The sequence below is a fragment of the Agromyces sp. NPDC058126 genome (assembly GCF_042884595.1).
Lineage (GTDB): Bacteria > Actinomycetota > Actinomycetes > Actinomycetales > Microbacteriaceae > Agromyces.
In genome coordinates, this window is the sequence record NZ_JBHVTS010000001.1 from 54,327 (window position 1) to 109,598 (window position 55,272).

The 55,272-nt window shown below is 72.1% G+C and carries 55 protein-coding genes and 1 pseudogene (2 of these 56 running past the window's edge); 34 read left to right on the forward strand and 22 right to left on the reverse strand.

Annotation, left to right across the window (positions count from 1 at the left end):
* From ACFVTR_RS00275 to ACFVTR_RS00290, 4 genes are all read left to right on the forward strand, one after another.
* Positions 1-1,043: the 3' portion of a PucR family transcriptional regulator gene (locus tag ACFVTR_RS00275; RefSeq protein WP_387033979.1), read on the forward strand. 619 nt of this gene lie to the left of the window's left edge; 1,043 of the gene's 1,662 nt are visible here — the last part of the coding sequence; the start codon falls outside the window, past its left edge; it ends in the stop codon at positions 1,041-1,043.
* Between the two features lie 108 nt (positions 1,044-1,151).
* The gene (locus tag ACFVTR_RS00280; protein WP_387033981.1) at positions 1,152-1,604 is read left to right on the forward strand and encodes a VOC family protein; all 453 of its coding nucleotides are present in this window, start codon (positions 1,152-1,154) and stop codon (positions 1,602-1,604) included.
* 4 nt (positions 1,605-1,608) lie between these two features.
* Positions 1,609-2,328: a winged helix-turn-helix transcriptional regulator gene (locus tag ACFVTR_RS00285; RefSeq protein WP_387033982.1), complete on the forward strand. Its 720-nt coding sequence runs from the start codon at positions 1,609-1,611 to the stop codon at positions 2,326-2,328.
* A 108-nt stretch (positions 2,329-2,436) separates the two neighbouring features.
* Complete coding sequence (locus ACFVTR_RS00290; RefSeq protein ID WP_387033983.1) at positions 2,437-3,087, forward strand: hypothetical protein; 651 nt, start codon at positions 2,437-2,439, stop codon at positions 3,085-3,087.
* 129 nt (positions 3,088-3,216) lie between these two features.
* On the opposite strand, the gene ACFVTR_RS00295 is transcribed toward ACFVTR_RS00290, so the two are convergent.
* Genes ACFVTR_RS00295 through ACFVTR_RS00305 form a run of 3 tightly spaced genes read right to left on the reverse strand, consistent with a single transcriptional unit; the run spans position 3,217 to position 6,448 of the window.
* Positions 3,217-4,593 carry an NAD-dependent succinate-semialdehyde dehydrogenase gene (locus tag ACFVTR_RS00295; protein WP_387033985.1) on the reverse strand — a complete coding sequence of 459 codons (1,377 nt, stop codon included), beginning with the start codon at positions 4,591-4,593 and terminating at the stop codon, positions 3,217-3,219.
* 26 nt (positions 4,594-4,619) lie between these two features.
* A complete protein-coding gene (locus tag ACFVTR_RS00300) occupies positions 4,620-5,003 on the reverse strand; it encodes a cupin domain-containing protein (RefSeq protein ID WP_387033987.1) in 384 nt (127 codons plus the stop codon).
* A complete protein-coding gene (locus ACFVTR_RS00305) occupies positions 5,000-6,448 on the reverse strand; it encodes an NAD(P)/FAD-dependent oxidoreductase (RefSeq protein WP_387033989.1) in 1,449 nt (482 codons plus the stop codon). The genes ACFVTR_RS00300 and ACFVTR_RS00305 overlap by 4 nt, the downstream gene beginning before the upstream one ends.
* A gap of 145 nt (positions 6,449-6,593) precedes the next feature.
* Between ACFVTR_RS00305 and ACFVTR_RS00310 the strand changes: the two genes are divergently transcribed.
* Complete coding sequence (locus ACFVTR_RS00310; protein WP_387033991.1) at positions 6,594-8,834, forward strand: AAA family ATPase; 2,241 nt, start codon at positions 6,594-6,596, stop codon at positions 8,832-8,834.
* A gap of 2 nt (positions 8,835-8,836) precedes the next feature.
* Here ACFVTR_RS00310 and ACFVTR_RS00315 read toward each other — a convergent pair whose 3' ends face one another.
* The gene (locus ACFVTR_RS00315) at positions 8,837-9,163 is read right to left on the reverse strand and encodes a hypothetical protein (protein WP_387033992.1); all 327 of its coding nucleotides are present in this window, start codon (positions 9,161-9,163) and stop codon (positions 8,837-8,839) included.
* Between the two features lie 212 nt (positions 9,164-9,375).
* Between ACFVTR_RS00315 and ACFVTR_RS00320 the strand changes: the two genes are divergently transcribed.
* The 3 genes from ACFVTR_RS00320 (at position 9,376) to ACFVTR_RS00330 (ending at position 12,983) form a co-directional block, all read left to right on the forward strand.
* Entirely contained in the window at positions 9,376-11,730 is a 2,355-nt protein-coding gene (locus ACFVTR_RS00320; protein ID WP_387033994.1) for an arylsulfatase, read from the forward strand.
* A gap of 47 nt (positions 11,731-11,777) precedes the next feature.
* Entirely contained in the window at positions 11,778-12,455 is a 678-nt protein-coding gene (locus tag ACFVTR_RS00325; RefSeq protein ID WP_387033995.1) for a GAP family protein, read from the forward strand.
* A 123-nt stretch (positions 12,456-12,578) separates the two neighbouring features.
* Positions 12,579-12,983: a hypothetical protein gene (locus tag ACFVTR_RS00330; RefSeq protein WP_387033996.1), complete on the forward strand. Its 405-nt coding sequence runs from the start codon at positions 12,579-12,581 to the stop codon at positions 12,981-12,983.
* A 76-nt stretch (positions 12,984-13,059) separates the two neighbouring features.
* Here the strand turns inward: ACFVTR_RS00330 and ACFVTR_RS00335 are convergent, their stop codons facing one another.
* The 3 genes from ACFVTR_RS00335 to ACFVTR_RS00345 all read right to left on the reverse strand — a co-directional run bounded on the left by ACFVTR_RS00335 (position 13,060) and on the right by ACFVTR_RS00345 (position 15,740).
* On the reverse strand, positions 13,060-14,520 hold the full coding sequence (locus ACFVTR_RS00335; protein WP_376941649.1) for a helix-turn-helix domain-containing protein: 1,461 nt from the start codon (positions 14,518-14,520) through the stop codon (positions 13,060-13,062).
* Between the two features lie 135 nt (positions 14,521-14,655).
* Positions 14,656-15,198, reverse strand: coding sequence for a cysteine hydrolase family protein (locus tag ACFVTR_RS00340; RefSeq protein WP_387033998.1), 543 nt, complete (start codon positions 15,196-15,198; stop codon positions 14,656-14,658).
* A gap of 134 nt (positions 15,199-15,332) precedes the next feature.
* On the reverse strand, positions 15,333-15,740 hold the full coding sequence (locus tag ACFVTR_RS00345; RefSeq protein WP_387034000.1) for a winged helix-turn-helix transcriptional regulator: 408 nt from the start codon (positions 15,738-15,740) through the stop codon (positions 15,333-15,335).
* Between the two features lie 81 nt (positions 15,741-15,821).
* Between ACFVTR_RS00345 and ACFVTR_RS00350 the strand changes: the two genes are divergently transcribed.
* Positions 15,822-16,694: an NAD-dependent epimerase/dehydratase family protein gene (locus tag ACFVTR_RS00350; protein ID WP_387034002.1), complete on the forward strand. Its 873-nt coding sequence runs from the start codon at positions 15,822-15,824 to the stop codon at positions 16,692-16,694.
* A gap of 22 nt (positions 16,695-16,716) precedes the next feature.
* Here ACFVTR_RS00350 and ACFVTR_RS00355 read toward each other — a convergent pair whose 3' ends face one another.
* Positions 16,717-17,154: a VOC family protein gene (locus ACFVTR_RS00355; RefSeq protein WP_387034003.1), complete on the reverse strand. Its 438-nt coding sequence runs from the start codon at positions 17,152-17,154 to the stop codon at positions 16,717-16,719.
* Positions 17,155-17,257: 103 nt separating this feature from the next.
* Between ACFVTR_RS00355 and ACFVTR_RS00360 the strand changes: the two genes are divergently transcribed.
* Both ACFVTR_RS00360 and ACFVTR_RS00365 read left to right on the forward strand, forming a co-directional pair.
* Positions 17,258-18,256 (forward strand): helix-turn-helix transcriptional regulator, encoded by a 999-nt coding sequence (locus tag ACFVTR_RS00360; protein ID WP_387034004.1) that lies wholly within the window; start codon positions 17,258-17,260, stop codon positions 18,254-18,256.
* A 150-nt stretch (positions 18,257-18,406) separates the two neighbouring features.
* Positions 18,407-18,877, forward strand: a complete 471-nt coding sequence (locus tag ACFVTR_RS00365) for a hypothetical protein (RefSeq protein WP_387034006.1) — start codon at positions 18,407-18,409, stop codon at positions 18,875-18,877.
* Positions 18,878-18,946: 69 nt separating this feature from the next.
* Here the strand turns inward: ACFVTR_RS00365 and ACFVTR_RS00370 are convergent, their stop codons facing one another.
* The 8 genes from ACFVTR_RS00370 to ACFVTR_RS00405 all read right to left on the reverse strand — a co-directional run bounded on the left by ACFVTR_RS00370 (position 18,947) and on the right by ACFVTR_RS00405 (position 26,813).
* Positions 18,947-19,822: an ABC transporter permease gene (locus ACFVTR_RS00370; RefSeq protein WP_387034007.1), complete on the reverse strand. Its 876-nt coding sequence runs from the start codon at positions 19,820-19,822 to the stop codon at positions 18,947-18,949.
* A complete protein-coding gene (locus tag ACFVTR_RS00375; RefSeq protein WP_387034008.1) occupies positions 19,819-20,742 on the reverse strand; it encodes an ABC transporter permease in 924 nt (307 codons plus the stop codon). Before ACFVTR_RS00375 ends, ACFVTR_RS00370 begins: the two co-directional genes overlap by 4 nt.
* Positions 20,735-21,913: a spermidine/putrescine ABC transporter substrate-binding protein gene (locus tag ACFVTR_RS00380; protein WP_387034009.1), complete on the reverse strand. Its 1,179-nt coding sequence runs from the start codon at positions 21,911-21,913 to the stop codon at positions 20,735-20,737. The genes ACFVTR_RS00375 and ACFVTR_RS00380 overlap by 8 nt, the downstream gene beginning before the upstream one ends.
* 17 nt (positions 21,914-21,930) lie before the next feature.
* Complete coding sequence (locus ACFVTR_RS00385) at positions 21,931-23,124, reverse strand: ABC transporter ATP-binding protein (RefSeq protein WP_387034010.1); 1,194 nt, start codon at positions 23,122-23,124, stop codon at positions 21,931-21,933.
* Positions 23,125-23,282: 158 nt separating this feature from the next.
* On the reverse strand, positions 23,283-24,470 hold the full coding sequence (locus tag ACFVTR_RS00390) for an ABC transporter permease (protein WP_387034012.1): 1,188 nt from the start codon (positions 24,468-24,470) through the stop codon (positions 23,283-23,285).
* Positions 24,467-25,165 carry an ABC transporter ATP-binding protein gene (locus tag ACFVTR_RS00395; protein ID WP_387034013.1) on the reverse strand — a complete coding sequence of 233 codons (699 nt, stop codon included), beginning with the start codon at positions 25,163-25,165 and terminating at the stop codon, positions 24,467-24,469. Before ACFVTR_RS00395 ends, ACFVTR_RS00390 begins: the two co-directional genes overlap by 4 nt.
* Positions 25,162-26,274 carry a peptidoglycan-binding protein gene (locus ACFVTR_RS00400; protein ID WP_387034015.1) on the reverse strand — a complete coding sequence of 371 codons (1,113 nt, stop codon included), beginning with the start codon at positions 26,272-26,274 and terminating at the stop codon, positions 25,162-25,164. Before ACFVTR_RS00400 ends, ACFVTR_RS00395 begins: the two co-directional genes overlap by 4 nt.
* Positions 26,271-26,813, reverse strand: a complete 543-nt coding sequence (locus tag ACFVTR_RS00405; RefSeq protein ID WP_387034016.1) for a hypothetical protein — start codon at positions 26,811-26,813, stop codon at positions 26,271-26,273. Before ACFVTR_RS00405 ends, ACFVTR_RS00400 begins: the two co-directional genes overlap by 4 nt.
* A 152-nt stretch (positions 26,814-26,965) precedes the next feature.
* Between ACFVTR_RS00405 and ACFVTR_RS00410 the strand changes: the two genes are divergently transcribed.
* Together ACFVTR_RS00410 and ACFVTR_RS00415 are read left to right on the forward strand one after the other, a co-directional pair.
* Positions 26,966-27,634 (forward strand): response regulator transcription factor, encoded by a 669-nt coding sequence (locus ACFVTR_RS00410; RefSeq protein WP_387034017.1) that lies wholly within the window; start codon positions 26,966-26,968, stop codon positions 27,632-27,634.
* Positions 27,627-28,844 carry a sensor histidine kinase gene (locus tag ACFVTR_RS00415; RefSeq protein WP_387034018.1) on the forward strand — a complete coding sequence of 406 codons (1,218 nt, stop codon included), beginning with the start codon at positions 27,627-27,629 and terminating at the stop codon, positions 28,842-28,844. The genes ACFVTR_RS00410 and ACFVTR_RS00415 overlap by 8 nt, the downstream gene beginning before the upstream one ends.
* Positions 28,845-28,902: 58 nt before the next feature.
* Here the strand turns inward: ACFVTR_RS00415 and ACFVTR_RS00420 are convergent, their stop codons facing one another.
* A complete protein-coding gene (locus ACFVTR_RS00420; RefSeq protein WP_387034019.1) occupies positions 28,903-29,565 on the reverse strand; it encodes a hypothetical protein in 663 nt (220 codons plus the stop codon).
* A 220-nt stretch (positions 29,566-29,785) separates the two neighbouring features.
* Between ACFVTR_RS00420 and ACFVTR_RS00425 the strand changes: the two genes are divergently transcribed.
* The 7 genes and pseudogenes from ACFVTR_RS00425 (at position 29,786) to ACFVTR_RS00455 (ending at position 36,468) form a co-directional block, all read left to right on the forward strand.
* Positions 29,786-31,018 carry a sensor histidine kinase gene (locus ACFVTR_RS00425; RefSeq protein WP_387034021.1) on the forward strand — a complete coding sequence of 411 codons (1,233 nt, stop codon included), beginning with the start codon at positions 29,786-29,788 and terminating at the stop codon, positions 31,016-31,018.
* Complete coding sequence (locus ACFVTR_RS00430; RefSeq protein ID WP_387034022.1) at positions 31,015-31,713, forward strand: response regulator; 699 nt, start codon at positions 31,015-31,017, stop codon at positions 31,711-31,713. The genes ACFVTR_RS00425 and ACFVTR_RS00430 overlap by 4 nt, the downstream gene beginning before the upstream one ends.
* A pseudogene (locus tag ACFVTR_RS00435) lies at positions 31,664-31,795 on the forward strand (hypothetical protein); the annotation flags it as partial. The gene ACFVTR_RS00430 and the pseudogene ACFVTR_RS00435, both read left to right, overlap by 50 nt.
* A gap of 53 nt (positions 31,796-31,848) precedes the next feature.
* Entirely contained in the window at positions 31,849-33,174 is a 1,326-nt protein-coding gene (gene aceA / locus ACFVTR_RS00440; RefSeq protein ID WP_387034023.1) for an isocitrate lyase, read from the forward strand.
* A 62-nt stretch (positions 33,175-33,236) separates the two neighbouring features.
* Positions 33,237-34,925: a malate synthase A gene (aceB, locus tag ACFVTR_RS00445; protein ID WP_387034024.1), complete on the forward strand. Its 1,689-nt coding sequence runs from the start codon at positions 33,237-33,239 to the stop codon at positions 34,923-34,925.
* A 206-nt stretch (positions 34,926-35,131) separates the two neighbouring features.
* Positions 35,132-35,707, forward strand: a complete 576-nt coding sequence (locus ACFVTR_RS00450) for a GNAT family N-acetyltransferase (RefSeq protein WP_387034025.1) — start codon at positions 35,132-35,134, stop codon at positions 35,705-35,707.
* Positions 35,708-35,778: 71 nt separating this feature from the next.
* On the forward strand, positions 35,779-36,468 hold the full coding sequence (locus ACFVTR_RS00455) for a VOC family protein (protein ID WP_387034026.1): 690 nt from the start codon (positions 35,779-35,781) through the stop codon (positions 36,466-36,468).
* A gap of 56 nt (positions 36,469-36,524) precedes the next feature.
* Here ACFVTR_RS00455 and ACFVTR_RS00460 read toward each other — a convergent pair whose 3' ends face one another.
* The gene (locus tag ACFVTR_RS00460) at positions 36,525-37,925 is read right to left on the reverse strand and encodes an MFS transporter (protein WP_387034028.1); all 1,401 of its coding nucleotides are present in this window, start codon (positions 37,923-37,925) and stop codon (positions 36,525-36,527) included.
* Positions 37,926-37,981: 56 nt separating this feature from the next.
* Between ACFVTR_RS00460 and ACFVTR_RS00465 the strand changes: the two genes are divergently transcribed.
* Positions 37,982-38,938 carry a DUF5937 family protein gene (locus ACFVTR_RS00465; protein WP_387034029.1) on the forward strand — a complete coding sequence of 319 codons (957 nt, stop codon included), beginning with the start codon at positions 37,982-37,984 and terminating at the stop codon, positions 38,936-38,938.
* A 39-nt stretch (positions 38,939-38,977) separates the two neighbouring features.
* Here ACFVTR_RS00465 and ACFVTR_RS00470 read toward each other — a convergent pair whose 3' ends face one another.
* The gene (locus ACFVTR_RS00470) at positions 38,978-39,967 is read right to left on the reverse strand and encodes an NADP-dependent oxidoreductase (RefSeq protein WP_387034031.1); all 990 of its coding nucleotides are present in this window, start codon (positions 39,965-39,967) and stop codon (positions 38,978-38,980) included.
* A gap of 93 nt (positions 39,968-40,060) precedes the next feature.
* Here ACFVTR_RS00470 and ACFVTR_RS00475 point away from each other — a divergent pair, with 93 nt between their 5' ends.
* Positions 40,061-40,744, forward strand: coding sequence for a Pr6Pr family membrane protein (locus ACFVTR_RS00475; protein WP_387034033.1), 684 nt, complete (start codon positions 40,061-40,063; stop codon positions 40,742-40,744).
* Positions 40,745-40,764: 20 nt separating this feature from the next.
* Here the strand turns inward: ACFVTR_RS00475 and ACFVTR_RS00480 are convergent, their stop codons facing one another.
* Positions 40,765-41,583: an alpha/beta fold hydrolase gene (locus ACFVTR_RS00480; RefSeq protein ID WP_387034034.1), complete on the reverse strand. Its 819-nt coding sequence runs from the start codon at positions 41,581-41,583 to the stop codon at positions 40,765-40,767.
* Positions 41,580-42,185 (reverse strand): YqaJ viral recombinase family protein, encoded by a 606-nt coding sequence (locus tag ACFVTR_RS00485; RefSeq protein ID WP_387035361.1) that lies wholly within the window; start codon positions 42,183-42,185, stop codon positions 41,580-41,582. The genes ACFVTR_RS00480 and ACFVTR_RS00485 overlap by 4 nt, the downstream gene beginning before the upstream one ends.
* Positions 42,186-42,323: 138 nt before the next feature.
* On the opposite strand from ACFVTR_RS00485, the gene ACFVTR_RS00490 reads away from it, so the two are divergent.
* Both ACFVTR_RS00490 and ACFVTR_RS00495 read left to right on the forward strand, forming a co-directional pair.
* A complete protein-coding gene (locus ACFVTR_RS00490) occupies positions 42,324-42,755 on the forward strand; it encodes a DUF1294 domain-containing protein (protein ID WP_387034036.1) in 432 nt (143 codons plus the stop codon).
* Positions 42,756-43,011: 256 nt separating this feature from the next.
* Positions 43,012-43,914 (forward strand): sugar phosphate isomerase/epimerase family protein, encoded by a 903-nt coding sequence (locus tag ACFVTR_RS00495; RefSeq protein ID WP_387034038.1) that lies wholly within the window; start codon positions 43,012-43,014, stop codon positions 43,912-43,914.
* Positions 43,915-44,028: 114 nt separating this feature from the next.
* Here ACFVTR_RS00495 and ACFVTR_RS00500 read toward each other — a convergent pair whose 3' ends face one another.
* Positions 44,029-45,216, reverse strand: coding sequence for an ROK family protein (locus tag ACFVTR_RS00500; RefSeq protein ID WP_376941622.1), 1,188 nt, complete (start codon positions 45,214-45,216; stop codon positions 44,029-44,031).
* Positions 45,217-45,333: 117 nt separating this feature from the next.
* Between ACFVTR_RS00500 and ACFVTR_RS00505 the strand changes: the two genes are divergently transcribed.
* The 10 genes from ACFVTR_RS00505 to ACFVTR_RS00550 all read left to right on the forward strand — a co-directional run.
* The gene (locus ACFVTR_RS00505) at positions 45,334-46,440 is read left to right on the forward strand and encodes a Gfo/Idh/MocA family protein (RefSeq protein ID WP_387034039.1); all 1,107 of its coding nucleotides are present in this window, start codon (positions 45,334-45,336) and stop codon (positions 46,438-46,440) included.
* Complete coding sequence (locus ACFVTR_RS00510; protein WP_387034040.1) at positions 46,437-47,942, forward strand: sugar ABC transporter ATP-binding protein; 1,506 nt, start codon at positions 46,437-46,439, stop codon at positions 47,940-47,942. The genes ACFVTR_RS00505 and ACFVTR_RS00510 overlap by 4 nt, the downstream gene beginning before the upstream one ends.
* Positions 47,939-49,009: an ABC transporter permease gene (locus tag ACFVTR_RS00515; RefSeq protein WP_387034041.1), complete on the forward strand. Its 1,071-nt coding sequence runs from the start codon at positions 47,939-47,941 to the stop codon at positions 49,007-49,009. The genes ACFVTR_RS00510 and ACFVTR_RS00515 overlap by 4 nt, the downstream gene beginning before the upstream one ends.
* A complete protein-coding gene (locus tag ACFVTR_RS00520) occupies positions 49,006-50,199 on the forward strand; it encodes an ABC transporter permease (RefSeq protein WP_387034043.1) in 1,194 nt (397 codons plus the stop codon). Before ACFVTR_RS00515 ends, ACFVTR_RS00520 begins: the two co-directional genes overlap by 4 nt.
* Positions 50,199-51,404 (forward strand): substrate-binding domain-containing protein, encoded by a 1,206-nt coding sequence (locus ACFVTR_RS00525; RefSeq protein ID WP_387034044.1) that lies wholly within the window; start codon positions 50,199-50,201, stop codon positions 51,402-51,404. The genes ACFVTR_RS00520 and ACFVTR_RS00525 overlap by 1 nt, the downstream gene beginning before the upstream one ends.
* A 141-nt stretch (positions 51,405-51,545) precedes the next feature.
* The gene (locus tag ACFVTR_RS00530) at positions 51,546-52,415 is read left to right on the forward strand and encodes a sugar phosphate isomerase/epimerase family protein (protein WP_387034045.1); all 870 of its coding nucleotides are present in this window, start codon (positions 51,546-51,548) and stop codon (positions 52,413-52,415) included.
* Entirely contained in the window at positions 52,412-53,422 is a 1,011-nt protein-coding gene (locus tag ACFVTR_RS00535; RefSeq protein WP_387034046.1) for a sugar phosphate isomerase/epimerase family protein, read from the forward strand. Before ACFVTR_RS00530 ends, ACFVTR_RS00535 begins: the two co-directional genes overlap by 4 nt.
* Positions 53,423-53,430: 8 nt before the next feature.
* A complete protein-coding gene (locus tag ACFVTR_RS00540) occupies positions 53,431-53,727 on the forward strand; it encodes a Dabb family protein (RefSeq protein WP_387034048.1) in 297 nt (98 codons plus the stop codon).
* A gap of 142 nt (positions 53,728-53,869) precedes the next feature.
* Entirely contained in the window at positions 53,870-54,244 is a 375-nt protein-coding gene (locus ACFVTR_RS00545; RefSeq protein WP_387034049.1) for a hypothetical protein, read from the forward strand.
* Positions 54,245-54,278: 34 nt separating this feature from the next.
* Positions 54,279-55,272: the 5' portion of an alpha/beta fold hydrolase gene (locus ACFVTR_RS00550; protein WP_387034050.1), read on the forward strand. 71 nt of this gene lie beyond the right edge of the window; 994 of the gene's 1,065 nt are visible here — the first part of the coding sequence; it begins with the start codon at positions 54,279-54,281; its stop codon lies off the right edge, out of view.

Sequence of the window (55,272 nt, forward strand, 5' to 3'; positions counted from 1 at the left end):
TCGCCTACGAGGTCGTCGCCGCCGAGGTGCCCGCGGGAGCCGAGGAGGCGCTCCTCGCGAACTGGGAGCAGCGCTCGCGTCAGGCGCACCGCGACCCCGACGAGTGGCTGATCGTGCCGGTCGAGGCCCGGGGCATCCGGTGGGGCCACCTCATCGCGCTGCCCGGTCCGGCGCATCCGGCAGGCCGGACCGGCGTGCTCGAGCAGGGCGCGATCGCGCTCGCGCTCGGCCGTCTCGCCGACGGCGACGACGCCGACGAGTGGGTGCGCGCCGGGCGGCAGCGGCTCATCGACGGCCTGCTCGAGGGGCGGTTCGCCGGTCTGCCCGCGGCGGCGGCGCGCCTCGGCGCCGCCGGCCTGCCGGTCGAGGGCGCGACGCTCCACGGCCTCGTCGTCACGGGCGCGCCGGTGACGGCGGCGCGGGCGGATGCCGCGGCGAAGGCGTTCGGCGGCCGGGCCCTCGCCGGGGCGGCGCCCGGCTGGTCGCGGCAGACTCAGGCGAGCGTCGTGCTGCTGTCGCTGCCGGCCGGGGCGTCGTTCGCTGATGCGACCGCACGCGAGTTCGCGCGGGCGCTGATCGTCGACGAGGCGTCCGCCGACCACGTGGTGCTCTCGATCGGGCAGTCGGCCTCGGGCCTCGACGGGTTGCTCGGCTCGGTGCAGGAGGCGATCGACCTTGCGCGCGCGCCCGGTGCGCGGGCGCGGCGCGGCCTCGCGATCCGCCGGGCGGAGGACCGCCCGCTGATCAGGCTCGTGACCTCGCTGCGCGACGACCACCGGCTGCTGCGGCACAGCGAGCAGATGCTCGCGCCGCTCATCGAGTACGACCTCGCCCGCGGCGGCGACCTGCTCGACGTGCTCGGCGCGACGCTCGCGCACCCCGGCAACCGCACGGCGGCCGCGGGGGCGTCGCACCTGTCGAGGTCGGTGTTCTACCAGCGCCTGTCGCTCATCGGCCAGCTCCTCGGCGTCGACCTCGACGACGGCGAGACGCTCACGGCGCTGCACCTCGCGCTGCTCGTGCGGCGGAGCGCCCTGCGCTGACCGCGTCGGAGAATCTGCTCACTTGCTATTGACAAGTGAACTTGCAAAGAGCAAGCTGGGGTTCGCAAGCACCCGAACACGACCACTGACGATCCCTCGGAGGCGATCATGACCGCGACCAGCATCTTCGTGAACCTGCCCACCAACGACCTCGACCGCTCGAAGGCGTTCTACGAGGCCCTCGGGTTCACCATCAACCCTCTCTTCACCGACGAGAACGCCGCCTGCGTGGTGTTCAGCGAGAACATCTACTTCATGGTGCTCACCCGCGAGTACCTCGGCACCTTCACCGACAAGCAGATCATCGACACGAAGACCCACGCGCAGGCGCTCATCGCGCTCAGCCGCGAGTCGCGCGACGAGGTCGACGCGGTGCTCGCGAAGGGCCTCGCCGCCGGCGGCACCGAGCCCCGCGACGCGCAGGATTACGGCTTCATGTACTCGCGCGACCTCGAAGACCCCGACGGCAACGTGCTCGAGTTCCTCTTCATGGACCAGGCCGCCGCCGAGCAGGGCCCCGAGGCCTACCTGGCCGACCAGGCGCAGTCCGCCACGGCCTGACCGCATGGCGACACGTGGCGCGCGCGGCTTCGGCCAGTACGGCGGAGCCGCCCGCGCGCTCGAGCGGGTCGGGGATCGATGGGCGCTGCTCATCATCCGCGACCTGCTCGTCGGCGCGCGCCGGTACGGCGATCTGAAGGCCGGGCTGCCGCGCATCCCCACGAACATCCTCAGCGACCGGCTGAAGGAGCTGCAGGAGGCGGGCGTGCTGCGCCGCGTGCCGAGCGTGCGCGGCGGCTACGAGCTCACCGAGCTCGGCCGCGGCCTCGAACCCGTCGTCGTCGCGCTCGAGCGCTGGGGGTGGTCGCTGCTCGGAGAACCCGGCGACGGCGAGACGATGAGCGCCGATTCCATCGCCTTCGCGCTGCGCGCGGCGTTCCGGCCGGATGCCGCGGCGTCGATGCCGCCCACCGAGTACGTGCTGCACGTGGTCGACGAGGCGGCGCCCGTCTCGGTCTCGGCGATCGTCATCGGCCCGACGCTCGACGTCGCCCCGGTCGGCCCGGGCGCGCTGCCCCAGCCGCGCCGGTCGGCGCTCGAGCCCGTGCCCCAGGCGGTGCTCGAGCTCGAGCTCGCACCGGGCGGCCTTCGCGCGCTGCTCGACGGCGGGGCATCCGCAGCCTCGTCCGCCGGCGACGCCGAGCTGCTGGCGCGGTTCACCGCGACCTTCCGCATCGCGCCGTCGGGCCCCGCGCCCGGTGCGGTCGACGCAGCGGTCGCCTGAGCGCGCTGCGGACGTTATCGAAGCGATACCGGTCGATGCTGCCGTTGCGCGTCGTTCGATCGCTACCGTGAAGCAGGCGGTTCCCCCGCACGACCTGAAGGAGTGCCCATGTCACGGAGCCGCTTGCTCACCTCTTCGCCGATCGCCCTCGGTATCGCCGCGATCGCCGTGCTCGCCCTCGCCGGCTGCGCCGCACCCGGCGAAGCGGCGGTCGAGGAGACGGCGAACACCGCGCCCTCGGCGGAGCCGACACCGGTCGAGACGCAGCCGGCAACGCCGTCGGCCGCGCCCGTCGACCCGGCCGACGTGACCACCTGGGTCATCACCGCCGATGCGGTCGGGCCGCTCGCGCGCGGTGCCGATGCCGCCGAGGCGATCGCCGGGCTCCCGGCGTTCGAAGCCGACGAGTGGTGCCCGGGGGTGTTCGGACTCGGCCAGGAGGGCAGCGCGCAGGTCACCGTCACCGTGCTCGACGACGGGACGATCGGCGGCGTATGGGTGAGCGGCCGCGACTCAGGAGACGGCACGCCGCCCGCCGCGCCGTCGACCGAAGCCGGGATCTCCCTGGGCGCGACGATGGAGGAGCTCGCTGCGAGCTACTCCGAGCTGATGCCGACGAACCAGCCCGGCCCGATCACGTTCGGGTACGCCGTCGGCGACGACGACGAGGGCTATGTCAACTTCCTCGTCGACGACGGAGTGGTCGTCACGATGGGCGTGCAGGATCGCGCGGCCGTGCCCAAGGAACTCTGCGGCTGACCCGCGCCGGCCCCTGCGCCTCACACACCGCAGCCTCGGAGACCTGCACGGAATCGGATGAGAATCCGGCAGATGCCCCGAGGGCTGCGGTGATCGGCGTGATCGTGCCGACGGCAGGAGCCGGGCGAGCTACTTCGCGACGAACCGCAGACGGCGGTTGGCGAACTCGCCGATGCCGACCGGGCCCATCTCGCGCCCGAAGCCCGAGCGCTTCACGCCGCCGAAGGGCAGCTCGGCGGCCTCTGCCGCGATCGTGTTGACATGGGTCATGCCGACATCGAGCCGGGAGGCGACCCGGGCGGCGCGCGCCTCGTCGGTCGAGAACACCGAGCCGCCGAGGCCGAAGGGGCTGTCGTTGGCGACGTCCACGGCCTCGTCGTCGCTGTGCACGCGGTAGACCGTCGCGACCGGGCCGAACATCTCCTCGCGGTACGATTCGGAGTCGCGGGGCACTCCCGTCAGCACAGCGGGCGAGAAGTACGCGCCGGGGCCCTCGGAGAGCACGCCGCCCACCTCGAGGGTCGCGCCCTCGGCGACGGCCTTCTGCACCTGGGCGTTCACGGTCTCGGCGGCAGCCCGCGATGAGAGGGGGACGTACTGGCCTTCGCCGAGGTTCAGCTGGTCGCCCGGCTCGAGCCCGGTCGCGAGGCGGCGCAGCTCGGCGACGAACTCGTCGTAGATGTCGTCCATCACGATGAGCCGCTTGTTCGAGTTGCACACCTGGCCGCCGTTGTAGACGCGGAAGTCCCAGGCCGCCTGCGCGACGCTCGCGACGTCGTCGGAGTCGAGCACGACCATCGCGTCGTTGCCGCCGAGTTCGAGCACGCACTTCTTCAGGTGGCGGCCGGCCTGCTCGCCGATGATGCCGCCGGCCCGCTCGGAGCCGGTGAGCGAGACGCCCTGCACCCGCGGGTCGGCGATCATGGTCGCGATCTGCTCGTGCGAGGCGAACACGTTCTGGTAGCCGCCGACCGGAACCCCGGCCTCCTCCATGATCGCCTGGATCGTGAGGGCCGAACGGGCGCAGATGTCGGCGTGCTTCAGGATGATCGTGTTGCCGAGCACGAGGTTCGGGGCCGCGAAGCGGGCGACCTGGTAGTACGGGAAGTTCCACGGCATGACGCCGAGGAGCGCCCCGACGGGCAGCTGCTCGATGATCGCCTTGCCGGGGATCGTCGACGGGATCTCGTGGTCGGTGATCAGGCTCGGCCCGTGCACCGCGTAGTACTCGATGATCGAGCGGGCGAACTCGACCTCGTCGAGCGACTCGGCCATCGACTTGCCCATCTCGACGGCGATGAGCCGCGCGAGTTCGTCCTTGCGCTCCTCGAAGAGCTCGGCCACCCGCTTGACCACCGCGGCGCGCTCCTGCACGCTGCGCTCGCGCCACTCGCGGTAGGCGGCGTCGGCCGCGGCCAGGGTCTCCCCGATCTGCGCGTCGGTGGCGACCTCGAAGGTCTCGACGATCTCGCCGGTCGCGGGGTTCTGCACCCGATACTTCGCCATGATGTTCCTCTTCTTCTCTCCGAGCCTCAGCGCTCGATGAATACCTTGCGGAGCGGCTCGCGGACCGTCCAGATCGTCTTCATGCCCGCCTCGAGGCGGACGACCGCCCCCGGGGCGAGCACGATGGGGTCGCCGGGCCGGCCGGTCGACGGCACATGCTCGAACTCGACCGTCGCGGCCCCGGCGAGCACGACGAAGACCTCGTCGACCTCGACGTCGCGCATCGCGCCGACCGACATCTCCCAGACGCCGATCTCGCCCGCGCCCGACTCGTCGAGCGCGAGATAGGCCGTCGTCGGGCTGCCCGCGACGACCTGCTCGGCCGGCACCGGCTCGTGCTCGAGGGCGAGCCCCGAGGCATCCGTCAGCGCGCCGGCGATGAGGCGCAGGGCGGTCTCGTCGGCGCTCACGAGTCGAACCCCAGTCCGAGCGCGTCGAGCGTCTTCAGCAGCAGGTTGCGCCGGCCGCGGTTGTGGTCGGCGCGGTCGAGCGACCAGCGGGTCGCGTTGATGCCGATCGCGGCGGCCGGCTCGGGAGGGAAGGGCAGCGGGCGCTTGCGCACCATCTCGAGGGAGGTGCGCTCGTTCTCGCGACGCTCGAGCAGGTCGAGCATCGTCTCGGCGGCGAAGCGGGTCGACCCCACGCCGAGGCCGGTGAACCCGGCGGCGTAGGCGACGCGGTGGTCGCGGGCCGTGCCGAAGAACGCGGTGAACTGGGTGCTCGTGTCGATCGCCCCCGCCCACTGGTGGCTGAACCTCAGTCCTTCGAGCTGCGGGAACGTGGTGAAGAAGTGGCTCGCGAGCCGCTGCCAGCTCTCGGGCCGGTGCTCGTACGACTCGCGCACCTTGCGCCCGTAGTTGTAGATCGCGTCGTATCCGCCGAAGAGGATGCGGTTGTCCTTCGAGAGCCGGTAGTAGTGGAACTGGTTGGCCATGTCGCCGATGCCCTGGCGGTCGTTCCAGCCGATGTCGGCCAGCTGCTGCGCCGAGAGCGGCTCGGTCATGAGCACGTAGTCGTACACGGGCACCGTCATGAGCCGGTTGCGCTTGAGCAGCGACGGGAACACGTTCGTCGCGAGCACGGCGTGCTTCGCGTCGATACGGCCGCCGTCGGTGACGACGCTGACCGCACCCGTCGAGCCGGGCGTCTCGAGGCGGCGCACGGGGGAGTGCTCGAAGATCTCGACGCCGCGCTCCTCGGCGACGCGCGCGAGCTCCGCGGCGAGGCGCGCCGGGTGCAGCATGCCGTTGGTGCGCTGCTCCCAGACGCCCGCGAGGTACGTCGGCGAGGCGACCGAGGCCTGCATCGCGGCCTCGTCGAGGTACACGAGGCCCTCTTCGCCGCGTGCGGTGGCCTCGTCGTACCACTCTTTGAGCCACTCGACCTGGTGCTCTTCGACGGCCGGGGCGAGCTGTCCGGTGCGCTCGAACTGGAAGTCCATGCCGTACTTCGCCTCGGCGGCCTCGATCGCGTCGAGGTTCTCGAGCCCGAGCCGGTCGAGGGTCTCCATCTCCTTCGGCCAGCGCGCCATGCCGTTCTCGTGGCCGTGCGTGAGGCTCGCCTCGCAGAAGCCGCCGTTGCGGCCCGAGGCCGCCCAGCCGACCCGCTTCGCCTCGACGATCACGACGTGCGCGTCGGGGTTGCGCTCCTTGGCGAGCAGCGCCGTCCAGAGGCCGGTGTAGCCGCCGCCGACGACGACGAGGTCGGCGACCGCCGTGCCCGCGAGCTTCGGCCGCGAGGGCTTCAACGCCTCGGGCAGGTCGTCGATCCAGAAGGTCGAATGCGAGGTGCCACCGAGCGCGTGCTCGATGACGGAGGGCTGGGGGATGCGTCGTTCGAAGACGGTGGTGCCCACGGGTATCACTCCGATGCGATGGTTGGTTCCCCCATCCTCGCCCGGCGGGGCGAGGGACCGCCACTTCGCGCTGTCGCGAGTTCGAAGGCGGTCCGGACAAGGTGTCGCACGCGGGATCCGCGTGCGCACTCCATAGAATCCGGATATGGACGGACTGACGACCGTGCAGGAGGACGCTTCGTCGCCATCGGGCGATGAACCCGCGTCGCAGAAGTTCGCGCCGCCGCGCGGTCGCGGCGGCGGCGTGAGCCGCCGCCGCCTGATCGAGCGCGCCCGGTCGTCGCAGGCTCGGCTCGTGAGCCTCGCGGCCCCGGCCGGGTACGGCAAGTCGACGCTGCTGCGCGAATGGGCCGAGCTCGACGATCGCGTGCTCGTCTGGGTCTCGCTCGACCGGTTCGACAACGACCCGGCGGTGCTCATCGACGTGCTGGCGGGCGCGTTCGCACGCGCGGTGCCTGGCGACGGGCGCCTGGCCGCCGTCGCCGCCCGCCCCATGACCGGGCCGGCGGTGCTCGGTCGGGCGGCGCCCATGCTCGCCGCCGCGATCGACCTGGTCGAGTTCCCGTTCGTGCTCGTGCTCGACGACCTCCACGAGGCCGAGACCCCTGCCTGCCAGGATGCGCTCGAGGTCGCTCTCGGCCGCATCCCGACGGGGTCGCAGGTCGTCATGGCGAGTCGACGGGTGCCCGAGTTCCTCTCCCGCCTGCGTCTCGGCGGGGAGGTCGTCGAGATCGGCGCCGATCAGCTGCGCCTCGACGTGGACGACGCCCGACGGGTGTTCGACACGCTCGACGCCGCGGCGGACGACGGCGAGCTCGCGCGCCTCGTCGAGCACACCGAGGGGTGGCCCACCGGGATCGCGCTCGCGGCGCTCGCCGCGCGCGACGGCGGGCATCCGGTCGACATCGGCGGCGACGACCGCTTCGTCGCCGACTACCTCTATCGGGCCTGCTACCGGGCGCTCGACGCCGACGACCAGTCGTTCCTGCGGCGCACCGCCCTGCTCGAGCACCTCTCGGCCGGATGCTGCGACGCGGTGCTCGCCCGCGACGACTCGCGGGCCCGGCTGGGCGAGCTCGAGCGGCGCGGGCTCTTCCTCGTGCCGATCGATCGACGTCGGGGCGAGTACCGGTACCACCAGTTGTTCCGCGAGTTCCTGCTCGCCGAGTTCGACCGCGTCGAACCCGGCGAGGGCCCCGAGCTGCATCGCCGGGCGGCGGCGTGGTGCGAGCGGCACGGCGAGGTCGCGCTCGCGATCGAGCACCTCCTCGCGGCCGGCGAACGGCGCCGCTCGGTGCGACTCGTCGCCGAGCGCGCACTCGGCGCCTACCAGGCCGGTGAACTCGCCGCCGTCGCACGATGGATGCACGAGCTCGGCCCCGAGGCGATCGCCGAGTACCCGCCGCTCGTCGTGCTCGCGGGCCTCCGCGCCATCCTCGACGGACATGCCGCGGAGGCGGACGGCTGGGCCCGGCTCTTCGACCGCATCGAGTACGACGGCCCCGCCGAGTTCGGATTGCCGAGCTACGACTCGGCTCGCGCGATGGTGCGCGCGATCATGTGGCGCGGGGGTCTCGCCGCGGCCACGGCCGACGCGGCCTTCGGACTCGAGTCGGAGTCGCCGTCGAGCCTGTGGCACGACCAGGCCCTGCACCTCGTCGGGTGGACCCGCCTGCTCGCGGGCGACACGGAGGCGGCGATCGAGGCGTTCGAGCGGTCGTCGGGTCAGGCCGAGCTGTTCGGCAACGCCGATTCGATCGTGCTGAGCGAGGCCGAGCTCGCGATCATCACGCTCGACCGGGGCGAGGTCGCCGCGGCCGGCGGCCACGTCGACCGGGGGCTGGCCGCGATCGCCGAGCACGGCATGGACGGCTACGCGACCACCACCCTCGTGCTCGCAGTGGGCGCCCGCGTCGCGATCCGGCGAAAGGACGGCCCCGCCGCGAAGCGCCTGCTCGCGCGCGGGATGCGCGACCGGGGACTCTGCACCCACGTGATGCCGGTCCTCGCGGTCAAGGTCCGGCTCGAACTCGCCCGCGCCTTCGTCGCGCTCGGCAAGGGGTCGACGGCGGCGCACCTGCTGCAGGAGATCGACGAACTCCTGCGGGTGCGCCCCGACCTCGGCACGCTCGTCGGCGACGTCGCCGAGCTGCGGTCCTCGATGGAGCAGTCGCGCGAGGTGCTCGGGGCCTCGCCGCTCACCCCGGCCGAGCTCCGGCTGCTTCCCTACCTGCAGACGCACCTGACGATCGGCGAGATCGGCGATCGGCTGTTCGTCTCCCGGAACACCGTTAGCTCGCAGCTCGGCTCGGTCTACCGCAAGCTGCAGGTCACGACGAGGGGCGCGGCCGTCGAACGGGCGGAAGAGCTCCGCCTGCTCGGCTGAGCTCAGTCGTCGGCGGAGACGAAGGTCTCGAGGTCGAGGTCGAGTGCCACGGCGAGGTGCTGTGCCGCTGCCACCGCACGCGGCATGCCGATGACCGGAATCACCGCGACGATGAGCTGCACCAGCTCGGCCGCCGTCGAGCCCGCCCGGATCGCCCCGTCGACCGCCGAGGAGAACGAGGCGTCGGTCCCGCCGACGCCGCAGAGGGCGCCGAGACGGGCGAGCGCGAGCGACTTCGGGCCCAACGGTCCGGCCGGCTCGGCGAGGCCCTCGCTCGAGAGCCGGTCGTCGTCGATCGCCAGGCGACGCAGCAGTTCGAGGTGGTCCATGCCCGACCTCCAATCGGTGCTCCGATCACACCCCCCTTCACGGGGTTCCGCATCATGCAGATCACGCGAATGATTGGGGCGTGTGCGGATCGCGCGATCTGCGTGATGCCGAGACGGCACCGGGGCCGCACGATGGATGGCCCGCGCCGGTGCCTCGCGCCGTGCACTTCCGCGCACTCCGCCGACGGGCGCGGGGAGGACAGGAGAACCCCATGACCGACACCGCATCCCGCTCGATCATCGGAACGCCGCTGCCGCCGGCGCGCACGCTGCCGTTCCCGCCGAAGGGCTCCGGCAGCATCGCCGGCCGCACCCTGGCCGAATCGACGTACTCGCCCAAGCCGCCCGACCGCCACCTCGGCGAGCAGGCGCCCAACATCCTCGTGATCCTCATCGACGACGCCGGTCCTGCGCTGCCCGCCCCGCTCGGCGGCGTCGTCGAGACGCCGACGCTCGGCCGCCTGCGCGACGAGGGCATCGGCTTCAACCGATTCCACACGACGGCCATGTGCTCGCCGACCCGCGCCTCGCTCCTCACCGGCCGCAACCATCATCGGGTGGGCTCCGGGCAGATCGCCGAGCTGGCGAACGACTTCGACGGCTACTCGGGGCACATCCCGAAGTCGAGCGCGACGATGGCCGAGGTGCTGCGCAACTACGGTTACTCGACCGGTGCCTGGGGCAAGTGGCACAACACGCCCGCGGAGGAGACGACGAAGTCCGGGCCGTTCGACCGCTGGCCGACCGGCTACGGCTTCGAGTACTTCTACGGCTTCCTCGCGGGCGAGGCATCCCAATACGAACCGAACCTCGTGCGCAATACGACCTCGGTGCTCCCGCCGCGCTCGCCGGAGGAGGGCTACCACCTCAGCGAGGACCTGGCGGACGACGCGATCGAGTGGCTGCGCGACCACAAGGCGAACGCGCCCGACAAGCCGTTCTTCATGTACTGGGCCACTGGAGCCATCCATGGGCCGCACCACATCATGAAGGAGTGGGCCGACAAGTACGCGGGAAGGTTCGACGACGGCTGGGACGCCTACCGCGAGCAGTCGTTCGCAGGGGCGAAGGCGGCAGGGTGGATCCCCGAGGATGCCGAGCTGACCCCCCGCCCCGAGAGCCTGCAGGGCTGGGACGAGATCCCCGACCACCAGAAGCCGTACCAGGCCCGCCTGATGGAGGTGTGCGCCGGCTTCGGCGAGCACGCCGACGTGCAGGCAGGGCGCCTCGTCGACGCGCTCGAGGCGATGGGCTACGGCGACGACACGCTCATCGTCTACATCTGGGGCGACAACGGGTCGTCGGGCGAGGGTCAGAACGGCACGATCAGCGAGCTGCTCGCGCAGAACATGATCCCGACGACGGTCGATCAGCACATCGCCGCCCTCGAGGAGCTCGGCGGACTCGACGCGCTCGGCACGCCCGCGACCGACAACCAGTACCACGCCGCCTGGGCGTGGGCGGGCTCGTCGCCGTACCAGGGCATGAAGCTCATGGCCTCGCACCTCGGCGGCACCCGCAACCCGATGTTCATGCGGTGGCCCGGGCGGATCGAGCACGATCCCGAGCCGCGTTCCCAGTTCCACCACGTGATCGACCTCGTGCCGACGATCTACGAGGTGATCGGCATCCCCCATCCCGAGCAGGTCAACGGCATCCACCAGGATCCGATCGACGGGACGAGCCTCGCGTACGCCGTCGACGACGCGTCGGCCGACGGGCGTCATCGCACGCAGTACTTCGAGATCATGGCCTCCCGCTCGATCTACTCGGACGGCTGGATCGCATCGGCGACCGGGCCGCGCCTGCCATGGGTGCCGGGCGCCCCTCCGGGTATGGCGACTTGGACGCCCGATGCCGACGTGTGGGAGCTCTACCACCTCGACGAGGACTGGAGCCAGGCCCACGACCTCGCCGCCGACCAACCCGAGAAGCTCGCCGAGATGCGGGAGCTCTTCGCGATCGAGGCGGCGAGGAACGAGGTGCTGCCGATCGGCGGCGGACTCTGGGTCATGCCGTTGCACCCCGAGGACCGCATCTCGGTGCCCTACACGGAGTGGGAGCTCTCGGGCGACACCGTGCGGATCCCCGAGTTCTGCGCGCCGGCGCTCGGCAACACGCCGAACACCGTCACGATGAAGCTCCAGCTGCCCGAGCGCACGAACGGCGTGCTCTACAAGCTCGGCGGCGCCGGCGGCGGGCTCACCTGCTTCGTCGTCGACGGGGTGCTCACGTACGAGTACAACCTGTTCCTCGTGCAGCGCACCACGATCGCGTCGGCGTCGCCGATCGCCGCCGGCGAGCACGCGATCGAGGTCGTGACGGACTACGTCGAGCCCCGTCCGGGAGGTCCGCTCTCGGTGACGCTGCGGGTCGACGGTGCCGAGGTCGGGTCGGGCACGGTGCCGATCAGCGCGCCGCTGCTGTTCTCGGCCAACGACTGCCTCGACATCGGCCGGGCGTACGGCGGCGCGGTGTCGCGGGCGTACGCCGATCGCATGCCGTTCGCCTTCGACGGGGCGATCGATTCGGTGCACGTGGCGTACCACCGGCCGGCGATGGCCTGATGCCGGCCGACGACCCACGGCGATGACGAATCCGCGATCGGGGCGACATGAGCGGGATGCTGGAGGCCTTCGTCCACGTCGTGCCGATCGCGGTCGCGGTCGCGGCGAGCTCGGTGCCGATCCTCGTGACGTTGTCGATCCTGCTCTCGCCGAACGGCGAGCGGGTCGCATGGCCGTTCCTCACGGGGTGGATCCTCGGGATGACCGCGCTCGCCGTCGTGTGCACGATCGCGGCCGAGGCGCTGCCGAGAGCTGGGTCGCCACGGGAGCCCGCGCAGGCGGTCGGCATCGCCGAGATCGTCGTCGGCGCGCTCATCATCGTCGTGGCCGTCGTTGGGCGCCTGCGCGCACCGCGCCGCTCCTCTGACGATCCGCCGCGGTGGCTCGAGCGCATGAGCCGGATCGGCTCGGGCGAGGCCTTCGCGCTCGGGGCCGTGCTCAACATCCGGCCGAAGTCGCTGCTGCTCGTCATCGCCGCCGGGCTCGCGGTGCGCGGGGCGGAACTGACGGGCGTCGAGTCGACCGTCGTGCTCGCCTGCTTCATCGCCATCGGGGCGTCGACCGTCGCCGTGCCGGTCGTCGCCGCGAAGCTCGCCCCCGATCGGACCGCACCGCGGCTGACGATCCTGCGCGAATGGATGTCCCGGCACAGCCGTTCCATCACCGGGCTCATCCTCGTCGTGATCGGCGTCTTCGTCATCGTCTCGGGCATCGGCCGGCTCTGACCGCCGGCCGCATTCGGCCCCGGGATTCACGCGAACTGCGTGATGTCCCGCGGGGCGGCCGCTCAGTAGCGTGACGACGACGGACGCGGTGCGCGCCCGCCGAATCCACTGGGAGGAATCGACATGAGCGACACCGAGACGACCGGCTGGGTCGGTTGGGGCTACTTCGCGGCGATCATGCTGCTCGTCGCGGGCATCTTCGACGCGATCTACGGCCTCATGGCCATCATCGGCCCCGACAGCGCCTACTTCCTGACGAACGAGGGCCTGTTCCTCATGGATGTCGCGGGCTGGGGCTGGTGGCACCTGATCATCGGCATCGTGCTGATCCTGGCTTCGCTGGCGCTGTTCGCCGGCGCGACCTGGGCGCGCGTGGTGGCGATCATCCTCGCGATCGTGAACGCGGTCGGCCAGCTGTTCCTGCTGCCGTCGCAGCCCTGGTGGTCGCTCATCGTGATCGTGCTCGACATCCTCGTGATCTACGCGCTCACCGTGCACGGCCGGGAACTCCGCAAGGCGGCGAGCTGACCTGATCGACCAGCGCCCGGGCGGGCCGGCCCTTCCGCCGGCCCGCCCGGGCGCTTCGTCGTGCGTCGCCGCCTGCTCAGCGCGGGGCGTGCGCCTCGAGGAACTGGTAGACCTCGGTCTGGTCGACGCCCGGGAAGGTGCCCGTGGGCAGCGCAGCGAGCAGCGAGGTGGGCGTGCGCGCGGCGGGCCACGAGGCATCCGCCCATTTCTCGGCGAGGCCCGACGGGGCCTGGCAGCACGCGGGGTCGGGGCAGCGCGACACCGCACGATGGGGTGTCTCGCGGCCGCGGAACCACTTGACGTGCTCGAACGGCACGCCCACCGACACCGAGTACTCGCCCTCCTTGGCCTTCTCGATGCGCGAGGTGCACCAGAACGTGCCCGACGGGGTGTCGGTGTACTGGTACCACGGGCTGTAGCGGTCCTCGACGTCGAACACGGTGCGCGCCGTCCAGTTGCGGCACATCGTGGTGCCCTCGATCGCGCCGAGCGCGTCGCTCGGGAACCGCACCCGGTCGTTCTCGTACGCCTTGATGATCGTGCCCGACTCATGCACCTTCGTGAAGTGCACGGGGATGTCGAGGCGGGCAGTCGCGAGGTTCGTGAAGCGGTGGGCGGCCGTCTCGTACGAGACGGCGAAGGCGTCGCGCAGGTCCTCCATGGAGATGCGCCGCAGGTTCTTCGCCTCGGAGAGGAAGCGCACCGCGGCCTGCTCGGGCAGCAGGAGCGCGGCCGTCAGGTAGTTCGTCTCGATGCGCTGGCGCAGGAACTCGGCGTAGTTCGCCGGCTCCTCGTGGCCGAGCAGGTGGCTCGCGAGCGCCTGGAGGATGGGCGAGCGGGAGTCGCGCGAGGGTGACTGCTGCGTCGGCAGGTAGATGCGCCCGTGGTGCTTGTCGGTCACCGATCGCGTCGAGTGCGGCAGGTCGCCGACGTAGTGCAGCGAGTAGCCGAGGTGCGACGCCATGTCGGCGACGAGCTGGTGCGACACCGGCCCGCCCGTGTGCCCGACCGCTTCGAGCAGCTCGGCCGCCTTCTGCTCGAGCTCGGGGTAGAAGTTGTCGCGGGCGCGCATCTCGGCGCGCAGCTCGCCGTTGGCGCGGCGCGCCTCCTCGGGGGTGGCCGCGCGCTCGCGATGCAGGCGGTCGATCTCGTTGTGCAGGGCGAGGATCGTCTGCAGGGTCTGGTCGTTCATCGTCTTCGCGACGCGGAAGGGGTCGAGCCCGAGGGCGGCGAACACGGGGCCGCGTTGTGCGCGCTCGACGGCGATCTCGAGGGCGACCCGCTCGTTCGGGGCGTCGGTGCGCAGCAGTTCGTCGACCGTGGTGCCGAGTGCGAGCGCGATCGTGCGCAGCATCGAGAGGCGCGGCTCGCGCTTGCCGTTCTCGATGGCGCTCACCTGCGAGGGCGCCCGGTCGATCGCGCGGGCCAGCTCGCCGAGCGTCATGCCGCGGGCGGTGCGGCGGTCGCGGATGCGCCGGCCGAGCGTGAGCGCGTCGAGCTGTTCGGCGGCTTCAGCGGTGGCATCGACGGTGATCATGCCATCGATGGTCACACGTGCCGGCGGTTCACGCAAACGGAAGATTCGCAGAAGTTCTGCGAATAATGGGCCGCAGGTGCGGCTGCCTCCTTGAAACGGATGCCTCGCCAGCGAAGAATCCGTGAAGTGCTCACCCTACGCGATGATCTCCTCGGCGCTCGCGACCGTCGCGTAGCTGCCGTCGAGCGCCGCCATGAAGGCCGCGTGCACCTGCGCGCCCGGCACGAGGACCCCGCCGAACTCGAGGTCGGGGGCGGCGCACGCGTCGTGGGCGACGGTCACCGTCCAGCCGGCGTCGGCCGCCGCGCGCACGGTCGCGTCGACGCACATGCTCGACATCATGCCGGCGACGACGAGCTCATCGGGGGCGATCGCGCGCAGCCGCTCGTCGAGGTCGGTCTCGAGGAACGAGTTCGGGTTCTCCTTCGTGACGAGCGGCTCGTCGGCGAGCGGTGCGACCGACGGGTGGATCTCGACGCCCGGGGTGCCCGGTTGGAAGAACGCCGCATCGGGGGCGTCCCAGATGTGCTGCACGTGCACGACCGGCTCACCGCGCTCGCGCCAGGCGGCGAGCAGTCGCGAGGCCTGCGCCGCCGCCGCGTCGGTGCCGACGAGCGGGTGCCGGCCGCCGGGGAAGTAGTCCTGCTGGATGTCGATGATGATGAGCGCTCGGGTCACACGCCCAATGTAACGAGCGCCGCGGCGCCGTGGCGCGTCGAATTCGCGTGCGCTCGCCGGAATGGCAGGAGCGACGCGGAGGATGGCGCGGTCGCGCGGTTCAGCCGGTCGCGCGATTCAGCCGGTCGCGCGGTTCAGCCGGTCGCGCGATCGCGGGAGGCGAGCACCTCGGGCACGTGCCGCTCGGCCCATTCACGCATCGCGGCGATCGGCTCGAGGAGCGAGGTGCCGAGCGGCGTGAGCGAGTACTCGACGCGGGGCGGCGAGTCGGCGTAGGCGCGACGCTCGACGAGCCCGTCGGCCTCGAGGGCGCGCAGCGTCTCGGTCAGCACCTTCGGGGTGACCTCGCCGACCCGGGCGCGCAGCTCGGTGAAGCGCAGCGTTCCCGCGCGCGAGAGGGCGAGGATGACGAACATCGTCCAGCGCTCGCCGATGCGGCTGAGGATCACCCGGCTCGGGCAGTTCGGCGAGAGCACGTCGCGCTCCTCGTCGTCGAACGGAGTCGCGGCAGCGGGCGCGGTGGTGACGTGGTGTTGCGACATCCGACCCCCGATGACGGCTCGTGCTTCCCTCGAGGGAAGTTCCGTTGAAGTAACCGGCGTCCGCTCCGTAGCGTCGCAGGCATGAGGATTCTACTGACCGGGGGAACCGGATACATCGGATCGGCCGTGCTCGAGGAGCTCGTCGCGCACGGGCACGAGGTCGTCGCGATCGTGCGCAGCGAGCGCGCGGCCGAGGCGGTCGAGGCGCGCGGCGCGACGGCCGCCATCGGCGAGGCGACGGATGCCGCGTGGCTCGCCCCGCTGCTCGCCGACGCCGACGGCGCCGTGCACGCGGCCGCACCCGCGACCGATGCCGCGGTCTTCGACACCGCGATCGCCGACGTCGTCATCGAGGCCTTCGGCGGCACGGGTCGCCGCTACGTGCACACCGGCGGCATCTGGGCGTACGGCGCCGGCGACGCGCTCGACGACGACGCCCGGCCCGATGCACCTGCCCTGGTCGCCTGGCGGGTGCCGATCGAGGAGCGACTGCTCGCGTCATCCGTCTCGGCGACGATCATCGCCCCCGGCGTCGTCTACGGCGACGAGCGCGGGCTCGTGCAGCTCATCACCGAGGCGCCGCGCGACGCCGACGGCCGGATCCTGCTGCTCGGCGACGGCGAGCAGCACTGGACCTGGGTGCACGTCGACGACCTCGCCCGCCTCTACCGGCACGCACTCGAGCACGACCGCGCCCTCGGCCGCGTCATCGGCAGCGACGGCGCGCCCACCACGGTGCGCGCGGTCGCCGAGGCCGTCGTCGCGCAGGGCGGCGCGAACGGTGTCGTCGCCGAGGGGGCGGATGCCTCGCGCTCGCGCCTCGGCGCGGACTTCGCCGATGCGCTGCTCCTCGACCAGCGGGCCGACGGTGCGAAGGCGCGAGCCCTCGGCTGGCTGCCCGTGCACGGCAGCGTCATCGACGAGGTGGTCGGGCAGGAGGCCTCCGCCGCCTGACCGGCGGGCGGCGGGGCGGGCGTCACGCCTCCTGCACGAGTTCGTCGCGCGCCGGCCGGGCGAGCACGTCGAGGTAGTGCACGTTCGTCATGACCCCGAGCACGTTGCCGAAGGGGTCGACGACCGACGCGGTCACGAAGCCCGGCCCGTGCTCGGTGATCGGCAGCAGCGGTGCGGCGCCGAGCTCGACGAGCCGCGCGACGGCGGTCTCGAGCTCGTCGACGTGCCAGTGCACGAGCGCGCCGCCCGCGCCGGCCCCGAGCTCGGCGGGAGCGAACCGCCGGTCGATGAAGCCGAGCTCCTGCTGGTGGTCGCCGATCCGGAACTCGACGTACGCGGGGCGGCCGTCGGGCCCGGGGCGGCTGAAGTACGGCTCGATGCCGAGCACCTCGGTGTACCAGGCGGCGGCCGCGGCGGGGTCGTCGACGTAGCAGTTGATGGTGGCGATGCCTCGAAGCATTTGGTTCTCCCTCGTGATCCGGCGACCCGTCGTCGCCTGGTGACTCCATGATCGAACGCAGAAGTGCTCACCTTCTGACTACTTTTGCGAGGAGAATCGGAACATGCGCGCAGACCGGCTCGTCGCCACCCTCCTCGTCATGCAGGCGCGCGGTCGCGTCACCGCCCGCCAGCTCGCCGAGGAGCTCGAGATCTCGGTGGCCACAGCCCGACGCGACCTCGAGGCGCTCTCCGCGGCCGGCATCCCCGTCTACCCGCAGCCCGGGCGCGGCGGCGGCTGGCAGCTGCTCGGCGAGGGGCGCACCGACCTCAGCGGCTTCACCGCCTCGGAGGCGCGGGCGCTCTTCCTCCTCCTCGGCCCGCGCGCCGATGAGAGCGACGCGGCGCGCTCGGCGCTGCGCAAGGTGCTCAGGGCGTTGCCCGCGACCTTCCGCGCCGACGCCGAGGCGGCCGCCGAGTCGGTGATCGTCGATGCGGGCGGCTGGGATGCCCCCGCGTCGCGACCGCCCCTCGCCGTCGAGCTCCTGCAGCAGGCCGTGCTCGAGCGGCGGGTCGCACGGTTCGCCTACACGCGGTGGGGCGGTGAGGCCGCGGTGCGCACGGTGCGCCCGCTCGGGCTCATCGAGACCCGCGGCGTCTGGTACCTGATCGCCGACGCGGTCGCCGAGCCCGTCGTGGGCGGGCCGGGCGGCGTGGCCGACGCCCCCGACGTTCCCGACGCGTCGAGACGGAGCTATCGGGTCGACCGCATGGCCGACGTCGTCGTGGAGGACGAGCGGTTCGAGCGCCCCGACCCGTTCGACCTCGACGCCGAGTGGGCGGCGCTGCGGGCGGCGGCGAACGCGGCTCGGCACCGAACCGAGGCGACGGTGCTCGTCGACGCGGCGGTCGTCGAGGAGTTCCGGGGCTGGGTCACCGGCAGCAGCGCCGGCGGCGAGGCGGAGGCCGACGGCCGCGTGCGGCTGCGCGTCACCGCGCCGAGCGAGCACGTGCTCGAACGGCGCCTCGCAGCGTGGGGCCGGGAGGCCGAGGTGATCGAGCCCGTCAGCCTGCGCGATCGGCTCGCGGAGCTCGGCGCCGCCCTCGCCGCGCGCTACGCCTGAGCCCGACCGCGTCGCCGTTCCGAGGCATCCGCGGCGGCCGCGACCCGCGCGATGGGCAGCCATGCCCATTTCCGCTCGTCGGTGGCGACTGCTTGGATGTACCGGGGGCCCGGGATCGACCCGGGACCGATCTTTAGGGGAATCATCACGATGACTGCATCACGTCCGCTCGCCGCCGCCTCGTTCACGCTGCTCGCCCTCCTGCTCACCGGTTGCGCCGCCGGCGCCCCGGCCGCCGACGCCGGTTCGAAGGGCGACGCCAAGTCCGAGTCCGCCGAGTCCGCCGCACCCGAGGCCGGCCAGTCGAAGGAGGCGGACTGCGCGATCGTGAAGACCACGCTGACCGAGCTCGAGGGCCTCTCGTCGGTCGACACGAGCGACCCGGCCGCCGCGCTCGAGGCCTTCAAGGGTGCCGAGCAGACGGTCAAGGAGACCGCCGCCCAGGTCAGCGACGCCGACGTGAAGGCCGCCGCCGACAGCGCCGCCGCCGCGATGACCGCGTACGTCGCCTACGTCGACGGCATGCTCGCCGACCCGGCGAACGCCGACGTCTCGGCCATGGGCGACCACCTCACCGCGCTCACCGAGGGCATCACCGAGCTCACCGTCGTCTGCGCCTGACGCACGAGAGACGAGAACGGGGGCGCACCGATCGGTGCGCCCCCGTTCCGCGTCCGGGCCGCGTGGTTCTCAGCCGCCGCCCATCGTGCGGGCGATGTCGGCGGCCGAGTCGCCCGCCCGCCGCAGCACGAGCGCGACGAGGCCGAGCGCGACCAGAGTGAGCACGAGCATCACCGTCGACACGGCGGCGATCTCGGGTCGGAGTCCGCTGCGCAGCGCGCTCAGCACGTACACCGGCCACGGCGTCGACCCCGACACCGAGACGAACGCCGCGATGACGGTGTTGTCGAGGCTCAGCGTGAACGACAGCAGGAAGCCGGCGAGCACCGCGGGCATCGCGAGCGGCAGCGTCACCTTGCGGAACGTGCGGGCGGGTGTGGCGTAGAGGTCGGCCGAGGCCTCCTCGAGCTTCGCCTCCTGGCCGACGAGACGAGCACGCACGAGGTAGGAGACCACCGCCACGGAGAAGAGCGAGTGGCCGACGACGAGGCGCACGATGCCGTCGTTGAAGATCGACATGCCGAGGTCCTGGCCGAGGAACACCATCCACGGCAGCAGCGCGACGGCGTCGACGATCTCGGGCGTCACCGAGACGAGCAGTAGCAGCCCGAGGAACCACCAGACCCACTTGCCCGCATGCCGCGCCATCGCGATGCCCGCGAGCGTGCCGAGCAGCGTCGCCACGAGCGCGGCGATGAAGCCCGTCTGCACCGAGATCCACACCGCGTCGCGGAGCGCGGGCTTCGCGAGCAGCGCGAGGAACGAGTCGAAGCCGAACTGGTCCCACGACACGAGCAGGCGCCCCACGTTGAACGAGGAGGCGATGATCACGAGGATCGGCGCGAAGAGGAAGAGGAGCACCAGGACGCCCCAGATGTTGAACGCGACATCCGACCATGCCGGACGGGCCCGCCGGGCCGGTCGCTCCACCTGTCGAAGGCTCATGCCGCGACCTCCTCTCGAACGGGAACGGGTGCCGCCGACGGCGCCGTGCCGATGACGAGCCGGTTGCGGGCGCGGAACGGCCAGGAGACGAGCCACACGAGGATCGCCCCGGCCGCCGCGGTGAGCATGATGACGAAGATCAGCACGACCGCCATCGCCGAGCCGAGCGCCCAGTTCTGCGCGGTCTGGAACTGGCTGGCCACGAGCTGGCCGACCATGTTGCCCTTCGCCCCGCCGAGCACGGTCGCCGTGATGTAGTCGCCCATCAGGGGGATGAACACGAGCAGCACGCCCGCGACGATGCCGGGCTGCGCGAGCGGGAGAGTGATGCGGAAGAACGTGGTCAGCTTGCCCGCGCCGAGGTCCTTCGAGGCTTCGCGGAGCGGCCCGTTGACCCGGTCGAACGCGACGAAGAGCGGCAGGATCATCAGCGGCAGGTAGTTGTAGACCACGCCGATCAGGACCGCGCCGCGGGTGTTCAGGATGGCGAGCGGCTCGAAGCCGACGCCCTGCAGCATCGTCGAGAGCACGCCCTCGGGGGCGAGGATGACCTGCCAGCCGATCGTGCGCACGAGGAAGTTCGTCCAGAACGGCACCATGACGAGCGCGACGAGCAGGCCCCGCTTCGACGGCGGCGCCTTGACCGCCATCCAGTATGCGACCGGGAGTCCGATGAGGAAGCACAGCACGGTGCCGACGACGCCGACCCACAGCGTGTTCTGGAAGGTCGCGAAGAACGTCGGGGTGAGCACCTCGGCATAGCGGTCGAACGACAGCTTGTCGGTCGCCTGCGTGGCGAAGATGCTCGGCTTGTAGCCGAAGCTGAACCACACCACCATCGCCACCGGGGCGATGAAGAAGATCGTCAGCCAGGCCCACGCGGGCGCGGCGAGGAGGAACCCGGGGAGTCGTCTACGCACCAGCCGCCGCCTTCGTCTTGTTCCAGATCTGCACGATGCGCTCCTGCGCCTCGGTGAGCTCGCCCTCCTGCATGGTGGCGAGCTGCTCGGGCGTGAAGAACACGAGGTCGAGCATCGGCAGCCCGGCGTCGGCCGCGACCTGCTCGATGTCCTTCGCGCCCGTGTGGTACCCGATGTAGTCGAGCTCGGAGATGGCGTTCTCGGGGGCGAGCACGTAGTCGATGAACGCGTGCGCGGCCTCGGGGTGCGGTGCACCGGCCGGGATCGCCCAGTTGTCCATCCACAGTTCCGTCGAGGGCGAGCCGAGCACGAACCTCCAGCGCTCGGGGTTCGGGCTCTCGAGCATGCCGAGTCGCGCATCGCCGTTGTACGACTGCATGAGCGCCTGCGTGGCCTGCGGGATCGCGCTGCCGCCCGGGTACGAGTCGAACGCCGAGATGTGCGGGGCGAGCTCGTCGACGAGGAAGGCCTCGGCGGCGGCGAGCTCGTCTTCGTCGGTCGTGTTCCACGGGATGCCGTTCGACCAGAAGTAGAGGCCCGTGAGCTCGGCCGGGTCGTCGAGGAGCGAGGTCTTGCCGCTCGCCTCGTTCTTCGCCGCGTCGATGAAGTCGTTCCAGTCCTTCAGCTCGCGGTCGATCACCGTGGTGTCGTAGACGAAGCCCGTCGTGCCCCACGCCTTGCAGATCGAGTACTCGTTGTCGGGGTCCCACGCGCGGCCGAGGAACTCGGGGTCGACGTGCTGCAGGTTGGGGATGAGGTCGTGGTTGAGCTTGGACAGCAGCCCGTGCTCGGCCATCTGCGCGACGAAGGTGCCGGTCGGCACGACGATGTCGTAGCCGCTCGTGCCGCGGGCGCCGACGAGCTTCGCCACCATCTCCTCGTTGGAGTTGAAAGCGCTCAGCGAGATCTTCGGCCCGAGCTCGGCGGTGAAGGCGTCGAGCACGTCGGGGGCGTCGTAGTCGCCCCAGGTGTAGATCGAGAGGCGGTCCTCGAGGGCGCCGCCCGAGGCCTGCGCGGTGCTCTGCGTGCCGGACGGCGCGCACGCGGCCAGCAGCCCGGCCGAGCCGGCCGCAGCGGCGAAGCTCAGGAATCGGCGCCGGGAGAGCTCGCGGCGGATGGTCTTGGCGGCGCCCGCAGGCGCGAGGATGCGGATCTCGGGTTCGGGTGACATCGTGGCTCCTCGGCGGATCAGGCGGTGGGCGGCGCGACGAACCCGCCGTCGCTCGCCGCATCGTCGGCCGGGAACAGGAGCACGCTCTCGGGGCGCCACGAGCACACGACCGCGTCGCCGACCGAGACCTGCGGGGCTTCGGGGGTGGGGCGCCGGACGATGAGGCTCTGGTCGTCGCCGAGCCGGACGAGGTACTGCATGGTCTCGCCGAGGTGCGAGACGCCGATGAGGGTGCCGCGGGCGGTGTTCACGGCGTCGGATGCCTCGGCGCCGGCCGCGGCCTCGATCCGCACGAACTCGGGGCGGACGGCCGCGAGGCCCGCCTCGCCCTCCCGCAGGGCGGGGGAGGCGGGGGGGGCGCCGCGCACGAGCGCGTGCGTCGAGTCGACGGCGCCGCCGCCCTCGACGGCCCGGCCGCGGAAGAAGTTCTGCTGGCCGACGAACGCGGCGACGTAGGCCGAGGCCGGGCGCGCGTACACGGTGTCGGCGTCGGCGAGCTGCTCGATGCCGCCGTTCCGCATGATCGCGATGCGGTCGCTCATCGACAGCGCCTCGCCCTGGTCGTGCGTGACGAAGACGAAGGTGATGCCGAGCCGCGACTGGAGGAGCTTCAGCTCGAGCTGCATCTCCTCGCGGAGCTGGCGGTCGAGCGCGCCGAGCGGCTCGTCGAGCAGCAGCACCGAGGGGCGGTTGACGAGGGCGCGGGCGAGCGCGACGCGCTGCTGCTGGCCGCCCGAGAGCTGGGTGGGCTTGCGATCGGCGAAGCCGCGCATCTGGGCGAGGTCGAGCGCATCGATGACGCGCTCGCGGATCTCCGACTTAGGGGTGCGCTTCTGCTGCAGTCCGTAGGCGACGTTCTCGGCGACCGACATGTGCGGGAAGAGCGCGTAGGCCTGGAACACGGTGTTCACGTCGCGGCGGTAGGGCGGCACGCCGAGGAGCGAACGACCGGAGACGCGGATGTCGCCCGCATCGGGCTGCTCGAAGCCGGCGATCATGCGCAGCGTCGTGGTCTTGCCGCAGCCCGAGGGGCCGAGCAGCGAGATGAACTCCCCGGCCTCGATGGTGAGCGAGAGGCCGTCGACGGCGGTCGCGTCGCCGTAGCGCTTCGTGACGGCGTCGATGACGACCGTTCCGGGTGCCTCGCCGCGGGAAGTCCCGGGTGCGGGAGTCGTCCCCGACTCCGCCTCGATCGTGGATGCCTGAGTCACTGGCGACGCCTCCTGTTCACTCGCGCGCCATCGCGCAGTGGCCATTCTGCCCTGCGCCACGGCGGGCGCAACGCGGTTCCCGGCGAATGAGACGAACCATCGGACGGGGGCGCGGTGACCTGACAGTCCGTCCGGTCGGTCGGCGCCCCCGCCCTGGGTCAGATGCTGAGCGCAGCCGTCGGCGAGGTGCGCGCCGCGCGGGCGGCGGGCAGCGCCCCCGCGACCGCGCCGACGGCGACCGTCGCCCCGACCGCGGCCGCGAGCACCGCGATCGGCACCGCGACGGGCCATCCGTTCGCCCCCGCGACGACCGCCGTGATCGCCCACCCGATCGCCGTGCCCGCGACGCCGCCGCAGAGCGCCAGCAGGATCGCCTCGACGAGGAACTGCGATCGGACGTGCCCGCGCGTCGCCCCGAGCGAGCGGCGCAGGCCGATCTCCTGTCGGCGTTCGAGCACCGAGATCACCATCGTGTTCGCGACGCCGATGCCGCCGACGAGCAGGGCGATGGAGCCGACGCCCACCAGCAGCCCGGTGAAGGCCTGATCGATCGTGTTCTTCGCCGCGAGCGCATCCGAGGGACGGCTCACCTTCACCTGGGTCGGCGATTCGGGGTTGATCGTGGCCGGGAGGAGGTCGCGCACCTCGGTCACGAGTTCGTCGGCCGAGCGCTCGTAGATGACCGTCGGCGAGCCGTCGAACGCGAAGAGCTCGGTCGCGATCGGTGCGCCGATGAGGGCGAGCGTGTCGAGCTCGGGGGCGAGCGGCGAGCGGTCGAGGATGCCGGCGACCGTGAACTGCCGTCCGTCGATCTCGATCGCGCTCCCGATCGAGACGATGCCGAGCCGTTCGGCCGCCGCGGCGCCGAGCACCACCACCGGGAAGCGCTCGGTCGCCCCGTTGAGCCAGACGCCCGAGCCGAGCCCGGTGCCGGTCGCCTCGAGCAGCTCGAGGTCGGCGACGGCGACCGTGAGCCCGCCGGTCGCGCCCCGGTCGATCATCGGGTTGCGGTAGACGTGCACGTCGGCGAGCGAGGCGCTCCAGCTCGCCTGCTCGACGCCCTCGACGCGGCGCACGCGGTCGATCGCATCGGCCGGGAGCGCGGCGTCCTGCCCGAAGAAGTCCGACCCGGCCGAGGCGGTGAGCAGGTTCGTGCCGAGCGAGGCGAGCCGTTGCTTCACGAGCGCCTCGCTCGACGTCGAGATGCCGACGACCGCGACCATCGCCGCGATCCCGATGGCGATCCCGAGCGCCGAGAGCAGGGCGCGCATCGGGCGGGCGCGGAGCCCGTGCAGGCCGAGCGAGAGGAGATCGGCCGTGCGGAGCCGCGAGCGCAGCCCGTTCACGAGCGGGCTCCCGTCAGGACGCCCGCACCCGTCGACAGCACGCCGTCGCGGATGGCGACGCGGCGGGGCATCCGCTCGGCGACCTGCGGATCGTGGGTGATCACGACGACGGTCGTGCCCCCGGCGTTGAGCTCGGCGAGGATCGACACGACGGTCTCGCCCGAGCGGGTGTCGAGCGCACCCGTCGGCTCGTCGGCGAGGAGGAGGGCGGGTTCGCCGACCACCGCCCGTGCGATCGCCACGCGCTGTCGTTCACCGCCCGACAGCTCGTTGGGCCGGTGGCCGGTGCGCGCCGCGAGGCCGACGCGTTCGAGTGCGACGGCGGCGCGCGCCCGCCGCTCGGCCTTCGGAACCCCGGTGTACAGGAGGCCGGTGGCGACGTTGTCGAGCGCGGTCACCCCTTCGGCGAGGTGGTACTGCTGGAACACGAATCCGATGGTGTGCGCACGGAGCCCCGAGAGCTCGGCGTCGTTCATCGCCCCCGTGTCGTGTCCGTCGATGCGGATCTCGCCGGAGCTCGGCCGATCGAGTGTGCCCATGAGGTTCAGGAGCGTCGACTTGCCCGAGCCGCTCGGCCCGACGATCGCGAGCATCTCGCCGTGGTCGACGTCGAGATCGGCGTGCGAGAGGGCGACCGTGGGCGGCGAGCCGTACGTGCGGGTCACCGACCGCATGCGGATCAGCGGCCCGCTCATTCCGGCACCACGACCTCGTCGCCGGCCTCGAGCTCGCCGCCCGTGACCTCGACGAGCCCATCGGCGAACAGGCCGAGCTCGACCGGCACCGTCGTGAGGTCGCCCTTCGTCACGACCTCGACGGCGAAACCGCCGCCCGCGCGGGCGAGCAGCGCGGTGACGGGCACCATCAGCGCGTCCTCCCGACGGACCGCGGTGAGCTCGCCGCTCACGCCGACGTCGTCGAGCCCGTCGGTGTCGGCCGCGTCGTCGAGCGTGATCGTGATCGGGAGCTTCAGCTTCTTCCCGCCCTCCTCGTCGTCCTGCTCGACCGGCGCGCCGACGGCGCTGACCGTGCCGGGTGCCGTGCCCCCGTCGGGCAGTGTGATCAGCACGGCGGTGCCCACCGGCGCGATCGAGCCGAGGTTCGGTGCGAGGACGACGCTCACGCGCTTCGCCGTGCCGGAGGCGCCGATGACGGCGGAGCCGGCCGGGGCGCCGGGCCTCAGCTTGTGCTCGGCGACCCGCATCGACTCAGGGGCGAAGACGATGCGGCCGAGCTCGATCGAGCCCGTCTCCTCGAGCCCGAGCGACTCCTGCCACTCCTCGATCGCCGCGGCGGTCGACCAGGCGAACTCCTCGTCGGGCTCGCGGTCGAAGAAGCCGAGCGCGGCGAGGTTCTCCTCGAGCTGGCGCACGTCGGGCCCGTCGTCCATGCCCTCGGCGAACGACCGCCACATCGGCAACCCGCCGAGGAGCAGCACGACCGGGTCGTCGTCGACGCGGAACATCGTCGCACCGCGATCGAGCACGGTTCCGATGCCGGGCAGCCACGTGATCGTTCCCCCGAGGCTCGTCCCGACGTCCCTCGATGCGCCGTAGTCGAGGCGTCCCTTCAGGCGGATCCGCTCGGTGAGGTCGCCGCGGGTGACGGGCGTGGTCGCGACGTCGACGGCCGGGCGCTCGTCGCCCTGCTCCGCCGTCGATGCGGGCCAGGTCACCGCGAGCACCCCTCCCGCGATGGCGAGCACCGCGAGGCCGGCGCCCGCGATGAGCCAGGGGCGCCGTCGGCGCGTCGGTCTCACGAGGCCCGGCGCGGGGGCATCCGTCGTCCGCTCGTCGCTCGTCACTGCTGACCCATCTCGGGGTAGTCGGCCCGCTCGGTGCAGGTGTCGATGTCCTCGGTGTCGAATTCATCGGCCGACATCGCCTCCGTCATGCCGACCGACCCGTCGGCCCCGATCTCGGGGTCGGCGTAGTCATAGCCGAGCTCGCGCATGCACGCGGCGAAACGCAGCGTGGCGGCGTTGATCTCCTCGGCGTCCGGCATGTTCGGATCGGCCGGCGGTTCGCCCAACTCGTCGATGCAGGCATCCTGGGCCGCGGCCATCGCCTCGGGGTCGATCTCCTCGGGATCGACGGCCTCGCTCGAGTCGCTGCCGCCCGTCGAGTCGCCCGAGGCCGTCGCGATCTCGATGTCGACGCCCCGCTCCTTCATGCAGGAGACGAAGTCGGTCGACCACTCCTCGTAGGCGGCGTCGGAGTCGCCCGACTTCAGTTCGGGTGTCTCGGGGGCGCTCGGCGCGCACGCCGTGAGGGCGAGGAGGAGGCCGATGCCGGTGAGCGCGAGACGGGCGCGGGCGCCGCGGGAGGTGCGTGTGGTGGTCATTCGAGGGTCCTTTCGGTCGCGCCGGTTCATGCGCGGAACCCAGCACACTCCCAGCGCGGTCGTAGTGAGGTAAAAGGTGGCACTGACGTTTTCCTTATGCCCCGCAGGGTGTGATGGAACGTCCGATGCCGCAGACCGAAGGAAGTGGACACGTGCGTGTGCTGATCGTGGAGGACGAGCCCTACCTCGCCGAGGCGGTGCGCGCCGGGCTCGCGCTCGAGGCGATCGCCGCGGATGTCGCCGCCGACGGCGAGGCCGCGCTCTTCAACCTCGACGTCAACGACTACGACGTCGTGCTGCTCGACCGCGATCTGCCGGGCATCCATGGCGATGAGGTGTGCGCCGCCCTCGCCGCGCGCGAGACGCGCCCGGCGATCCTCATGCTCACCGCGGCCCGTCGACTCGGCGACAAGGTCGAGGGCTTCGAGCTCGGCGCTGACGACTACCTGGCGAAGCCGTTCGAGTTCCCCGAGCTCGTCGCACGTGTGCGTGCACTCGGGCGCCGCCGGTTCACCGCGCTGCCTCCGCAGCTCGAGGCCGCGGGCGTGACGCTCGACCCGTTCCGTCGCGAGGTCTTCCGCGACGGCCGGTTCGTGCGTCTCAGCCGCAAGGAGTTCTCGGTGCTCGAGGTGCTGATGCGCGCGGGCGGCGGCGTCGTGAGCGCGGAGACCCTGCTCGAGAAGGCCTGGGACGAGAACGCGAACCCCTTCACGAACTCGGTGAAGATGACCATCTCGACGCTGCGGCGCAAGCTCGGCGAGCCGTGGATGATCCGCACCGACCCCGGCGCCGGCTACGCGATCGACGTGGCCAATGGCTGAACCGGCGGCCGCCGTGCCGAGGACCTTCCGCCTCACCGTGCGTGCGCGCCTCGCGCTGACCTACGCCGTGCTGCTGACGGTCGCGGGGGCCGTGCTGCTCGTGATCATCTCGTTCGTCGTCGGGCTGCTGCCGAGCTACGAGTTCGCGGACGCCCTCGTCGCGACGACGGCCGCCCCGCTCACGGAGTCGAGTCCCGCCGAGGCGATGACGGGGGAGGCGGCGCCGGCGCAGCCGCTCTCCGATCCGGGCCTCCTGGCCACGGCGACCACCGAGGCGGCCGTCGTCGTGAGCTCGCGCGCCGACATCCTGCAGCTGCTGCTCTGGGTGTCGGTGGGCGCGCTCGTGCTGCTGGCGGCCGGCGGCGCCTGGGCCGGCTGGCTCGTCGCCGGCCGGATGCTGCGACCGCTCCAGGAGGTGAACGTCGCCGCCCACCGGGCCGCGCGCGGCCACCTCGACCACCGCATCGCCCTCGGCGGTCCGCGCGACGAGATCACCGACCTCGCCGACACCTTCGACGGCATGCTCGCCGCCCTCGAGCGTTCGGCCGACGCCGACCGGCGGTTCGCCGCGAACGCGTCGCACGAGCTGCGCACCCCGCTCGCGACGACCCGCGCGATGCTCGATGTCGCGTTGTCCGCGCGGGCGACGCCTGACCGGCAGCTGCTCGAGCGCCTCCGCGAGACGAACGAGCGCAGCATCGCGACCGTCGAGGCGCTGCTCGACCTCGCGGCCGTCGATTCGGCCGAGACGGACGGGTTCGGCCTGGTCGACCTCGCCGCGGTCGCCGCATCGGTCGTCGACGACGCGCGCGACGAGGCGGAGCCGGCGCGGGTGCGCCTGAGCACGACGCTCGGGGCGGCGGTCGTCGTCGGCGACGAGGTGCTGCTGCGCCAGCTCGTCGTGAACCTCGTGCAGAACGCGATCCGGCACAACGAGCCGGGCGGGTTCGTGACGGTGACGACGGATGCCACGGGGCCGGCCCCGTTCCTCCGCGTCGAGAACGGCGGGGCCGAGCTCGACGCGTCGACCGTCGCCACCCTCACCGCGCCGTTCGCCCGGGGCGGCGGGCGCACGCGCGACGCCGCCGACCGCGGGCGGGGCCTCGGCCTCTCGATCGTCGCGGCGATCGTCGCCCGCCATGGGGCGGAGCTCGAGCTCTCGCCGCGACCGGGCGGCGGTCTCCGCGCCACGGTGCGATTCAGCCGCTGACCCGCGAACCGGATGCCGGAGCCGTCGCGCGGCCCGGATCCGGTTCGGGCGGCCGGCGTCAGGCCCGGCCGCGACGCATCCGCGCCCGGGCGCGGCTGTCGATGCGGTCGCGCAGGAACAGCACGCCGATCACGAGCAGGAAGAGTCCGGCCGGCACACCGCCGCCCGACTGCGAGAGGAAGATCAAGCAGACCTGGAGCAGCACGAGGGGGAGCGCCACCCACAGGCTCACCTGCTTCGCGCGGACGAGCGACACCGTGAGCGCGATCGTGCCGACGAGCCAGGCGCCGTTCGCGGCCATCGCCACGACCGGGAAGAACTCGAGGTCGATGCCGTTCACCGCGCTCGTGATCGTGCCCACCGTGAGCAGCACCGTTCCGGCTGCGGCGACCGTCGCGCCCCAGCTGCTTCGGGCGTAGCGGGCGAGACCCAGGTACACGACCGCGAGCGCCCAGAGCACGACGGTGAACAGGGCGAGCAGCACGCGGGTGCGCGGGTCGATCGCGGGATCCTCGTCCTGCGGGAAGAGCGCCTGCGTGACGCCCATGACGATCGAGAGCACGGCCGCCGTGACCGCCGCGCCGCCCGCGAGGCGGGTGCCGATGCGGCCGATGAGACGGCCGTCGCGTGGGTATGAACGCGCGATGGGAACCCGGTCGTGGTCGGCGAGGGGCAAAGCGGGGGCGGGGGCGCCGAAGTGCTTCGAGAGTGACGGGGTCATGGTGTCGCCTTCCTACGGGATCGGAACCGGCGGCTCGCCGGGCAACAGCCAGACTCGTGCCGAGGCCTGCCCAGGGGCATCCGCCGCCGGTCGGGGGATGCACCGACGCAAGGCGTGCCGGCGCTCGACCCGGGGCGGCATGCGGTGCCGACCTCGGGAGATGCGGATATCGACCTTCGTCGCTGTCGGTCGAGCCCCCTGCGGCCGTAGCATCGGATCCGTGCCGACCGAGAAGACCGCACCGAGGCGATCGCGCGTCGACCGCGCGACGGCCCCGGGTGCCTCGGACGGCGCGGGTATCCGGCGACGCGAGTCGGCCGCTCGCTCGTGGACCTCGCCGCTCGACCTGGCCATCGCCGGTGGGATCGGCCTGTGGGCGGCGCTCGAGGCGGTGCTCGTGCCGTCGAGCAACGTCGCCGCCCAGCTCGGATTCGCGTTCGCCGTGTCGGCGCCGCTCCTGGTGCGGCGCCGGTTCCCCGCACTGGTGATCATGGTGGTCGCGTCGGCGCTCGTCGCGCATGCCGCGATCGCGGGGGCCGATGCGACGTTCAACCCGTTCCCGAGCCTGCTCGTCGCGACCTACACGGTGGCCGAGCGCATCGCCTCGTGGTGGGTGGCCGGCATCCTGGGCCTCGTGCCGATCGCGGCGATGCTCGCCGCCCACTCGCTCGGGTACTTCGGCTCGCCCGGCATCGAGACCGCGGGCACGGTGTTCCTCGTGTTCTTCGTCGGGGCGACCTGGGCGGCGGGCCGGATCGTGCGCCACCGGGCCCTCACCCTCCAGCGCACCCGCGACAGCTCCGACCGCCTCGCGGCCGACGCCGTCGCCGTGGAGCGCACGCGCATCGCCCGTGAACTGCACGACCTGGTGGCGCATGCACTGTCGATCGTCGCGCTGCAGGCGGGCGCCGCCGAGCAGTTCCTCGACAAGGACCTCGAGCGGGCGCGACGCCATCTCGGCCTCACCCGTCGCACCGCGCAGGAGGCGCTCGACGAGATGCGGCACCTGCTCGGCGTGCTGCGCGAAGACGGCGTCGACTACGCGCCGCAGCCCGGCCTGTCGGGTCTGCCCGAGCTCATCGCCGAAACGGAGGCGGCGGGGCATCCGTGCCGCCTCGAGGTCGCGCTCGAGGAGGGCGAGCTTCCCGACGGGCAGGCGCTCGCCGTCTACCGCATCGTGCAGGAGTCGCTCACGAACGTGCGGAAGCACGCGCCCGGTGCCGCCGCGACGGTGCGCGTCGCGCGTCGCGGCCGCGTCATCGTCGTCGACGTCGTCGACGATCCGCCGCGGGGGAGCGCCGCTGCGCCCGTCGGTGCGACGGCGGTCGGCGGCGGCCGTGGGCTGCTCGGCATGGGTGAGCGGGTGCGGGTATACGGCGGCACGCTCGCATACGGGTCCGAGCCCGACGGCGGCTGGCGCGTGCACGTCGAACTGCCCTCGGGGGTCTCGTGAACGCCGCCGCGCCGCGGGTGCTCGTCGCCGACGACCACGCCCTCGTGCGGTCGGGCATCGTGGGCCTCCTCGAGGCGGCCGACCTCGAGGTCGTCGGCGAGGTCGGCGACGGTGCCGCGGCCGTCGAGGCGGCGCGTACCCTGCGCCCCGACCTCGTGCTCATGGACATCCGCATGCCCGGGGTCGACGGCATCGAGGCGACCGCCCGGATCACCGCACTGCCGGGGTCCGCGCGGGTGCTCGTGCTGACCACCTTCGACCTCGACGAGTACGTGTACCGCGCGCTCGCCGCGGGGGCGTCGGGCTTCCTGCTGAAGGACGCGCCGCCCGAGCGGCTCATCGATGGCGTGCGCACGGTCGCACGCGGCGAGGCGTTGCTGGCGCCCGCGCTCACCCGCCGGCTGATCGAGCGATTCCTCGCGGCGCCGGGTCCCGGGGCGGCCTCCGAGGCGGGGCTCGACCTCACCCCGCGCGAGCGCGAGGTGTGGATGCTGCTCGCCCAGGGCCTCTCGAACCAGGAGGTCGGCGCGCGCCTGTTCCTCAGCGAGGCGACCGTGAAGGCGCATGTCACGCGGCTGCTCGCGAAGCTCGGCGTGCGCGACCGCGTGCAGGCGGTGGTCGCCGCGTACGAGTCCGGTCTCGTGCGGGCGGGCTCAGTCGCCGAACGGCTGGACCGCGGTTCTTCTTCGGAGTAGAAATACTGCAGAAGTTCACCCCCGGATTCGTCGGTCCGGGTGCTCCAGGCGGGCGCAGCATGGGTGCAGGACGAACGGATGACCCGCCACGAGGCATCCGGAGAATGCACCCCGCAGCACCGAAGGAGCACGACGATGAGCACCCCCAACCGCCCCGGCGACCAGACCCAGACCGCGGCCGAGCTGCAGCTCGAGTGGGACGCCGACCCCCGCTGGGAGGGCGTGAAGCGCGACTACACCGCCGAGGACGTCATCGCCCTCCGCGGCCCCGTCCGCGAGGAGCGCACGCTCGCCAAGCGCGGTGCGGAGAAGCTCTGGGAGAACATCCAGAAGAACACGGGCAACGCCTTCGAGCGCATGGAGGACCCGGAGTGGTCGGCCGCGCTCGGCGCCCTCACCGGCAACCAGGCCGTGCAGCAGGTGCGCGCCGGCCTCAAAGCCATCTACCTCTCGGGCTGGCAGGTCGCGGCCGACGCGAACCTCTCGGGCCAGACCTACCCCGACCAGTCGCTCTACCCGGCGAACTCGGTTCCGGCGGTCGTGCGCCGCATCAACAACGCGCTGCTCCGCGCCGGCCAGATCGAGCAGGGCACCGACGACCGCGACTGGATGGCCCCCATCGTCGCCGACGCCGAAGCCGGCTTCGGTGGCCCGCTCAACGCCTACGAGCTCATGCACCAGATGATCGAGGCCGGTGCGGCCGGCGTGCACTGGGAGGACCAGCTCGCGAGCGAGAAGAAGTGCGGCCACATGGGCGGCAAGGTGCTGATCCCCACGGGCCAGCACATCCGCACCATCAACGCGGCCCGTCTCGCAGCGGACGTCGCGGGCGTTCCGTCGATCATCATCGCCCGCACCGACGCGCTCGCCGCGACCCTCCTCACGAGCGACCACGACGAGCGCGACCGTCCGTTCGTCACGGGCGAGCGCACCGCCGAGGGCTTCTACAACGTGCAGAACGGCATCGAGCCGGTCATCGCCCGCGGCCTCGCCTACGCCGAGTACGCCGACCTGCTCTGGGTCGAGTCGGCCGAGCCCGACCTCGACCTCGCGCGCCGCTTCGCCGAGGCCGTGCACGCGAAGTTCCCGGGCAAGCGCCTCTCGTACAACTGCTCGCCGAGCTTCAACTGGAAGCGCCACCTCGACGACGACCAGATCGCGAAGTTCCAGCGCGAGCTCGCCGCGATGGGCTACGCGTTCCAGTTCATCACGCTCGCGGGCTTCCACTCCCTGAACCACGGCATGTTCACGCTCGCCAAGGACTACAACGAGCGCCACATGTCGGCCTACGTCGAACTCCAGGAGGCCGAATTCGCCTCGGAGGCATCCGGGTACACCGCCACGCGCCACCAGCGCGAGGTCGGCACCGGCTACTTCGATCAGATCGCCACCGCGCTGAACCCCAACAGTGCAACCCTCGCCCTCGTCGGATCGACCGAGGAAGAACAGTTCAACCACTGACCCGTCAGCCGCCGGGCGGTGCTGAGGCGCCGCCCGGCCGGCGAACCGGAGGAGACGACACCATGAACACCCTGATCATCGAACGAACGGATGCCCCGCCCGCACGCGCGACCGAGGCATCCACCCCGCGCCCCGCGACCGGGAGCTTCCAGACCGTCGAACCGCGCATCGAGGTCACCGCGCCGCTCGGCGCGCGCTACGACGAGATCCTGACGCCCGAGGCGCTCGCGTTCCTCGCCGAACTGCACGACCGCTTCGCGGGCACCCGCCACGAGCTGCTCGCCGAGCGCCTGCAGACCCGCGTCGACGCGGCGAACGGCCGCGACCCGCGGTTCCTGCCCGAGACCGCGTGGATCCGCGAGGACACCACGTGGCGGGTCGCGGGCGCCGCGCCCGGCCTCGAGGACCGCCGGGTCGAGATCACCGGTCCGACCGACCGCAAGATGTCGATCAACGCCCTGAACTCGGGCGCGAAGGTGTGGCTCGCCGACCAGGAGGATGCCACGAGCCCCACCTGGGCGAACGTCATCGAGGGCCAGCTCTCGCTCTTCGACTTCCTCCGCGGCGAGCTCGAGTACACGAGCCCCGAGGGCAAGGAGTACCGCGTCACCGCCACCGAGACGCCCACGATCGTGATGCGTCCGCGCGGCTGGCACCTCGTCGAGAAGCACCTGAAGTTCCACGACCGCGCGGGCCGGGCGATGCACGCCTCGGGATCGCTCGTCGACTTCGGACTGTACTTCTTCCACAACGCGAAGGCGCTCATCGCCGCCGGCCGCGGACCGTACTTCTACCTGCCGAAGCTCGAGTCGCACCGCGAGGCGAAGCTCTGGAACGACATCTTCGTCTACGCGCAGGACGCCCTCGGCATTCCGCAGGGCACGGTGCGCGCGACGGTGCTCATCGAGACGATCCAGGCCGCGTTCCAGATGGACGAGATCCTCTACGAGCTGCGCGACCACTGCGCCGGACTCAACGCCGGCCGCTGGGACTACATCTTCTCGATCGTGAAGACCTTCCGTTCGCGGGGCCGCCGCTGGGTGATGCCCGACCGCAAGGCGATCACGATGACGGTGCCGTTCATGCGGGCCTACACCGAGCTGCTCGTGCAGACGTGCCACAAGCGCGGGGCACATGCGATCGGCGGCATGAGCGCGTTCATCCCGAACCGTCGCGACCCCGAGGTGACCGAGCGCGCGCTCGCCGCGGTCTCGGCCGACAAGCGCCGTGAGGCGGGCGACGGCTTCGACGGCACGTGGGTCGCCCACCCCGACCTGATCCCGACGGCCCGCGCCGAGTTCGACGCGGTGCTCGGCGACCGGCCGAACCAGGTCGACCGCCTCCGCGACGACGTGGACGTGACGGCGGCCGACCTGCTCGACATCCCGTCGATCGGCGGCGAGGTCACCGAGGGCGGCGTCCACGACAACATCTCGATCGCGATCCGCTACATCGAGTCGTGGCTGCGCGGCGTCGGCGCTGCGGCGATCGACAACCTCATGGAGGATGCCGCGACCGCCGAGATCTCGCGCTCGCAGCTGTGGCAGTGGCTCAACGAGAACACCGTCACCGCCGAGGGCACGCGCATCGACCAGACCTCGATCGTGCGCCTCATGGCGGCGGCCGTCGCCGAGCTGCCCCGCTTCGAGGGCGACCGCTTCGACGACGCGATCTCGGTGTTCCGCACCGTGGCGCTCGAGCCCGAGTTCCCGACCTTCCTCACGGTGGGGGCGTACGCCCGCTTCCTCTGAGGCTCCGCCCGGTCGACGACCAGGGCCTCCCCGACCGATCCGGCGACCCCGGAGGTGCGACGGTCGGGGAGGCCCTTCGTCGTCGCGGCCGCCAGGCTCGGGGCTCGGGATGCCCGTCAGCTCGCTACTCGGGATGCGCGCTGACGGGCTTCCGGGGTGCCGAAACACGGCGACGCCGCCGACGGAGGTCTGCCAGAATCGCGGACGTGACCATCACCCACGATGCCGACGAGCTCCTCGTCCGCCCGGCGGCGGAGGCGGACGTCGCCGCGCTGGCGGCCCTGGCCGCCGAGACGTTCCCGCTGGCATGCCCGCCGCACACGACGCAGGCGGCGATCGCCGACTTCATCGACCGGTACTTCCGCCCCGAGCACTTCGCCGCGTACCTCGCGGACGCGGATCGGAGCGTGCTCGTCGCCGAGCGGGGGAGCGGGGCGTCCGCCTCAATGATCGGGTACAGCATGCTCATCGGCGGCGAGCCGGGCGACGCGGATGCCGCGACCGTCGTCACCGGCCGGCCGTCCGTCGAGCTCAGCAAGTTCTACACCCGCGCCGGCGAGCACGGGCGCGGCGTGGCCGCGCCGCTCATGGCGGCGACGCTCGAGGCGGCGCGCGCCGCCGGCGCCGTCACCTGCTGGCTCGGCGTCAACGAGGAGAACGCCAGGGCGATCCGCTTCTACGAGAAGCAGGGTTTCGCGAAGGTCGGCCGCAAGCACTTCACCGTCGGCGGCCGCGTCGAGGACGACTGGGTGCTCGAGCAGCGGCTCGACGCCGCACCGTGAACGCGCAGGCTGCTGGACCGCGCGAATACCGGGATTGACTTCAACTCCACTTGAGGTTGTGGGCTTGACCCATGCGAATCATCCAGCTCACGATGCCCACCCGCGACCCGAACGCCGTCGAGCGGTTCTACGGCGATCGCCTCGGCCTCGCCGTGCGTCGCGACGTCGACCGGGTCGAGGTCGAGGTCGGGTCGACTCGGATGCACTTCAGCCGGTCGGCGCCGTTCGACGGCGCCCAGCACCTCGCCTTCACGATCCCGACGGGCTCGCTCGCGGCGGCGAAGGCGTGGCTCGTCGACCGCGCGGAGCTGTTCGAGCTCGACGGCGCCGACGAGTTCGAGGGGCCCGCAGGATGGAACTCGCGTTCGCTCTACTTCGACGGCCCGGACAGGCAGGTGCTCGAGCTCATCGAGCGACGCGAGCTGGTGTCGCCTCCCGTCGACGGCTTCGGGCCTGAACGGATCCTCGACGTGAGCGAGGTGGGCATCGCCGTGCCCGACATCGGGGGCGCGGTCGAGCGCCTGCGTCTCGCCGGCTCCGAGCCCTACGCGGGCACGGTCGGCGAGCGCTTCGCCGCGGTGGGCGACCTCCACGGACTGCTCGTGCTCGCCGCACCCCGTCGGATCTGGTGGCCGACGATAGACCGCGTCGCGGCCGAGTCCTCAGTCCTCGTGCGCGCCGACGGCATCGACCTAGCGGTCGAGCTCGCGCCGGGCGTGAGGATCGAGCCGGTCGCGACGGCGGTGACGCGGCCCCGGTGAACGGGGCGGGGCGGCGGGCATCCTGTCGCCAGGGGGATCACCGGGGGCCCGCCGCGTCAGGCGGGTGCGGGAGCGGCCTGGCCGCGGGCGGCGCAGCGGGCGATCCACCACGTGCCGAGTCCCGAGGCGAGGAACACGGCCGCGAGCGAGGCCCACCCGACGAGCCCGTGCGTGATCGCCGTCGCGTTGACGACGAGCGGTGCGGCGAGGGCGCCGACCGAGTACCCCATGCCGAAGACGCCTTGGTAGGTGCCCGCGCGCACCGGGTCGGCGAGCTCGAAGCTGAGGCCCCAGCCGCCGGCCTGCGAGAGCACCTCGGCGAAGGCGTGGGCGATCGCGGCGATCACGAGCACCGCGATCGCGAAGCCGACCGGCAGCCCCGCGGCGGCGGCGTAGACGAGGCAGGCGCCCGCCATCAGCCACGCGGCGATCGCCGAGACGCGGCCCGCGACTCGCAGGTCGTGGGTGCCGCGCGACATCGGCACCTGGAAGACCACGACGATGATCGTGTTGAGGATCAGCAGTGCGGCGATGAGCACCTCGGGCGCCTCGGTCTCGCGGGTGATCCAGAGGGGCACGCCGAGCTCGCCGACGCCGAACTGCATGCCGAAGATCGCGCTGAGGGCGGTGAGCCAGAGGTAGCGCGGGTCGCGCCACGGCGAGTGCGAGCGCCAGTCGCGCCGCTCGCTCGCGATCGCCTCGGCGGTGGCCGCGGCATCCACCGAACCGGTCGCGGTGACGACCTGGGCGACCGCGGCGCGCGCCGGGGCGTCGGCCCGCGAGGGCAGGCGCACGAGCTGGAACAGGCCGAGCAGGTAGAGCACGCCGGCGCCGATGATGAGCCCCCGGTACGCCTCGGCCGTGCCGAGGGCGAGGGCGAGCGCGCCGAGCCCCGAGCCGACGGCGATCGACACGTTTGTCACGGTACGGAGGACGGCCCGGGCGTGCACCCGCGACTCGCCCGTGAAGGCCCTGGCGATGATCGCCGAGCGGGTCGAGTTCGCACCCTGCTCGAAGAGCCCGCAGACGACCGCGATGACGAGGGCCGTGACGAAGTCTCCGGCGAACACGTACGCGATGAGCGCGACGCCCTCGATGCTCGTGAACAGGATGATGAGCCGCTTCGCGCTGAACCGGTCGGTGAGCCAACCGCCCGCGAACGACGCGACGACGCCGGCCCCGCTCGCCGCGGCGAGCACGATCGCGACCTCGCCGGGCGTGAGGCCGACGATGAGGGTGAAGTAGAGCACGGTCACGGTGAGGAAGATGCCGCGACCGATGCGGGAGATGAGGGTCGCGCCGACGAGGATGCGCAGCACGGGGTCGGCGACCGAGGCGGCGAGGCGGGCGACGAGGTTCGGCCGCTCGACGGGTTCGGTGATGCTCGCGTCGACCGCGGGGGTCGAACCGGTGTCGGGGGAGGCGGGGGCGGTGCCGGGCGGGGAGGTAGGGCTCACGAGACAGTTCTGTCAGAGACCGCATCGCCTTCGAAATTGATGTAGCGTTCTGCTTCATGTTGAGCTACGTGCTGAACGAGACGGATGTCGCGGCCGTGCGATTCGGCATCTCCCCGCTCTGCGAACTGGGCCTGTCGCTGCGCGCCATTCGCGACCCCGCCCGCTTCCCGCTGCAGCTGCCCTGGCTCCGCCGCACCGAGGCCGCCCGCGCCGAACTCGACCTCGACGCCCTCACCGCCCTCATCGACGAGCGGCTCTGGACCCCCGACTTCCTGAACCCCCGCCCGACGAGCCCCCTCACCCGCCTCGACGACGAGATGGCGGCGCTGCGCGCGATCTCGCCCGCCGAGTTCGAGCGCGACCTCGTCGGCGTGCACGGGCGCGTCCCCGAGGTGTTCGCCGGGTCGCCGCGCGCCGCGATCCGACGGCTCGCCGACGCGCTCGACGAGCTCTGGGCCGCGACCTTCGAGCCCTACTGGCCGCGCATGCGCGCCGTGCTCGAGGCCGACGTCGTCTACCGGGGGCGGCAGATCGCGCAGCAGGGCCTCGCGACGATGCTCAACGGCATCTCAGGCACCGTCGACTACGAGGGCGGCGTCGTCAGGGTGCGCCTCAAGGACCCGAACGAACGGGTGCAGCCTATCGACGGCCTGGGCCTCACCCTCGTGCCGACGATGTTCACCCGTCGCGGCTCGGCGCCCATCGGCGACGGGCCGCCCATGATCATGTACCCGGCGCGCGGTCAGGGCGCCCTGTGGGAGGCCGAGCACGTCGCGAACCCCGCCGCGGTCGCCGCGGTGCTCGGCGAGACCCGCGCCCGGCTGCTCTCGGCGCTCGGCGACCCGGCGTCGTCGACCGAGCTCGGCGTGCGCTTCGGCGTCACCGCCTCGGCCGTCAACCAGCACCTGCGGGTGCTCCGGGACGCCGGCCTCGTCGTGTCGACCCGCTACGGGCACAGCGTGCTCTACCTGCGCAGCGAGCTCGGTGCCTCGCTGCTCGCGGCCGGGCGGTGACCGGGTGCTCGTCGGGGTCGGCCGCAGGCCGGGTCGGCGTCAGGCGGGGTCGGGCGCGACCCGCAGCACGAGCTTGCCGCGCACGTGCCCGGCTTCGATCAGCCGGTGCGCCTCGGCGCCCTCGGCGAGCGGCAGCTCTCGGTCGAGGTGCACCCGCACCGCGCCGTCGTCGATGAGGCGGGTGATCACCGCGAGGGTGCGCGCGTCGGGCGAGACGACGTAGCCGGTCGCGCGGAGGCCGCGGGCCTCGGCCTCCTCGCGCATGGTCGGCCATGAGCCCGTGGGCACGGTCACGATGAGCCCGCCGGGGCGCAGTGCGTCGAGCGAGCGCGTGCCCGTGGCATCCGTCACGTTGCCGATGAGGTCGATCACGACGTCCTGGTCGCCGGCGACCTCCTCGAAGCGTTCGCTCGTGTAGTCGACGACCCGGTGCGCGCCGAGCCCGCGGAGGAACTCGGCGTTGCGCGGCGACGCGGTCGTCGTGACGGTCGCGCCGAAGTACGCCGCGAACTGCACGGCGAAGTGCCCGACCCCGCCCGCGCCGGCGTGGATGAGGACCCGCTGCCCGTCGTGCACCCGTGCGGTGTCGACCACGGCGCCCCACGCCGTGAGCGCCGCGAGGGGCACCGCCGCGGCGCGCGCGAAGTCGAGCGAGGCGGGCATCGGGGCGAGGCTCATCGAGCTCACCGTCGTGTACTCCGCGTGGGTGCCCGGCATGCGCGGCACCCGCACCATGCCGTACACGCGGTCGCCGGGCTGCAGCGGATGCGCGGCGTACGGCACCTGCTCGACGACGCCGGCGAAGTCGTGCCCCAGCACGGCCGGGTAGCGGCCGATCGCCGCCGAGGTGCCGCGGCCCGCCCGGGTCTTCACATCGATCGGATTCACGCTCGCGGCGACCACGCGCACGAGCACCTCGTCGCTGATGCGCAGCGGGCGCGGCACCTCGGCGAGGCGGAGTTCGTCGGGGCCGCCGGTGCGGTCGATCACCAGTGCCTGCATGGTCTCCTGCGCCGTCTCCGCCTGCATGCCCGTGCCCTCCGTCGTGGTCCTCGCTCCATTCTGCCCGCCGTGGCTATGCTGCGAGGAGCGTCGTCGCGCGACGGCCGGAAGGGGTGGGTCGTGCGTCGAGTCTTCGGAGTACTGCGGGTCGCGGCGGCCGCGGCGATCATCGTCGCCATCGTGGGGCAGTTCGCGAAGAGCCTCTCGATGGTTCCCGACCCGGCCGCCTTCGTCGTGAACTTCTTCAGCTTCTTCACGATCCTCTCGAACGCGCTCGCCGCGATCGTGCTGCTCGTCGGCGCCGCGTACGCGTTCCGCCGGGCGAGCGACCCGCCCCTCTTCGACCTCGTGCGTGCCTGCGCGACCACCTACATGGCGACGACGCTCGTCGTCTACAACCTGCTGCTGCGCGACATCTCGCTCGACCAGGCGACCACGTTGCCGTGGTCGAACGAGATCCTGCACGTCTGGGCGCCGCTCTACCTCGTGCTCGACTGGGTGCTCGCGCCGGGCCGCGGCCGCATCCCGTGGAGCCGCTTCTGGTGGATCGCGGCGTTTCCGATGGCGTGGGTCGTCTACACGATGATCCGCGGGGCGATCGTCGGCTGGTATCCCTACCCGTTCCTCGATCCCGACGTCAGCCCGGGCGTCGGGTACGACGGCGTCAGCGTGTACGTCATCGCCATCGCGTCGTTCATCCTCCTGGTCGGCTCGGGCGTCGTCGGCCTCAGCCGGATCGGCGGGCGGGCCGCGAAGGACTCGCCCGCCGGGGGCGACCGCGCGATGACGCCGACCGCCGGCTGAGTCGCCTCGGCGGCGAGCCCTCAGCCGCGCGTGCCGCGGCGCGCGTCGCTCGCCTCGAGCCAGCGCGAGAGCTGGTGCCCGAGCACCGCGTTCTGCTGCGCCTGGCCGTCGTCGCGCGCGGTGAGCATCACGAGGGGCGCCTCGAGCCCGATGGCCCAGCGTTCGGCGATCGGCACCGGGTGCACGGGGTCGCGGGGCGCCGCGACGACGAGCGAGCGGATGCCGCGGTGTGCGAGGTGGGCGAGCTCGGCGTCGTCGGCGAAGGCGCGGTTGCGCGGGATCTCGATGAGCCGCATCGCGCGGCGCGCGGCATCGGGCGAGGTGAACTGCGTGAGCAGTCCCTTGGCTCCGGCGGGGGACTCTGCCGCGATGCGGTGGAAGATCTCGCGCTCGCGGAACTCGGCCGCGCCCGCGGCGCCGGCGTCGACGAGCAGCTGCCCGATGACGGGGAAGACGCGCAGGTTGTCGGGCAGCGACCGGTCGTCGAAGGCCGGCCGCACGAACACCGCGCGGTCGATCGGCAGCAGTTCGTCGAGCGCCAGCCGCAACGCGATCGCCGCGCCCATCGAGATGCCGAGCACGGTGAGGGGGTCGCCGTCGTCGAGCGGGCGCCCGGTGGCCTCCTCGACCTGCTCGCGCACGGTCGTCGCGATCTCGGCCGCGAGTCGGTCGAGTGCGAAGTCGGCGGGCTCGCCGACCGTGAGGTAGCCGCCGTGGGCGCGCACATCGGGGGCGATGACGAGCTCGTCGTCGCCCGAGACCGAGCGCACGACCGGCGCCAGGAGTTCGAGCGGTTGTCTGCGGTCGGCGCCGAGGCCGTGCAGGAGGAGCGTGGTCACGCGAGCGCCCCCGGGCGGTAGACCGCCCGCGGGTCGACGGCACCGGGATTCGGACGGATCGCCTGCAGCAATTCGTTCGCGAGACCGACGAGGATCTCGATCTGGTCGTCGTCGCGGTCGACCCAGCGGGCCTTCGGTTCGTCGTCGACGGGCACGAAGTCGGCGTGCTCCTCCCAGACGACGAGGGTGCGCTCGGCGCCGAGCACGTACTGCTGCCACCACACCTGCCGCAGGTAGCCGCGGGGGATGCCGCGCCACGGCTTGGAGGTCGTCTTGATCTCGCACAGCTCGAGCGTGCCGTTCGCGGCGACGCCCAGCCCGTCGGGTGTCGCGAGGTGCCGGCGCTCGAACTCGGAGTGGAACAGCAGCGTCGACGGCGAGAGGCCGTGGGTGTGTCGTACCCACTCGGCGATCACCGGTTCGCGGGCGCGCCCGTGGTCGGTGTACCGGCTGCCGCCGAAGCTGCGACGGCCGCCGTGCAGCTTCTCGTGCGCGGCGGTGCGCACCGAGTCGCGGGTGGCGAGCTTGGCCGCATCGGTCGCGGTGATGCCCTGCGCCCGCGCGCGCAGCCACGCCACTCGATCGCCCGAGTCGGCGACGATGCGGGTCTCGTGCGGAAGCCTCGGACGGGGTTCGGCCGGCGGCGCCCACGTGTCACCCTCGAGATCGAAGAGGGCGAATGGTTCAGGCACCCTCCGAGCGTACTCGCCGCCGCCCCCGCGCGCCGTACGATCGACGGCATGGCAGGTGATCCGAGAACGGTGCAGCGCGGGCCGTCCCGCACGGTGCAGGGCGACCGAGACCTCTCGCGTCCGCTGCCCGCGGCGCTCAGCTGGGGTGTGCTCGCAGGCTTCTCCCTGCTGCTCGTCGGGGCCCTTTCGCTCGCGTCGGTGCCGTGGTGGGTCGGCGCCTGGTACGGGGCGTGGTCGGTCGTCGCGTTCGCGGCCTACGGCATCGACAAGGCGGCCGCGAAGCGGGGCGCGGGCCGCGTCGCCGAACGCACCCTGCACCTCGTCGACCTCGTCGGCGGATGGCCGGGTGCGCTCGCGGCGCAGCAGCTGTTCCGGCACAAGACCCGCAAGCGCAGCTTCCGCCGCGTCTTCTGGGCGGGCGTCGTCGGCAACCTGCTGGCGCTCGCGGCGCTCGTCGTCTGGCTCGGCGCCGCGCGGTAGCTCGCAGCCCGGCACGCAACCGCCCCTCCCGGTCCTCCCGGTTCGGAGCGGCGTGCCGTCGCGCGTCCCGACCCGACGGTTCGGATGCGTCTCCGGCGACTTCTGCGGTAATGGCTGGCGACTTTTGATTGACGCGACGACAAAAGTGAGCGACAGTGTTCGAGCACGGAACTCTCGACGATGAGACGGAAGGAACAGCATGTGCTACGGACATGACGGGACGGGCGCACTTCGCGCATCACTGCAGGAGCGCGGGGTGAGCCGACGCGGGCTCCTCCTCGGCGCACTGGGCGCGACGGCCGCGATGGCGACCTTCTCGGCCGGCGCGGCACCGGCGATGGCGGACGTCGCCAAGAAGCCGTGGAAGCGGGTGCCCCCCGGCAAGATCAGCCTCCAGCTGTGGACGGTGCGCGAGGGGCTCGGAGCGCCCTGGGGCCCCGGCGACTACGACACCACGCTGCGCGCGATCGCGGACCTCGGCTACCCGCGCGTCGAGCAGGCGCTCGGCTACTTCGGCCGCACCGCCGCCGAGCTGCGCTCGTTCTACGACGAGATCGGCATCCGGGCGACCTCGTCGCACGACGGCACCTCGCCCGATGCCGCCGCACTCGAGCAGAAGCTCGAGAATGCGGCCACGCTCGGCCAGCGGTACCTCAACGTGCCGTACTTCGCCTCGGGGGCGCTCGCCGACTGGCAGCAGCTCGCCGACACGATGAACGCCGAGGCGCAGGCCGCGTCGTCCTACGGGATCGCCTACGGCTACCACAACCACGCGCACGAGTTCACGACCGACCTCGGCGGCGGGCTCACCCCGTGGCAGGTGCTCACCGAGCGCCTCGACCCCGCACTCGTGCACCTCGAGGCCGACCTCTACTGGGTCGTCACCGGCGGCATCCAGAGCGGTGACGGCGCCGCCGATCCCGAGCAGTTCGCGATCGACGTGATCGACCAGGCGCCGCAGCGCGTGCGCCAGTTCCACGTCAAGGACCGCCACGTGGGCGGCGACATGGCCGACCTCGGCACCGGCACGATCGACTTCGCGCGGATCTTCCGGGCGCACGCCGTCGAGGAGTACATCGTCGAGAACGACACCCCCGACGTCACCCCGCTGCAGACCGCCGACGTCGGGTACGACTACCTGCGCGACCTGCGGTTCTGAGCCGCATCGGCTCGGTGCGCGGCATCCTCGTGAACGATCGACGAGGATGCCGCGCGGTCGTCGGGGCGGGCGCGGCGCCGCAGACGGTCGCGAGGGCGCGGGGATGCTCCGGGGTCAGCGCGCCGCGAGCGCGTCGATGCCCTCGGGCGAGAGCGCGTGGTGGATGGCGAGCATCGCCGCGCCGAGCACCGCGGCGTTCTCGGCGGCCGCCGACTGCACGATCGCGAGGTGCTCGGTCGCGAGCGGCATCGACCGCGTGTAGACGACCTCGCGAACGCCCGCGATGAGGTGCTCGCCCGCGCGCGCCATCGAGCCGCCGATCGCGATGACCGAGGGGTTCACGAAGCTCACGCAGGCGGTCAGCACCTCGCCGATGTCGCGGCCGGCCTGGCGCACGGCCTGGATCGCGTCGATGTCGCCGCGCTTGACGAGCTCGACGACGTCGCTGCCGGATGCCGCGTCGAGGCCCTGCTCGCGCAGCGCCCGCGCGATGGCCGGGCCGGAGGCGAGGGCCTCGAGACATCCGCGGTTGCCGCAGTGGCAGGGCACCTCGCTGCCGCGCGCCACGCGGATGTGGCCGATGTCGCCCGCGATGCCCTGCGCGCCGCGCTGCAGCAGCCCGCCCGAGATGATGCCCGAGCCGATGCCGGTCGCGACCTTCACGAACATCAGGTGCTCGGTCTGCGGCCAGGCGATCGCCTGCTCGCCGAGCGCCATGATGTTGACGTCGTTGTCGACGAGCACGGGCACCTCGAGGTGCTGCTGCACCCAGCCGGGCACGTCGAAGCGGTCCCAGCCGGGCATGATCGGCGGGTTCACGGGGCGGCCGGTCGAGTGCTCGACGGGGCCGGGCACGCCGATGCCGATCGCGACGAGCTCGTGCCGGGTGCGGCCGAGGCCCTCGATGAGGGCGAGGCCCTGCTCGACCATCCAGCCGAGCACGGGCTCGGGGCCCTGGGCGATGTCCATGCGCTCCGAGTGCTCGGCGAGCACCGTGCCGGTGAGGTCGGTGACGGCGAGCGTGGCGTGCGAGGCGCCGAGGTCGGCGGCGAGCACGATGCGGGCCGCCGGGTTCAGCGCGAACTGCGAGGGTGGCCGGCCGCCGGTCGAGGCCGCGTCGGCGACGGGCGAGACGAGGCCGAGCCGCATGAGCTCGTCGACCCGCGCGGCGATGGTCGAGCGGGCGAGCCCGGTCGACTGGGCGAGCGAGGCGCGCGTGCGCGGGGCGCCGTCGCGCAGCAACTGGAACAGCTCGCTGGCCCCTGAGGTTCCGAGCGCCGATCCGCGGCTGATGTCGACCATGACACTGAGTAAAGCACACCGACTTCCCCAAGTGGGTCAACTGACATGTTGATCTCGAACGAACAACTTTTGCCGAATGACTAGCAAAAGGTGTCGGACGTGTGTCAGCATGTCCCCATGACAACGGACGTCACCGCCCCAGCCCGCACGAAACGTGCCGGCTTCGTCGGCGGCGGCTTCATGGCCGCCGTGCACTCGCGCGCAGCCCGTGCCGCCAGAGCCGAACTCGTCGGCGCCGCCTCCTCCTCGCCGAAGCGGGCCGCAGTGGCCGCCGAGCGACTCGGGATCGGCGCCGCCTTCGAGTCCTTCGAGGCCATGCTCGCCGATCCGGCCGTCGAGATCGTGCACATCTGCACCCCGAACGCGACCCACGCGGGCTTCGCCCGGGCGGCGCTCGAGGCCGGCAAGCACGTGATCTGCGAGAAGCCGCTCGCCACCACCGCGGCCGACGCCGCCGAGCTCGTCGCGCTCGCCGACGCCCGGGGCCTCGTCGCCGCGGTGCCGTTCGTCTACCGCTTCCACCCCATGGCGCGCGAAGCGCGGGCCCGGGTCGCCGCCGGTGAGGCCGGGCGCCTGCTCAGTGTGAACGGCGCCTACCTTCAAGACTGGCTCGCCGCCCCGCACGACGACGACTGGCGGGTCGACCGGGCCGTGGGCGGCCCGTCGCGGGCGTTCGCCGACATCGGCTCGCACCTCGTCGACCTCGTGGAGTTCGTCGCGGGCGAGCGCATCGTGCGGTTGAACGCCGCGAGCCGCACCGTCTACGCCGACCGCGCCACCCACTCGGGCATCGAGACCGAAGACCTGGTCGCCCTCGTCGTCGAACTCGACTCGGGAGCACTCGGCACCCTGCTCGTCTCGCAGGTCGCCCCGGGCCGCAAGAACGCCCTCTCGATCGAGCTCGCCGGCACCGACGCGAGCGTGCGCTTCGAGCAGGAGCGGCCCGACACCCTGTGGCTCGGCCGCACCGAGGCATCCAGCGTGATCGAACGCGACGCGAGCCGGCTGAGCGCCGACGCCGCCCGCCTCGCGATCGTGCCCGCCGGGCACCCGATGGGCTATCAGGACGCGTTCAACGCCTTCGTCGCCGACGCCTACGCCGCGATCGACGGCCCCGCGCCCGACGGGCTGCCGGGCTTCGCCGACGGGCTGCGCGCCGCGCAGATCACCGAAGCGGTGCTCGCCTCGGCCGAACGACGCGACTGGGTGGAGGTGCCGGCATGAGCGGCGAAGCGGTGCTCGTGGCCCAGGGGCTCGAGAAGTCGTTCTTCGGCGTCACCGTGCTGCGGGGCGTGGGGCTCACGCTCCGCGCCGGCGAGGTGCACGGCCTCGTCGGCGAGAACGGCGCCGGCAAGTCGACCTTCATGAAGATCCTCGCGGGCGTGTACGAACGCGACGCCGGCACCGTCACGCTCGGCGGCACCGAGGTCGAGTTCACCCACCCGGTCCAGGCCGCCCGGCAGGGGCTCGCCACCGTCTTCCAGGAGTTCAACCTCCTGCCCGAGCGCACCGTCGCCCAGAACGTCTTCCTCGGTCGCGAGCCCAAGCGCCGCGGCCTCGTCGACAAGAAGGCGATGCTCGCCGAGACCCGGGCGCTCCTCGCCGAGCTCGGCATCGACTCCATCGACGCGGATGCCCCGGTGCGCACCCTCACCGTCGCCGAGCAGCAGATCGTCGAGATCGTGAAGGCGCTCTCCGTCGACGCCCGCGTCATCCAGATGGACGAGCCGACCGCCGCCCTCGCCGACCACGAGGTCGAGCTGCTCTACACGATCGTGCGACGGCTGCAGGCGCGGGGCGTCGCGATCCTCTACGTCTCGCACCGCCTGAAGGAGATCTTCGACCTCTGCGACACGATCACCGTGCTGAAGGACGGGGCGCTCGTCTCGAGCGGCCCGGCCGCCGAGCTCGACACCGACGAGCTCGTGCGCCGCATGGTCGGCCGCCCGATCTCCGCGTACTTCCCCGAGGCCGAACCGGGCACGGTGCCCGGCGAACCGCGCCTCGAACTCCGCGGCGCAGGCAACGCCTACGTCGACGGGGTCGACCTCGAGCTCCGCGCGGGCGAGATCGTCGGCGTCGCGGGCCTCCAGGGCTCGGGTCGCACCGAGCTCGTCGAGGCGGTGTTCGGCGTCGTGCCGTTCACCCGCGGCGAGATGCGCCTCGACGGCGAGCCCGTGCGGCTGGGGTCCGCCCGCCAGGCGGTGAAGCGGGGCATCGCCCTCATCACCGAGGATCGCAAGGCGCAGGGGCTCGCGCTCAACCAGTCGATCACCGACAACGCGCTCCTCGTCATCCGCTCGGTGTTCTCGCGACGCACGCGCGACACCCGGCGCGAACTGCCGGGCGTGCTCTCCTCGCTCGAACTCGCCTCGCGCGGCCTCGACCAGGAGGTGCAGTACCTCTCGGGCGGCAACCAGCAGAAGGTCGTGCTCGCGAAGTGGCTCGCCACGAAACCGCGCGTGGTGCTCCTCGACGAGCCCACCCGCGGCATCGACGTCGGCGCGAAGGTCGCCGTCTACACCCTCATGCGACGACTCGCCAAAGAAGGGGTCGCCATCCTCATGATCTCGTCCGAGCTCCCCGAGGTGATCGGCATGTCCGACCGCATCATCGTCATGCACGACGGCCGCGCCTCGGCGGAACTGCCGGCGCGCAGCGACGAGGCGACCATCCTCGGCGCCGCCACCGGCACACTCCGCGTCGGGGGAGAGGAGCTGCGATGAGCACCGCCACCCCCACCCGGGCTCCCCGCCGCGCGGGCTCGCGCCGCCGGCTCGACTCGACCCTCATCGTCGGCATCGCGCTCGTCGCCGTCATCGCCGTCGGCGCGATCCTCGTCGCGACGGTCGGCCGCAACTTCTTCAGCGCCGGCAACATCCGCGACATCCTCACCGGCATGAGCGTGCTCGGCTTCGTCGCCATCGGGCAGACACTCGTCATCCTCTGCGCCTCGCTCGACCTCTCGGTGCCGTACGTCGTGAGCCTCTCGAGCCTCATCGCGGCCGACCTGATGGCCGGCAACCCGGCGAACATCCCGTTCGCGGTCTTCGTGGTGCTCGTGGTGGCGGCCGTCATCGGCCTCGCGAACGGGCTCATCGTCACGAAGCTCAAGGTGAACGGCTTCATCGCGACGCTCGGCACGGGCCTCATCATCAAGGGGTACCTCGACACGAACTACAAGGGCACGAGCGGGGAGGTGCCGTGGGAGTTCCAGCTGATCGGCGCGACCGGCGTCGGCCCGGTGCCCGTGTCGACGCTGCTGATGCTCGCCGTCGCGCTCGCCGCCGCGTTCTTCCTGGCCCGCACCCGCACCGGCAACCACATGTTCGCGGTCGGCGGCAACGAGCAGGTGGCGCGCCTCTCCGGCATCCGCACCGCCCGTCCGCTCATCGTCGCCCACGTGCTGTGCTCGATCACCGCGGCCCTCGCCGGGCTCCTCCTCGCGAGCCGGCTCGGCGTCGGCAGCCCGGTCGTCGGCACCCAGGGCGGCTACGACCTGCTCTCGATCGCCGCGGTCGTGCTCGGCGGCACCCTGCTCATGGGCGGCCGCGGGTCGATCTGGGGCACCATCGGCGGTGTGGCGATCTTCGCGGTCGTCGACAACGTGATGAGCGTCATGCAGGTGAACCCCTTCCTGAAGGACGTCGTCCGCGGCGTCGTCATCGTCGCGGCGGTCGCCGTGTACACGAGTCGTTCCGTCGACCGGCGACGGCCGAGATTCAGCGCGGGGGCCGAGCCGCCCGCGGTCAGCGAACCCGCCGCCCCGGCACCGAAGGGAGGCGCGGCATGAGCGCCGTGACATCCGACCGCCCGAGCCTGGGGGCCCGCCTCGCCGACCTCGGCCGCACCCTCGTGAGCCCTCGCGGGGCCGTGTTCCTCCTCCTCATCGTGCTGCTCGTCGCGATCGCGGTGCTGAACCCGTCGTTCGCCGAACCGTCGCAGTTCATCCGCTTCATCCAGCGCGTCGCCCCGGTCGCGATCGTCGCGATCGGACAGTACTTCGTCATCGTGGGCGGCGAGTTCGACCTCTCGATGGGCTCGGTCGTGACCGCGCAGGTCGTGATCGCCGGCAACCTGATCGGCCAGGATGAGGCGAAGTCGCTGCCGGTGCTCGCGCTCATGCTCGCCTTCGGCGCCTTCATCGGCCTCGTCAACGGCCTCATCGTCACGATGCTCAAGGTGCCGAGCTTCATCGTCACCCTCGGCATGATGCTCGCGCTCCTCGGCGGCACCCTCTACTGGACGGGCGGCGCCGCGACCGGCAACCCCGCCGACGGGTTCCGCGAGATCGGGCGCGGCGGCATCCGGGGCATCCCGGTCATCGACATCCTGCCCTGGTCGGTCGTGGTGCTCGCCGTGGTGCTCGCCGCCGCGATCTGGTTCTCGAAGAGGCCCTTCGGGCGCACGATCATCGCCCTCGGCGACAACCCGACGACGGCGCGCTTCTCCGGCACCCGCAACTGGTGGGTGAAGACGTCGACCTTCATGATCTCCTCGCTCTCGGCGACGGTCGCGGGCGTGCTGCTCGTCGGCTACGCCGGTGTGCACCCCTCCGTCGGGCGCGGCTACGAGTTCATCGCGATCACCGCGGTCGTGCTCGGCGGCGTCGTGCTCGGCGGCGGTCGCGGCTGGGTGGTCGCGGCGGCCGCGGGCGCCTTCGCCCTCGAGGCGCTCTTCACCGTGCTGAACTTCGCCGGCGTGCCCTCGACGTACCGCGACGCGGTGCAGGGCGCGATCATCATCCTCGCCGTCGCCTACTCGGCGACGACGTTCCGCGCGCGCCGCCGCGGTCGCGGCATCGAGGCATCGCCGGATGCCACGAGCCCGACCTCGCCCGACGCGGGCACCGAGACCTCGCCCGACGCGGCGACCAAGACTTCGCCGGCACCGGCGGAGGAGCGCGATGCCCCCGCATCCGCTCGCCCTGCACCCATTCCCTCGACGTCGAGGGCTGACAACGAAACCAAAGGAGGTTCGTGATGCGACGCAGGTACACGGTGGCATCCGCAATGGTCGGCGCCCTCGCGCTGCTGACGATGGCCGGCTGCACGACCGACCCCAACGTGGCAGCGCCGAGCGATGACGCCGCCGCGAGCGAGGAGTCGGTCGAGTGGTTCGACCAGGAGCTCTTCGACAAGCAGGACGCCGAACGCGACGTCGTGCCCGAGGGCCCCGAAGGGCAGCCCTGGCTGCAGCACATCAACGCCGAGATGGTCGACACCTCGGAGTTCGCCGCGGAGGGCGCCAAGAAGGCGTGCTTCGCCAACGCCTCGATCTCCAACCCGTGGCGCACCACCGGCTGGATCACCATGAACGAACAGCTCAAGGTGCTCCAGGAGGCCGGCGTGATCAGCGAGATGGAGACGCGCGACGCGCAGGACTCCGATGACACGCAGATCGCCGACATCGACTACTTCATCGAGGAGGGCGGCTGCGACGTCTTCATCATCTCGCCGAACTCCACGGCGGCGATGACGCCGGCCGTCGAGCGCGCCTGCGACACCGGCAAGCCGGTCATCGTGTTCGACCGCGGCGTGCAGACCGACTGCCCCGTCACGTTCATCCACCCCATCGGCGGATTCGCGTGGGGCATCGACACGGCCGAGTTCCTCATCGACGAGCTCGAAGAGGGCGACAAGGTCGTGGCGCTGCGCATCCTGCCGGGTGTCGACGTGCTCGAGCAGCGCTGGGCCGCGGCCGAGAAGCTGTTCGACGAGGCCGGCATCGAGGCGGTCGACTACTTCACCGGGGCCGACCCGGCGGAGATCAAGAAGATCATCTCGGACGAGCTCGCCAAGGGCGACGTCCAGGGCATCTGGATGGACGCCGGCGACGGCGCCGTCGCCGCCATCGAGGCGTTCGAGGACGCCGGCGTCGACTACCCCGTCATGACGGGCGAAGACGAGATGAGCTTCCTCCGCAAGTGGAAGGAGACCGGGCTCACGGGCCTTGCGCCGGTGTACTCGAACTTCCAGTGGCGCACGCCGCTCCTCGCCGCGCAGAAGATCTTCGCCGGCGAAGAGGTGCCGAGCGAGTGGGTGCTGCCCCAGTCGCCGATCACCGCGGAGGAGGTCGATGAGTACCTCGCCCTCAACGAGAACATGCCCGACGGCCACTACGCCAAGTTCGGCGGCGAGGACCTGCCCGGCTACCCGCAGGTCTGGGAGGACCGGATCGTCCCGTAACCCCGTGATCCGATCGATGTTCGGGGAGTGACGACGGAGCGTATCGAGACCGGGAGGTCTCGATACGCTCCGTTCCTCGACCACAGCGCGGGCGATCGATACGCTCGCTACTCGACCGACGGAGTTCTGCAAGGAGGCAGCATGCGCCGCACCATCGGCGTCAACACCTGGGTGTGGGCTTCGCCCCTCACCGATGAGAACCTTCCCGCGCTCGCCGCCAAGGCGGCCGCGCTCGGCTTCGGCGCGATCGAGCTGCCGGTCGAGAGCCCCGGCGACTGGTCGGCGGATGCCGCGGCCGACCTGCTTGCGGAGCACGGCCTCGCCCCGATCGTGATCGGTGCGATGGGCCCAGGCCGCAACCTGGTCGCCGCGCCCGGCTCCGAGATCGTGGCCACCCAGAACTACCTCGTGCACTGCCTCGGCGTGGCCGAGCGCCTCGGCTCACCGGTCGTGGCCGGCCCCTTCACGGCGGCCACCGGTCGCGCGTGGCGCATGGACGCCGAGGAGCGCGAGGCCCGGTACCGCGAGCTGCGTGCGAGCCTCGCGCCGGTCGTCCGCAAGGCGGAGGACCGAGGCATCCGCCTCGCGATCGAGCCGCTGAACCGCTACGAGACGAGTCTCGTGAACACCGTCGAGCAGGCGCTCGAAGCACTCGGGCCGCTGCTCGGCCCCGGCCTCGGGCTCGCGCTCGACAGCTACCACCTCAACATCGAGGAGAAGTCGATCGGCGAGGCGATCCGCGCCGCAGGCGAGCACCTCGCGTACGTGCAGGTGTGCGGCAACGACCGCGGCGCCGTCGGCGACGACCACCTCGACTGGCCCGCGTTCCTCGACGCCCTCGACGACGTCGGGTACACCGGCGCACTCGGGCTCGAGAGCTTCACCGGCGAGAACGCGACGATCGCGGTCGCCGCCTCGGTGTGGCGCCCGCTCGCCCCCTCGCAGGACGAACTGGCGGCACGGAGCATCCGATACCTGACCGCGCTGCAGGACGAAAGGAACCCGGCATGACCGCCACCCACCCCGTGACCCTCTTCACCGGTCAGTGGGCCGACCTGCCCTTCGCCGAGGTCGCGCGCCTCGCCGCCGAGTGGGGCTACGACGGGCTCGAGATCGCCTGCTCGGGCGACCACCTCGACCTGAAGCTCGCCGAGGAGGAGCCGGGCTACCTCGCCGAGCGGCAGGAGATCCTGAAGCGGCATGGGCTCTCCGTGCACGCGATCTCGAACCACCTGACGGGTCAGGCGGTGTGCGACGACCCGATCGACTTCCGGCACGAGGCGATCGTGCGCCCGTACACGTGGGGCGACGGCGACCCCGAGGGGGTCCGGCAGCGCGCCGCCGACGACATGAGGCGCGCGGCACGGGTCGCCCGCATGCTCGGCGTCGACACCGTCGTCGGCTTCACCGGCTCGTCGATCTGGCCGTACGTGGCGATGTTCCCGCCGGTGCCCGCGAGCGTCATCGACGCCGGCTACGAGGACTTCGCGAACCGCTGGAACCCCATCCTCGACGTGTTCGACGCCGAGGGCGTGCGCTTCGCGCACGAGGTGCACCCCTCCGAGATCGCGTACGACTACTGGACGAGCGTGCGCACCCTCGAGGCGATCGGCCGGCGCCCCGCGTTCGGCTTCAACTGGGACCCGTCGCACATGATGTGGCAGGGCATCGACCCCGTCGGGTTCATCGTCGACTTCGCCGACCGGATCTACCACGTCGACTGCAAGGACACGCGGCTGCGCCCCGCGACGGGACGCGCCGGCATCATGGGGTCGCACCTGCCGTGGGGCGACCCGCGGCGCGGCTGGGACTTCGTCTCGACGGGGCACGGCGACGTGCCCTGGGAGGACGCGTTCCGCGCGCTCGACGCGATCGGCTACACCGGCCCGATCTCGGTCGAGTGGGAGGACGCCGGCATGAACCGGCTGCACGGCGCGGCCGAGGCCGTCGGGTTCATCCGCTCGAAGCTCTTCCCGCGACCGACGGCCTCCTTCGACGCCGCGTTCTCGAACCAGTAGGGGGCCTCATGTCGATCGAGCACACCGTCGTCTTCCGGCTCGTCCACGAGCCCGGCTCGGAGGCCGAGCAGGAGTTCTTCGCGACCGCGCGCGAGACCCTCACCGGCATCCCCGGGGTCGCCGACTTCGCGATCAGCCGCCAGGTCAGCCCGAAGAGCTCGTTCACCCACCGCTTCGGCATGGTGTTCGCCGATCAGGCCGCGTACGACGCCTACAACGCGCACCCCGCGCACGTCGGCTTCGTCGAGGGCCGGTGGGTGCCCGAGGTCGCCGAGTTCCAGGAGTACGACTTCGAGCGGTTCTGAGCCGCGGAGCGCCTGCGCGCCCGCGTGAGTGGCCCCGACGGGCCATGCCGAACTGGCCCGAAGATGCGATGCACCCGGTGCATCGTCGGCGGTGGAATCGGAGCGTCGCGATCCGGCGACGCACGAATCCGAGGAGCCACCGATGAACACCCCATCCGATTCCGCCGCCAGCATCGGCGACTCGATCGCCGTCGGCCGTGAGCGCGGCTACTACCGCGTGCTCTTCGACGCGGGCCCCGTCGATGCGGAGACGTTCGCCGAGCTGGCCGGGGTGCCCGAGCAGAGCGGCCGCATCTGGCTCGAGGAGCAGGTCGATGCCGGGATGCTCCGCATCGTCCGCGCCCCCGACGGCGACCGGGAGGAACTGCTGCTGCCCGGCGAGTACGTGCCGGTGCTCGTCAGCGATGAAGACACCCCGGATTTCTCGGGAGCACGCGCCCTGCTCCGCGAGCATCTCGTCGAGGTCGAACGGGTCCGCGCGCTCGCTGCCGATGCGCGGCCGGCGCTCGCGAGGTAGTGCCGAGCGTCCCTCGTGTTCGTAGACTGACGCCGTGCAACCTGAAGATCAGGTCGTCCACCATGCCGAACTCGACGGTCGTTCGATCGCGTGGTCGGCCGTCGGTGCCGGGCCGCCGCTCGTGATCGGCGGCTGGTGGTCGAGCCACCTCGAACTCGACTGGCGCAACGCGGGGTTCCGGCGCTTCGTCGAGCAGTTCGCACGCCACCGCACGGTCGTCCGCTACGACCGTCCCGGCACCGGGAGGTCCGATCGGGACACCACCCCTCCACGAACCCTCGACGAGGAACTCGCGGTCCTCGAGGCGGTCGTCGACGCGTCCGCGGACCCCTCCGCGCACGAACCGATCGCGCTCTTCGGCGGCTCGTCGGGCGGCGGCGTGGCCTCGCTGTTCGCGGCGCGGCATCCCGGTCGTGTCGATGCCCTCGTGCTCTACGGCACGTACGCCCGTGGGGCGGATCTCGCGCCGCCGGCCGCCCGGGCGGCGATGCTCGGCATCATCGAGCGGCACTGGGGTCTCGGCTCGCGGGTGCTGGCCGATCTGTTCCTGCCGGACGCGACGGCCGAGGAGCGTGCCGAGTTCGTCGAGTTCCAGCGGAGGTCGGCCTCGCGGGAGGTCGCACTCGCGTCACTGCAGGCGGTGTACGAGGTCGACGCGACGCCGCACCTCGCCGATGTTCGCGCGCCGACGCTCGTGCTGCACCGCCGCGCCGACCGGGCGATTCCGTTCGCGCTCGGCAAGGACGTGGCCGCACGGATCCGCGACGCACGATTCCTCGGGCTCGAGGGCGACGATCACTTCCCGTGGCGGGGCGACGCCGACGCCGTCGCACGCGAGACACTCGCCTTCCTCGGCGCGCCGGTCGCGGCGCCGAACGCCGGATCGAGGTCGGGACCCGCCGGCGCGACCGGCCTCACCGCGCGCGAGCGGGAGGTGCTGCGGTTCGTCGCCCGGGGCGACACCGATGCCGAGATCGCCGCGCGTCTCCTGCTGAGCCCGCACACGGTGCACCGGCATCTCGCGAACA

Excerpts from the sequence above, each read along its gene's own strand:
- ACFVTR_RS00280 (WP_387033981.1), top strand. The coding sequence starts at position 1,152 with ATGACCGCGACCAGCATCTTCGTGAACCTGCCCACCAACGACCTCGAC.
- ACFVTR_RS00285 (WP_387033982.1), top strand. The coding sequence starts at position 1,609 with ATGGCGACACGTGGCGCGCGCGGCTTCGGCCAGTACGGCGGAGCCGCC.
- ACFVTR_RS00290 (WP_387033983.1), top strand. The coding sequence starts at position 2,437 with ATGTCACGGAGCCGCTTGCTCACCTCTTCGCCGATCGCCCTCGGTATC.
- ACFVTR_RS00295 (WP_387033985.1), bottom strand. The coding sequence starts at position 4,593 with ATGGCGAAGTATCGGGTGCAGAACCCCGCGACCGGCGAGATCGTCGAG.
- ACFVTR_RS00310 (WP_387033991.1), top strand. The coding sequence starts at position 6,594 with ATGGACGGACTGACGACCGTGCAGGAGGACGCTTCGTCGCCATCGGGC.
- ACFVTR_RS00315 (WP_387033992.1), bottom strand. The coding sequence starts at position 9,163 with ATGGACCACCTCGAACTGCTGCGTCGCCTGGCGATCGACGACGACCGG.
- ACFVTR_RS00320 (WP_387033994.1), top strand. The coding sequence starts at position 9,376 with ATGACCGACACCGCATCCCGCTCGATCATCGGAACGCCGCTGCCGCCG.
- ACFVTR_RS00325 (WP_387033995.1), top strand. The coding sequence starts at position 11,778 with ATGAGCGGGATGCTGGAGGCCTTCGTCCACGTCGTGCCGATCGCGGTC.
- ACFVTR_RS00330 (WP_387033996.1), top strand. The coding sequence starts at position 12,579 with ATGAGCGACACCGAGACGACCGGCTGGGTCGGTTGGGGCTACTTCGCG.
- ACFVTR_RS00335 (WP_376941649.1), bottom strand. The coding sequence starts at position 14,520 with ATGATCACCGTCGATGCCACCGCTGAAGCCGCCGAACAGCTCGACGCG.
- ACFVTR_RS00345 (WP_387034000.1), bottom strand. The coding sequence starts at position 15,740 with ATGTCGCAACACCACGTCACCACCGCGCCCGCTGCCGCGACTCCGTTC.
- ACFVTR_RS00350 (WP_387034002.1), top strand. The coding sequence starts at position 15,822 with ATGAGGATTCTACTGACCGGGGGAACCGGATACATCGGATCGGCCGTG.
- ACFVTR_RS00355 (WP_387034003.1), bottom strand. The coding sequence starts at position 17,154 with ATGCTTCGAGGCATCGCCACCATCAACTGCTACGTCGACGACCCCGCC.
- ACFVTR_RS00360 (WP_387034004.1), top strand. The coding sequence starts at position 17,258 with ATGCGCGCAGACCGGCTCGTCGCCACCCTCCTCGTCATGCAGGCGCGC.
- ACFVTR_RS00365 (WP_387034006.1), top strand. The coding sequence starts at position 18,407 with ATGACTGCATCACGTCCGCTCGCCGCCGCCTCGTTCACGCTGCTCGCC.
- ACFVTR_RS00370 (WP_387034007.1), bottom strand. The coding sequence starts at position 19,822 with ATGAGCCTTCGACAGGTGGAGCGACCGGCCCGGCGGGCCCGTCCGGCA.
- ACFVTR_RS00380 (WP_387034009.1), bottom strand. The coding sequence starts at position 21,913 with ATGTCACCCGAACCCGAGATCCGCATCCTCGCGCCTGCGGGCGCCGCC.
- ACFVTR_RS00395 (WP_387034013.1), bottom strand. The coding sequence starts at position 25,165 with ATGAGCGGGCCGCTGATCCGCATGCGGTCGGTGACCCGCACGTACGGC.
- ACFVTR_RS00405 (WP_387034016.1), bottom strand. The coding sequence starts at position 26,813 with ATGACCACCACACGCACCTCCCGCGGCGCCCGCGCCCGTCTCGCGCTC.
- ACFVTR_RS00415 (WP_387034018.1), top strand. The coding sequence starts at position 27,627 with ATGGCTGAACCGGCGGCCGCCGTGCCGAGGACCTTCCGCCTCACCGTG.
- ACFVTR_RS00420 (WP_387034019.1), bottom strand. The coding sequence starts at position 29,565 with ATGACCCCGTCACTCTCGAAGCACTTCGGCGCCCCCGCCCCCGCTTTG.
- aceA (WP_387034023.1), top strand. The coding sequence starts at position 31,849 with ATGAGCACCCCCAACCGCCCCGGCGACCAGACCCAGACCGCGGCCGAG.
- aceB (WP_387034024.1), top strand. The coding sequence starts at position 33,237 with ATGAACACCCTGATCATCGAACGAACGGATGCCCCGCCCGCACGCGCG.
- ACFVTR_RS00455 (WP_387034026.1), top strand. The coding sequence starts at position 35,779 with ATGCGAATCATCCAGCTCACGATGCCCACCCGCGACCCGAACGCCGTC.
- ACFVTR_RS00465 (WP_387034029.1), top strand. The coding sequence starts at position 37,982 with ATGTTGAGCTACGTGCTGAACGAGACGGATGTCGCGGCCGTGCGATTC.
- ACFVTR_RS00470 (WP_387034031.1), bottom strand. The coding sequence starts at position 39,967 with ATGCAGGCGGAGACGGCGCAGGAGACCATGCAGGCACTGGTGATCGAC.
- ACFVTR_RS00490 (WP_387034036.1), top strand. The coding sequence starts at position 42,324 with ATGGCAGGTGATCCGAGAACGGTGCAGCGCGGGCCGTCCCGCACGGTG.
- ACFVTR_RS00500 (WP_376941622.1), bottom strand. The coding sequence starts at position 45,216 with ATGGTCGACATCAGCCGCGGATCGGCGCTCGGAACCTCAGGGGCCAGC.
- ACFVTR_RS00505 (WP_387034039.1), top strand. The coding sequence starts at position 45,334 with ATGACAACGGACGTCACCGCCCCAGCCCGCACGAAACGTGCCGGCTTC.
- ACFVTR_RS00510 (WP_387034040.1), top strand. The coding sequence starts at position 46,437 with ATGAGCGGCGAAGCGGTGCTCGTGGCCCAGGGGCTCGAGAAGTCGTTC.
- ACFVTR_RS00515 (WP_387034041.1), top strand. The coding sequence starts at position 47,939 with ATGAGCACCGCCACCCCCACCCGGGCTCCCCGCCGCGCGGGCTCGCGC.
- ACFVTR_RS00520 (WP_387034043.1), top strand. The coding sequence starts at position 49,006 with ATGAGCGCCGTGACATCCGACCGCCCGAGCCTGGGGGCCCGCCTCGCC.
- ACFVTR_RS00525 (WP_387034044.1), top strand. The coding sequence starts at position 50,199 with ATGCGACGCAGGTACACGGTGGCATCCGCAATGGTCGGCGCCCTCGCG.
- ACFVTR_RS00530 (WP_387034045.1), top strand. The coding sequence starts at position 51,546 with ATGCGCCGCACCATCGGCGTCAACACCTGGGTGTGGGCTTCGCCCCTC.
- ACFVTR_RS00535 (WP_387034046.1), top strand. The coding sequence starts at position 52,412 with ATGACCGCCACCCACCCCGTGACCCTCTTCACCGGTCAGTGGGCCGAC.
- ACFVTR_RS00540 (WP_387034048.1), top strand. The coding sequence starts at position 53,431 with ATGTCGATCGAGCACACCGTCGTCTTCCGGCTCGTCCACGAGCCCGGC.
- ACFVTR_RS00545 (WP_387034049.1), top strand. The coding sequence starts at position 53,870 with ATGAACACCCCATCCGATTCCGCCGCCAGCATCGGCGACTCGATCGCC.